Origin of the sequence: Enterococcus sp. AZ077, from assembly GCF_051714965.1 — a bacterium.
Classification (GTDB): domain Bacteria; phylum Bacillota; class Bacilli; order Lactobacillales; family Enterococcaceae; genus Enterococcus_B; species Enterococcus_B hirae.
Genome location: NZ_JBIOSX010000001.1, coordinates 350,001 through 407,671, shown reverse-complemented (window position 1 = coordinate 407,671; position 57,671 = coordinate 350,001). Strand labels below are relative to the sequence as shown.

49 protein-coding genes (1 of these 49 only partly in view) are annotated in these 57,671 nt (G+C 38.8%); 10 read left to right on the top strand and 39 right to left on the bottom strand.

Translation table 11 applies throughout. The features are described from left to right. The 4 genes from recD2 to IGL28_RS01815 form a co-directional block, all read right to left on the bottom strand. A protein-coding gene (recD2, locus tag IGL28_RS01830; protein ID WP_081127682.1) for an SF1B family DNA helicase RecD2 crosses the window boundary here: on the bottom strand, nucleotides 1–2,271 show its 5' portion. It extends 369 nt beyond the left edge of the window; the window shows 2,271 of its 2,640 coding nt (coding positions 1–2,271); it begins with the start codon at nucleotides 2,269–2,271; its stop codon lies off the left edge, out of view. A gap of 19 nt (nucleotides 2,272–2,290) precedes the next feature. Next, nucleotides 2,291–2,947 (bottom strand): histidine phosphatase family protein, encoded by a 657-nt coding sequence (locus IGL28_RS01825; RefSeq protein ID WP_034699484.1) that lies wholly within the window; start codon nucleotides 2,945–2,947, stop codon nucleotides 2,291–2,293. Between the two features lie 263 nt (nucleotides 2,948–3,210). After that, nucleotides 3,211–3,714: a tRNA (uridine(34)/cytosine(34)/5-carboxymethylaminomethyluridine(34)-2'-O)-methyltransferase TrmL gene (gene trmL / locus IGL28_RS01820; protein WP_081127680.1), complete on the bottom strand. Its 504-nt coding sequence runs from the start codon at nucleotides 3,712–3,714 to the stop codon at nucleotides 3,211–3,213. Nucleotides 3,715–3,935: 221 nt separating this feature from the next. Then, entirely contained in the window at nucleotides 3,936–4,793 is an 858-nt protein-coding gene (locus IGL28_RS01815) for a methyltransferase domain-containing protein (RefSeq protein WP_010720165.1), read from the bottom strand. A 140-nt stretch (nucleotides 4,794–4,933) separates the two neighbouring features. Here IGL28_RS01815 and IGL28_RS01810 point away from each other — a divergent pair, with 140 nt between their 5' ends. Then, complete coding sequence (locus IGL28_RS01810; RefSeq protein ID WP_010720166.1) at nucleotides 4,934–5,572, top strand: copper homeostasis protein CutC; 639 nt, start codon at nucleotides 4,934–4,936, stop codon at nucleotides 5,570–5,572. Between the two features lie 104 nt (nucleotides 5,573–5,676). On the opposite strand, the gene mgtE is transcribed toward IGL28_RS01810, so the two are convergent. Genes mgtE through IGL28_RS01790 form a run of 4 tightly spaced genes read right to left on the bottom strand, consistent with a single transcriptional unit; the run spans nucleotide 5,677 to nucleotide 9,433 of the window. Then, nucleotides 5,677–7,038: a magnesium transporter gene (gene mgtE, locus IGL28_RS01805; protein ID WP_010720167.1), complete on the bottom strand. Its 1,362-nt coding sequence runs from the start codon at nucleotides 7,036–7,038 to the stop codon at nucleotides 5,677–5,679. A gap of 17 nt (nucleotides 7,039–7,055) precedes the next feature. Then, a complete protein-coding gene (locus tag IGL28_RS01800) occupies nucleotides 7,056–7,955 on the bottom strand; it encodes an RluA family pseudouridine synthase (protein ID WP_010720168.1) in 900 nt (299 codons plus the stop codon). Nucleotide 7,956: 1 nt separating this feature from the next. Further along, entirely contained in the window at nucleotides 7,957–8,754 is a 798-nt protein-coding gene (locus tag IGL28_RS01795; RefSeq protein WP_010720169.1) for an NAD kinase, read from the bottom strand. Beyond that, entirely contained in the window at nucleotides 8,732–9,433 is a 702-nt protein-coding gene (locus IGL28_RS01790) for a GTP pyrophosphokinase (protein ID WP_081127679.1), read from the bottom strand. The genes IGL28_RS01795 and IGL28_RS01790 overlap by 23 nt, the downstream gene beginning before the upstream one ends. A 130-nt stretch (nucleotides 9,434–9,563) precedes the next feature. On the opposite strand from IGL28_RS01790, the gene IGL28_RS01785 reads away from it, so the two are divergent. Then, on the top strand, nucleotides 9,564–10,139 hold the full coding sequence (locus IGL28_RS01785) for a CYTH domain-containing protein (RefSeq protein ID WP_025480558.1): 576 nt from the start codon (nucleotides 9,564–9,566) through the stop codon (nucleotides 10,137–10,139). Between the two features lie 117 nt (nucleotides 10,140–10,256). After that, entirely contained in the window at nucleotides 10,257–10,928 is a 672-nt protein-coding gene (locus IGL28_RS01780) for a ClpXP adapter SpxH family protein (RefSeq protein ID WP_034699468.1), read from the top strand. 436 nt (nucleotides 10,929–11,364) lie between these two features. Here IGL28_RS01780 and IGL28_RS01775 read toward each other — a convergent pair whose 3' ends face one another. The 10 genes from IGL28_RS01775 to IGL28_RS01730 all read right to left on the bottom strand — a co-directional run bounded on the left by IGL28_RS01775 (nucleotide 11,365) and on the right by IGL28_RS01730 (nucleotide 21,157). Then, nucleotides 11,365–11,877 carry a type 1 glutamine amidotransferase domain-containing protein gene (locus tag IGL28_RS01775; RefSeq protein WP_010738518.1) on the bottom strand — a complete coding sequence of 171 codons (513 nt, stop codon included), beginning with the start codon at nucleotides 11,875–11,877 and terminating at the stop codon, nucleotides 11,365–11,367. A gap of 116 nt (nucleotides 11,878–11,993) precedes the next feature. Continuing rightward, entirely contained in the window at nucleotides 11,994–12,839 is an 846-nt protein-coding gene (pheA, locus tag IGL28_RS01770) for a prephenate dehydratase (protein ID WP_034699462.1), read from the bottom strand. Next, complete coding sequence (locus IGL28_RS01765) at nucleotides 12,811–13,341, bottom strand: shikimate kinase (protein ID WP_081127676.1); 531 nt, start codon at nucleotides 13,339–13,341, stop codon at nucleotides 12,811–12,813. Before IGL28_RS01765 ends, pheA begins: the two co-directional genes overlap by 29 nt. Then, complete coding sequence (aroA, locus tag IGL28_RS01760; RefSeq protein ID WP_081204173.1) at nucleotides 13,338–14,624, bottom strand: 3-phosphoshikimate 1-carboxyvinyltransferase; 1,287 nt, start codon at nucleotides 14,622–14,624, stop codon at nucleotides 13,338–13,340. Before aroA ends, IGL28_RS01765 begins: the two co-directional genes overlap by 4 nt. 4 nt (nucleotides 14,625–14,628) lie before the next feature. Continuing rightward, nucleotides 14,629–15,708, bottom strand: coding sequence for a prephenate dehydrogenase (locus IGL28_RS01755; RefSeq protein WP_081127673.1), 1,080 nt, complete (start codon nucleotides 15,706–15,708; stop codon nucleotides 14,629–14,631). A gap of 12 nt (nucleotides 15,709–15,720) precedes the next feature. Then, on the bottom strand, nucleotides 15,721–16,884 hold the full coding sequence (aroC, locus tag IGL28_RS01750) for a chorismate synthase (protein WP_010720178.1): 1,164 nt from the start codon (nucleotides 16,882–16,884) through the stop codon (nucleotides 15,721–15,723). Further along, a complete protein-coding gene (gene aroB / locus IGL28_RS01745; protein ID WP_081127671.1) occupies nucleotides 16,885–17,949 on the bottom strand; it encodes a 3-dehydroquinate synthase in 1,065 nt (354 codons plus the stop codon). Nucleotides 17,950–17,964: 15 nt separating this feature from the next. Next, nucleotides 17,965–18,984, bottom strand: coding sequence for a 3-deoxy-7-phosphoheptulonate synthase (gene aroF, locus IGL28_RS01740; RefSeq protein ID WP_010738525.1), 1,020 nt, complete (start codon nucleotides 18,982–18,984; stop codon nucleotides 17,965–17,967). 638 nt (nucleotides 18,985–19,622) lie between these two features. Further along, a complete protein-coding gene (locus tag IGL28_RS01735; protein WP_081127668.1) occupies nucleotides 19,623–20,927 on the bottom strand; it encodes a DUF438 domain-containing protein in 1,305 nt (434 codons plus the stop codon). Beyond that, the gene (locus tag IGL28_RS01730; RefSeq protein ID WP_034699449.1) at nucleotides 20,924–21,157 is read right to left on the bottom strand and encodes a DUF1858 domain-containing protein; all 234 of its coding nucleotides are present in this window, start codon (nucleotides 21,155–21,157) and stop codon (nucleotides 20,924–20,926) included. Before IGL28_RS01730 ends, IGL28_RS01735 begins: the two co-directional genes overlap by 4 nt. A 382-nt stretch (nucleotides 21,158–21,539) precedes the next feature. On the opposite strand from IGL28_RS01730, the gene IGL28_RS01725 reads away from it, so the two are divergent. The 3 genes from IGL28_RS01725 to IGL28_RS01715 are packed head-to-tail and all read left to right on the top strand — an operon-like array spanning nucleotide 21,540 to nucleotide 23,693. Further along, a complete protein-coding gene (locus IGL28_RS01725) occupies nucleotides 21,540–22,928 on the top strand; it encodes a Y-family DNA polymerase (protein ID WP_081127667.1) in 1,389 nt (462 codons plus the stop codon). Next, nucleotides 22,891–23,388, top strand: coding sequence for a hypothetical protein (locus IGL28_RS01720; RefSeq protein ID WP_053765838.1), 498 nt, complete (start codon nucleotides 22,891–22,893; stop codon nucleotides 23,386–23,388). The genes IGL28_RS01725 and IGL28_RS01720 overlap by 38 nt, the downstream gene beginning before the upstream one ends. Before the next feature lie 59 nt (nucleotides 23,389–23,447). Continuing rightward, nucleotides 23,448–23,693: a hypothetical protein gene (locus IGL28_RS01715; RefSeq protein ID WP_081127665.1), complete on the top strand. Its 246-nt coding sequence runs from the start codon at nucleotides 23,448–23,450 to the stop codon at nucleotides 23,691–23,693. A gap of 264 nt (nucleotides 23,694–23,957) precedes the next feature. Here the strand turns inward: IGL28_RS01715 and IGL28_RS01710 are convergent, their stop codons facing one another. The 5 genes from IGL28_RS01710 to IGL28_RS01690 form a co-directional block, all read right to left on the bottom strand. Then, nucleotides 23,958–25,538 carry an alpha-L-rhamnosidase-related protein gene (locus IGL28_RS01710; RefSeq protein WP_081127664.1) on the bottom strand — a complete coding sequence of 527 codons (1,581 nt, stop codon included), beginning with the start codon at nucleotides 25,536–25,538 and terminating at the stop codon, nucleotides 23,958–23,960. An 18-nt stretch (nucleotides 25,539–25,556) separates the two neighbouring features. Beyond that, a complete protein-coding gene (locus tag IGL28_RS01705) occupies nucleotides 25,557–26,888 on the bottom strand; it encodes an MFS transporter (RefSeq protein WP_053765841.1) in 1,332 nt (443 codons plus the stop codon). Between the two features lie 302 nt (nucleotides 26,889–27,190). Then, a complete protein-coding gene (locus IGL28_RS01700) occupies nucleotides 27,191–28,162 on the bottom strand; it encodes an AraC family transcriptional regulator (protein ID WP_010720188.1) in 972 nt (323 codons plus the stop codon). A gap of 111 nt (nucleotides 28,163–28,273) precedes the next feature. Then, the gene (locus IGL28_RS01695; protein ID WP_010720189.1) at nucleotides 28,274–29,614 is read right to left on the bottom strand and encodes an MFS transporter; all 1,341 of its coding nucleotides are present in this window, start codon (nucleotides 29,612–29,614) and stop codon (nucleotides 28,274–28,276) included. Between the two features lie 17 nt (nucleotides 29,615–29,631). Then, nucleotides 29,632–31,623, bottom strand: a complete 1,992-nt coding sequence (locus IGL28_RS01690) for an alpha-L-rhamnosidase-related protein (RefSeq protein WP_368014362.1) — start codon at nucleotides 31,621–31,623, stop codon at nucleotides 29,632–29,634. Nucleotides 31,624–32,085: 462 nt separating this feature from the next. Between IGL28_RS01690 and IGL28_RS01685 the strand changes: the two genes are divergently transcribed. Next, the gene (locus IGL28_RS01685; protein WP_081127653.1) at nucleotides 32,086–33,051 is read left to right on the top strand and encodes an AraC family transcriptional regulator; all 966 of its coding nucleotides are present in this window, start codon (nucleotides 32,086–32,088) and stop codon (nucleotides 33,049–33,051) included. A 180-nt stretch (nucleotides 33,052–33,231) separates the two neighbouring features. Here the strand turns inward: IGL28_RS01685 and IGL28_RS01680 are convergent, their stop codons facing one another. From IGL28_RS01680 to IGL28_RS01610, 15 genes are all read right to left on the bottom strand, one after another. Next, nucleotides 33,232–34,611 (bottom strand): FAD-dependent oxidoreductase, encoded by a 1,380-nt coding sequence (locus IGL28_RS01680; protein WP_010720192.1) that lies wholly within the window; start codon nucleotides 34,609–34,611, stop codon nucleotides 33,232–33,234. 221 nt (nucleotides 34,612–34,832) lie between these two features. Continuing rightward, nucleotides 34,833–35,999 carry a pyridoxal phosphate-dependent aminotransferase gene (locus tag IGL28_RS01675; RefSeq protein WP_081127651.1) on the bottom strand — a complete coding sequence of 389 codons (1,167 nt, stop codon included), beginning with the start codon at nucleotides 35,997–35,999 and terminating at the stop codon, nucleotides 34,833–34,835. A gap of 29 nt (nucleotides 36,000–36,028) precedes the next feature. Further along, entirely contained in the window at nucleotides 36,029–37,138 is a 1,110-nt protein-coding gene (locus tag IGL28_RS01670) for a M20 family metallopeptidase (RefSeq protein ID WP_164885415.1), read from the bottom strand. Then, on the bottom strand, nucleotides 37,098–38,447 hold the full coding sequence (locus IGL28_RS01665) for an aspartate kinase (protein ID WP_081127648.1): 1,350 nt from the start codon (nucleotides 38,445–38,447) through the stop codon (nucleotides 37,098–37,100). Before IGL28_RS01665 ends, IGL28_RS01670 begins: the two co-directional genes overlap by 41 nt. Further along, a complete protein-coding gene (locus IGL28_RS01660; protein ID WP_438843873.1) occupies nucleotides 38,444–39,445 on the bottom strand; it encodes an aspartate-semialdehyde dehydrogenase in 1,002 nt (333 codons plus the stop codon). The genes IGL28_RS01665 and IGL28_RS01660 overlap by 4 nt, the downstream gene beginning before the upstream one ends. Nucleotides 39,446–39,459: 14 nt before the next feature. After that, complete coding sequence (dapD, locus tag IGL28_RS01655; protein WP_034699414.1) at nucleotides 39,460–40,155, bottom strand: 2,3,4,5-tetrahydropyridine-2,6-dicarboxylate N-acetyltransferase; 696 nt, start codon at nucleotides 40,153–40,155, stop codon at nucleotides 39,460–39,462. Between the two features lie 14 nt (nucleotides 40,156–40,169). Further along, entirely contained in the window at nucleotides 40,170–40,877 is a 708-nt protein-coding gene (gene dapB, locus IGL28_RS01650; protein ID WP_081127645.1) for a 4-hydroxy-tetrahydrodipicolinate reductase, read from the bottom strand. Next, the gene (gene dapA / locus IGL28_RS01645) at nucleotides 40,874–41,755 is read right to left on the bottom strand and encodes a 4-hydroxy-tetrahydrodipicolinate synthase (RefSeq protein ID WP_053765850.1); all 882 of its coding nucleotides are present in this window, start codon (nucleotides 41,753–41,755) and stop codon (nucleotides 40,874–40,876) included. Before dapA ends, dapB begins: the two co-directional genes overlap by 4 nt. After that, on the bottom strand, nucleotides 41,748–42,554 hold the full coding sequence (gene dapF / locus IGL28_RS01640; RefSeq protein ID WP_053765851.1) for a diaminopimelate epimerase: 807 nt from the start codon (nucleotides 42,552–42,554) through the stop codon (nucleotides 41,748–41,750). Before dapF ends, dapA begins: the two co-directional genes overlap by 8 nt. After that, complete coding sequence (gene lysA, locus IGL28_RS01635; protein WP_081127643.1) at nucleotides 42,551–43,798, bottom strand: diaminopimelate decarboxylase; 1,248 nt, start codon at nucleotides 43,796–43,798, stop codon at nucleotides 42,551–42,553. The genes dapF and lysA overlap by 4 nt, the downstream gene beginning before the upstream one ends. A 374-nt stretch (nucleotides 43,799–44,172) precedes the next feature. Beyond that, nucleotides 44,173–44,820, bottom strand: a complete 648-nt coding sequence (trhA, locus tag IGL28_RS01630; protein WP_025480259.1) for a PAQR family membrane homeostasis protein TrhA — start codon at nucleotides 44,818–44,820, stop codon at nucleotides 44,173–44,175. A gap of 98 nt (nucleotides 44,821–44,918) precedes the next feature. Then, nucleotides 44,919–45,746, bottom strand: a complete 828-nt coding sequence (locus IGL28_RS01625) for a class C sortase (protein ID WP_081127642.1) — start codon at nucleotides 45,744–45,746, stop codon at nucleotides 44,919–44,921. A 33-nt stretch (nucleotides 45,747–45,779) separates the two neighbouring features. Further along, nucleotides 45,780–47,657, bottom strand: a complete 1,878-nt coding sequence (locus IGL28_RS01620) for a SpaH/EbpB family LPXTG-anchored major pilin (RefSeq protein ID WP_081127640.1) — start codon at nucleotides 47,655–47,657, stop codon at nucleotides 45,780–45,782. Continuing rightward, the gene (locus IGL28_RS01615; protein WP_081127639.1) at nucleotides 47,654–49,063 is read right to left on the bottom strand and encodes a SpaH/EbpB family LPXTG-anchored major pilin; all 1,410 of its coding nucleotides are present in this window, start codon (nucleotides 49,061–49,063) and stop codon (nucleotides 47,654–47,656) included. Before IGL28_RS01615 ends, IGL28_RS01620 begins: the two co-directional genes overlap by 4 nt. Beyond that, the gene (locus tag IGL28_RS01610; protein ID WP_081127637.1) at nucleotides 49,063–52,569 is read right to left on the bottom strand and encodes a vWA domain-containing protein; all 3,507 of its coding nucleotides are present in this window, start codon (nucleotides 52,567–52,569) and stop codon (nucleotides 49,063–49,065) included. The genes IGL28_RS01615 and IGL28_RS01610 overlap by 1 nt, the downstream gene beginning before the upstream one ends. A 354-nt stretch (nucleotides 52,570–52,923) precedes the next feature. Between IGL28_RS01610 and IGL28_RS01605 the strand changes: the two genes are divergently transcribed. Then, complete coding sequence (locus IGL28_RS01605) at nucleotides 52,924–54,414, top strand: helix-turn-helix domain-containing protein (protein WP_081123472.1); 1,491 nt, start codon at nucleotides 52,924–52,926, stop codon at nucleotides 54,412–54,414. 53 nt (nucleotides 54,415–54,467) lie between these two features. Here IGL28_RS01605 and efp read toward each other — a convergent pair whose 3' ends face one another. Beyond that, the gene (gene efp, locus IGL28_RS01600) at nucleotides 54,468–55,031 is read right to left on the bottom strand and encodes an elongation factor P (RefSeq protein WP_010720208.1); all 564 of its coding nucleotides are present in this window, start codon (nucleotides 55,029–55,031) and stop codon (nucleotides 54,468–54,470) included. 358 nt (nucleotides 55,032–55,389) lie between these two features. Between efp and IGL28_RS01595 the strand changes: the two genes are divergently transcribed. Both IGL28_RS01595 and IGL28_RS01590 read left to right on the top strand, forming a co-directional pair. Continuing rightward, nucleotides 55,390–56,307, top strand: a complete 918-nt coding sequence (locus IGL28_RS01595; RefSeq protein WP_081127636.1) for a PLP-dependent cysteine synthase family protein — start codon at nucleotides 55,390–55,392, stop codon at nucleotides 56,305–56,307. Nucleotides 56,308–56,363: 56 nt separating this feature from the next. Further along, nucleotides 56,364–57,512: a cystathionine gamma-synthase gene (locus IGL28_RS01590; RefSeq protein WP_081127634.1), complete on the top strand. Its 1,149-nt coding sequence runs from the start codon at nucleotides 56,364–56,366 to the stop codon at nucleotides 57,510–57,512. Nucleotides 57,513–57,671 lie beyond the last annotated feature (159 nt).

The window sequence follows — 57,671 nt, the reverse complement described above, 5'->3', positions numbered from 1 at the left end:
AAGTTTCGTTCGTGTAACAAGACTCATACTGTCATTTTCTTCGATCCGTTTCTTCAATGTCGTCATTCGACTAGCCGATTCATTCGCAACGCAAGTAACGTACGCTTGTTCTTCTCCAAGTAGAATCAATAGTTCTTTACTTCTTGTGACAGCCGTGTAGAGAAGATTTCGTTGCAACATCCGTTGGTACTGATGAACCATCGGCAAAATGACCATCTTAAATTCGCTTCCTTGAGATTTATGGATCGAGCAACAATAAGAAAGGGTGATTTTATTCCATTCATTGCGTTTGTAAGTCACTTCATTCGCATCAAATTGAATCACTAATTCATCCACTTTATCTTCTGAATCTTTCGCTAACACGATCCCCGTGATCTCACCCATATCACCATTAAACACATTGAGTTCAGGTGTGTTCACTAATTGTAATACTTTATCACCGATTCGATAAACAGTCTCATTCCAGTGGACTTCTTTCCGCCCTGCACCTCCAGGGTTAAAAATCGACTGCATCATTTTGTTTAACGCATCGATTCCAGCTGGTCCACGGTACATTGGCGCCAAGACTTGGATATCTTGTGCAGTGAAGCCTTTATTTTTGGCTTTTTCAACAATCTTTGCGATTAAAGGTTCGATACTATAGGCATCGCTTCGAAAGAAAGAACGATCTTTTTGATTTTGCAAAAAATCACTTGGTAAATGACCTTCTTTGATTTCATGAGCAAGGGGGATAATACTTGATCCGTCTCCCTGCCGATAAATTTGATTCAATTCCACTTTCGGGATTTGGTCAATTCCTAATAAATCATGCAAGACTTGTCCCGGTCCGACAGAAGGTAATTGATCTTTATCTCCTACTAAAATCACTTGCATGTTGGTAGGGATGGCTTTAAATAGCGTATTAGCTAGCCATGTATCGACCATCGACATTTCATCGATGATCAACAACCCACCTTCTAATTCTTTCGTACTTACTGAAGGAGATTTTTCTCGACCATTCAAACCTAGTAGTCGATGGATCGTGCTGGCAGGTAATCCTGTCGTCTCATTCATTCGTTTGGCTGCTCGACCAGTTGGTGCAGCCAGTAGAATCGGAAAAATTTCTTGGGTATATTTGTTTGGATCTAATTCTAAGCCATTTAATTCTGCAAACAAGTTGACGATCCCATTGATAACTGTTGTTTTTCCTGTGCCGGGACCCCCAGTTAAAATAAATAAAGGTGATCGGATTGCTTCCGAAATTGCTTTTTCTTGCGATTCTCCATATTGGATACCAAATATTTTTTCAATTCGCCGAATGTTTTTCTGCACTTCTTTTTCGTCATAGTTGATTTCTTTTTTCCGACTAAGTAACCGTTGAATCGAGTTACCGATCCCCCATTCTGAGAAATACAGACTATTTTCATAGAGATTGGTTTCTTCTTGTTGGATCTTACCTTCTTCCACAAGTTGAATAATGACCGTCGCCACTTGATCAGGTTGGATCTCAATTGGTCGACTGGTTTCCAGAATTTTGATTGTTTGATGAAGAAGCGTTTCAGCTGGTACATATGTATCGCCAGTTTGAACAGCATGTTGAAAAATCTGATGTAAAACTGCAGCTCGAATCCGTCTTGGTGAATCAGCCGCGATCCCTAATTGTTCTGCAAGATTATCTGCTCTTTTAAAGCCGATCCCTTCCACATCTTCGACTAACTGATAGGGATTTTCCTGGATGATATCTAAAGCTTCATTTTTATATGCTTGATAGATACTAAAAGCTAACTGACTACCAAAGCCATAACGATTCAAGCCCATGATTACTTGATCCATCCCATGGTTCAAACGAATCGTCTCAACGATCATATCTCTTTTGGCCTGATTCAAGCCTGCGATTTGTTCTAATACGGACGGCTCTTCGATGATTTTTTCAATCGCTTCTTCACCTAGTTGCTCCACGATCTTCTCAGCTGTTTTCTTGCCAATCCCAGGAAATTTTTCACTGGATAGATAACCCACGATCCCGTTGACTGTTGTTGGTTTCTCCTGCTCATAACGTTCAACCTTTAACTGTCGCCCATATTTAGGATGATCGACTAATTCGCCGTAAAAACGATAAAGCTCATTTTCTTGGATCTCACCAAAGCTTCCAGTGACCACAATTTCTTTTTCACGATAGTCAGCTGTTGTTTCAGTGAGCCGAACCAACAGTACTTTATAAAAATTACTTGGATTTTGAAAAAAGATTGCGGCAACTGTACCAACAAAATAAGGCATTTCTTCTGGCTGCATCTTGCCGCCTCCTTTCCAATTAGAGTAATGGTTCTGGTTTTGTCTCTTTTCCTAAAAAGTCAATTTCGTTCCAAACTTTTAGTTCATAAGGCAACAAATTGTTGGGTTCTCCTGTTTCTAAAATCGTCAAACTACTATTATATAAGCCACCCATTTCTCTTAGTTGACTCAGTTTTTTTCCTGTCAACCATTGGATCGCCGCAGTTAATGATGCCCCATGTCCAACAAACAAGATCGGTCCATCATGTAAAGCAACGGCATCAGCCACAGCTGTTTCAATACGAGTAATGGCACATTCGATCGCTTCTCCTTTAAAAGGTGTCGGATCATAACGATCTAAGTGGTTACGTAGATTGGGAAGGTTTTCCGGATATCGTTCGTACATTTCATCAATTGATTGACCTTCTAATTCTCCTAAACCCAATTCTCTTAATTTATCAGTATAAATAATTTCGACTGGATGCGCTAATTCTTGGTTGATCCCTTCGGCTGTGTCACGGGCACGCTTAGCGGTACTTGAATAGATTGCTTTAAATGGTACATACTTCACTTTTTTACCAAATGCTTTGATTTCCTCATAGCTTTCAGGTAAAAGTGGTGAGTCGCCTTGGCTTCCTTGAAAACGGCGTTCGAGATTCCATTGTGTTTTTCCATGTCGGGTAAAATATAATTCCATTTATATCGGACTCCTTATAGGCTCATTTAGACAAAGATGATGCTGCTATTTTATAAAATTTGTTCCTTAAAAACAAAGAACTCCTTCAATAAAAAGTCCTTGTGATTATTCGTATTGAATCAGAATACTTTGAAAATGACCTCTTGATAAACGGTATTTTCCAAGTTGATTCTGTGCATTAAGTCTAAACCAAGTAAAACATGAAAAGCTGTTTTTCTTTGTTTATCCTTAATGCTTAAATCAGAGCACTTGAAAGATGACCTCTAGTCTAGTTTATCATTTTCATAATGGTGCGTTAACTCTAAATTAGGAAATCCTTGTTGGCGCAATGCTTCATAGACGATCATTGCAGCCGTATTTGAGAGATTCAATGAACGGACATGTTCGTCATTCATTGGGATTCTTAAACATTTTTCTTCATTTTCACGCATAAATTCTTCAGGTAATCCTTTTGTTTCCTTGCCGAATAAAAAGAAATGGTCTTCTCCATCAGCGAAATTTTCGTCACTATATACTTTATGGGCAAACTTCGATACCAAATGAAGTTTACGTTCCCCTAAATAAGCCATAAAAGCATCTAAATTTTGATGATAGGTAATATTGACATCGTTCCAATAATCCAATCCTGCACGTTTTAGATGTTTATCATCTGTTGAAAATCCTAACGGTTCAATCAAGTGCAAGGGCGTATTGGTTGCTGCACAAGTTCGGGCAATGTTTCCAGTATTTGCTGGAATCAATGGTTCAAATAAAACGATATGGTTCATTAAGATCCATCCTCTCATCTATATGTTAACTAACTAGTAGTGATTTTGGCATAAAAAAAAACGTATCAACTCGGTGTCAGTCACTGCGAGTCGTTACGTTAGTGAAGCTCTTCTCACTAACTTTTATCAGAACAGGAACCTGATAAAAACCAATGAAAAAACAACTTGTCGTTACTATATCATCAACAAACTCTTTTTGCAACCTTTAGAAATGAATAATTTCATTGCAATCGTTTTCTCTTATTTCCTTTTAATAATTCTACGTCAATTGTAATCTTTTTCAAAGGATTCTGGTACACACGCTCTTTGACGTCTTGACTGACTTGCCATTCGAGCGGAGACATCGCTAACAAATCTTGCCGATTTTTTTCTGGGATATCAAATTCGTAGGTAACACGCCGACGTTCAGTCAATTCTAGGGACTCCGCAAACTTAGCCACCACTCGTTCATTTGAATACTGTTGTTTCTCAGGCTGGTCTGGATAAAACGCTTGGCGTAATTCTTTTAAATAATCTTGTTGCGGAACGATTTTCAAGACTTCCCCATCATCGGTTAGCACACGTTGAAATTCTTTATAGTGAGAAGGCGAAAAAATATTTAGAATTGTAGTAAATGTTTGGTCTTCAAAAGGAAGATTGGTTAAATCTGCTACACACCAAAACGCCTCGACCGGCTGAGCAGTAGCCGCATAAACACCTTCTTTAGAAAGATCAAAACCTACGGCCTTTTTCAATGGTTGCAGTCGTGCTAATTCATTTAAAAAGCTTCCTTCGCCACAGCCAACATCTAAGACCTCTGATCCCTGCGATACTTGTTGTGCTAACAAGTCGATCACAGGCTGATACATACCTGCTTGGATCATTCTACGTCTGGGATCAAACATACTCTGATCATATTCCGTTTTTACCCCATGAGATAAAAAGTAAAGCGTGCCTTTTTTGGATAAGTCGAAGCGATGGTTCTGATGACAAACCAAACCGTTCTCAGTGACTGCTACTCCAGCATGGCAAAGTGGGCATCGGAACAGCTGTTGATTTCCCTTTAAAAATTGGCGACCTTGATCAATTTTTTTTAACATATTTTTTGCTCATTTCTTGTTTTAATCGTTGAATATTGCTTTATTCCCTTTTCATCTTACCGTTAGAAGAAAACTTTAGCAACTACAAAAAATATGGTACAATTTTAGAAGAAGAAGGCGAATGATAAAGGAGCAGGCAAATGATCAAAGAATTTTGTGCAGAAAATTATACTTCCATTCCTCTAGCAATTGCTAAGGGAGCGAACCGGATCGAATTATGCGATAACTTAGCTGCTGGCGGAACCACACCTAGCACCGGAGTGATCGAAGAAGTTTTAAGCTATGCCAATGAAAAAGAAGTACCTGTAATGACAATTATCCGACCACGAGGTGGCGATTTTGTCTATAATGATATTGAATTAAAGATCATGCATACTGATTTAATCGAAGCGAAGAAATTAGGTACAGATGGCGTAGTTATAGGCTGTTTGACTCCTTCAAATTGGATCGATGAAGAGGCAATGGAATTATTGATCGAAACCTCAGAAGGTCTACAAATCACGTTCCACATGGCTTTTGATTGTATCCCGCAAGAACGGCAATTTGAAGCAATTGATTGGCTGGTTGAACACGGTGTAGACCGTATTTTAACTCATGGTGGAGATGCGAACGCACCAATTGAAGCCAATTTTGACCATTTAAAAAAATTGATTGCTTATGCTGACGGACGTCTGATCATCTTACCTGGTGGCAAGATCGATTACAAAAATGCAGAACATGTTGCCAAAGAACTAGGCGTGAATGAAGTTCATGGAACAAAAATCGTTTCATTCGACTAAATTTTTTCTAGTAATAATAAAAACGTAAGAAGCAAGTTGATTACTTTGCTCCTTACGTTTTTTATTTTTATCACAGACTTGTTGCACCATCTCAAAAGGAATGGCTACATAAAATACCCCATAAACAATGAAGCGATGTTGAAATAGATCAAGACACTAGTCAAATCACTCAAGGTGGTAATAAAAGGACCACTAGCCACGGCAGGATCAAACCCTAAGCGATCCATCAACATCGGAATCAAGCTTCCTGCCAAGTTGGCTACAGTAATCGCAAATAACATGGCAATCCCAATCACAAAGCCTAAAATAAAGTTATGCTTCCAAATTCCTACAATCAAAAAGATCGTCAAGCCAGTGATTGCCCCTGTCACAAGTCCTGTGAGTACTTCAGCTAGAATCAAACGGACAAAACCAGCATCTTTGTCGTCAGAAACAGCCAAACGGCGAACTGCAACCGCCAATGATTGGGTGCCAGCATTCCCCGCAGTTCCGGTGATCAACGAAATGAAGACGGCTAAAATACTTGCTTCACTCACCAGTTCTTCGTAATGGCTGATCAACGAAGCCGTAGACATCCCTAAAAATAATAAGGTGATCAACCAAGGAAGACGTCTAGCAGCTGACTTCACGGGATTTTCATTGATTTCCTCAACATTGACCCCTGCCAAACCAGAGTAATCACTTGCAGCCTCATCATCAATAACATCAATAATATCATCAACTGTTACGATCCCCAGTAGATGGTCATCGTAATCTGTTACGGGTAATGCTAGAAAGTCATAATCACGAAAGGTTTGCGCGACATCTTCTTGGTCATCCCCCACATGGACGGATAACACACGTTCGCTCATCAAGTCAGAGATCATTGCATCATCATCATTAACGATCAAATCCCGCAATGAAATAACTCCAACCAATTGTTCTTCTTGATTGACGACATAGATATAGTAAATGGTTTCAGCTACATCTGCTTCGTTTTTTAAGACATACATCGCAGAACGAACCGTTTGATTCGCCACGATCGAAACAAATTCGGTCGTCATGATCGCGCCAGCTGTTTCATCTTCATAGTGTAATAACTCTTTGATTTCACTAGCATCGTCAGTAGTCATTAAACTTAAATATTTAGCGACTTGTTTTTTATCTAAGGTATTTAGCAAATCTACTGCATTATCGGTATACATTTCTGAAAGCATTTCTGCAGCATAACTCGGACGCATTTCAGCTAAATACTCTTTCATATATTCATTGTCTTCTTCAATCACATCAAACATATCTGCCAATTCTTTAGGAGATAAGTAGGAATAGATCAGTTGACGATCCTCTTCGTTCAGAGATTGATAGAATTGCCCCTGCTCATAAATATGCATTTCCAGGAAACTATTTCTAAATTCCTGTAGGTTATTTTCTCTTAAATCCTGGAGTAACTGGGCAAATCGTTCCTCTAGTTCTTGATTTTCATCCAACTTTATCTCACCTCACCCTAACTTTCAAAATGCTGGAGAACAGTCGCCATATCTTTAGCCAAAGGCTGTTTAAATTCCAATCGTTCCTGTGTAAAAGGATGATCAAAACGCAGGTCGTAACAATGTAAAGCTTGTCTTGCTATTCCAAGATCCATACGCCCACCATACATTTCATCTCCTAATAGCGCACAGCCAATTTCTGAAAAATGAACTCTGATTTGATGGGTTCTCCCCGTATGCAGTTGGATATCTACCAAAGCAACCTCTGCGGTGTTTTTCGTTAACCAATATTCGGTTTGTGCGCTTCGCCCAGCTGTCGAAACCATCCGTTTCAGTAAAGAAGATTGGTCTCTCGCAATTGGAAGGTCAATCCAGCCGTGAGGTGCTAATTTAGTTATTTCGCCACTCACAAGTGCTTGGTATTTCTTCACAAATCGTTTTTCTCGAAGCTGTACATCTAACTTTGCATGAGCAAAGCCATGTTTGGCAAACAACATCAACCCAGAAGTATCCCGATCTAGTCTTGTCACCACATGAATGACTTGATTTTCGTAACCTTGTCGTTTGTAATAAGCTTTTACTCGATTAGCCATCGTATAGTTTGGATGATATTGTGCTGGAATCGAAGAGACGCCAGCTGGTTTATTCACAACTAAAAGATGTTCATCTTCGTAAACGATCTCGATCGGTGTTTCATCTAAAAGTACCGTTTCGTGTTCGCCTTCTGCTGGAATGACAATCGTTACCTTATCATTGTACGATAGAGAAAACAAGACATTTTCAGTTTGACCATTTACTTTGATCTCGCCACCTTGAAATTTGATTTTCGCTAACAACCCTTTAGAAATTCCTTTTTCTTTTAAAAAATATTTTATCTGCTGCGGATGATTTTTTTCATACGTCCACACAAATTCCATGTTATCCCTCACCAATAAAGGAATCTTTTACACGATGCCAAAAATGCATATGGCGATAAGAAGCAAAATGAATTCGCTCTTTTGCAATGCGATAATAGATGGAACGAATATTCGATTCCTTAATATCCAATTGGTCGACTGTAACAAGATAATCCTCTGTATTTTCTAATTTGATTTCCAGCCATTCGTCTTGTGCGATGACCATAGGCGAACCGAGTGTACGAAAGACTCGATTATTTAATGAAGCAATTTCAGTTAACTGAAAGGCATTGATACTCGGATGAATAACTGCCCCGCCGATACTTTTATTATAAGCGGTTGAACCTGTTGGCGTAGACACAGCCAATCCGTCCCCTCTGAAACTTTCAAACAATTCATTTTTGATATATACATCGGCAACCATCGTCCGATTTGATCGTTTAATCGTGGATTCATTCAAAGCCAAGAAATGTTTTGCCGGCTTATCATCTAAATAACTGATCTTTATATCGAGCAAAGGATAACTTACACTTTGTTCTTGATTGGTCTGTAAGCTATTGACTAATTCTTCCAATTCATAGTCACGCCAATCCGTATAAAAACCTAAGTGCCCTGTATGGACCCCTAAAAAACGAACTTCATTTAATAGATGGCTATACTTGTGAAAAGCGGACAATAACGTCCCATCACCACCTACAGAAATCACTAAATCGGGGCGTTGTCCGTCGATTTGAATAGCCGATTGTGTCAAAAGAGCTTTCAATCGTTCGGTAACTTCAATTGTTTTCGCTTCTTGGTTATGAACGATCGCTACTTTCATCCGTGACCTCCTCATTTTTCTCTCGATTTAATACGGTACGATAGTAAACGTCATCTCGTTTTCCTCTTCCATGGGAAAATAGACGTTGAGCTTCTTGGATTTCTTCCCGAATATTGGACATTTCTTCGTCCAATTGATAAGCCGCTTCTGCCGCACGTTGGAGTCTTTCACTCATTTCTTCAGGAAACACGCCTTGATATTTATAGTTCAATGAGTGTTCGATTGTCGCCCAAAAGTTCATAGCTAACGTCCGGATTTGAATTTCAGCTAAAATTTTCTTTTCGCCACTGATCAACTGAACAGGATACTCAATCACTAAATGATACGAACGATACCCACTGGCTTTTTTATTTGTAATATAATCTCTTTCTTGAATCACTTTCATATCTTTTCTTTTACGAATGATATCTACTACTTGGTGGATATCTTCTACAAACTGACACATGATTCGTAATCCAGCAATATCAGACATTTCTTCTTCTAAACGGCTCATCGGAATATGACGCAGCTGTGATTTTGTCACAATGCTATCGACTGGTTTGACTCGTCCAGTAACAAACTCAATCGGAACATGTCGGTTTTGTTCTCTGAATTGCTTACGGATCCCGCGTAACTTTACTTTTAATTCTGATACTGTTTGTTCATACGGTGCTAAAAACTCTTCCCAATCTCGTTCCATCGCTGATCCCTCTACTTCGTTAACATTCTTTTCTATTTTAACATATAAATGAAGTTTTTTTGTACCTCTCGGCTTTTTGTATTGACCAAAAAGGAAAAATTAGGCAGAATGAATGAAAGGGGCGATCATTATGTCTGAAATGTTAGAAATTGAATACAAGTCCATGCTGACGCAACAAGAATATAGTCAATTGATCCAGTATTATCAACTAAAACCAGAAGATTTTACGGTTCAAACGAATATCTATTTTGATACACCAGATGGACAATTAGCACAAAAAAATTGTGGATTACGCATCCGATTACTTGAAGATCGGGCAGAATATACACTAAAAACACCTGCAAAAGAAGGAAAACTTGAAACCACTGATACTTTAAGCAAAGAGGAAGCACTCTCTTTCATTGAGCAACGTCAATTGCCACGTCAGGGTGCTGTTTTTCAAAAATTGTTAGAATTGGCTGTTCCTTCGGATGAATTGGGCAAAATTGGAGACATTACTACCAAACGTGCGGAATTTCACATTGAGGAAGGTCTTTTAGCGATTGATGAAAGTTTTGGAGAACAATTACATGATTTTGAACTGGAGTTAGAAGTATCTGATGCTACTCTTGGTAAATCTGCCTTTTTAGCGTTTTTGGAAAGACATTCTTTCCCTTATCGACCAGCTAAAAATAAAATTCAACGGATGCTAGCAGCGAAAAATTAAAGTTCTATCATTTTCACAAGGCACTTGAGTTCATTTTTTATCATTTTTCTGTTAAGTTATACGTTGTGAATAAAAGAATTCACGAGTTGTATAGAATCTATTTTGGGGGAGATTCATATGATCGAAATTTATTTATTTGTTAATCCTTTGGGGAAACATTGTTTTACACTAGAACAACAGTTATTACAATTTATTGAAGAAGAGTACGGAAAAACATCCAAAGAAAAGATGCAATTTCGTTTTCTGCCTTTAGTTAATTTGCAGACAATTGGGGATGTCATGCAACGTAACGGAATTTCTCAAAACGACCTCGTTACGCGTAACCACTTATTTTCAACTACCTATTCTGCTGCGTTAGACTGTAAAGCGGCACAGTTTCAAGGTAAGAAAAAAGGACGTCAATTTTTGATCAAAATGCAAGAAGCTGTAGGTTGTAATAAAGTACCGTATTCTCCAGAACTTGCTGAATCACTTTTTGCAGAAGTCGGCGGCGATATCGAGATGTTCAAAGAAGATCGTCAATCCGAGTTTGTTAAAGAAGTTTTTTTCTCTGATCAAAAAATTGCTCGAGAAATGGGCATCACCAAACATCCTTCTGCTGTAGTGTATAACTACTCCTGTGAACAAGACTTCGGTGTCTTAATTGAAGGCACAAATACAGTCCGAAAAATAAAAGAACTTTGTAAGACTAAAAATGATTCTTATCAAATTTTTGATGGTGAACATTTACATACAAATGATTCTCGCTTACAACCAGGAAGTAGCCATTTATATTTACTCTCTAACTAATCATGTCAAGAACCATTCGTTTCACTAACTAACCGTTTTTCAAGTACTTAGATCGCTAAGTATTCGAAAAACGGTTATTTGGTGCTTGTAGAAAAATATGGGAATCTTTACCAACATGGACTAATAGCATCGTCTGAGGTTGAGTTAAAAGTGTGTAGCATCAAGAAATAAGAAAGTGTTTTTCGAAAAACGAAAAAAAGCAATCGCATCCTTCAGAAAATAGCTGATGCCATTTTCGACCGATACGACTGCTTTTTTTAATGAGACTGGGACAAAAGCAGCATCTTCGGAAAATTTGCCGAAATTTACCAAAAATTTGAGAAGCACCAAGTAGGTAACAATCAACATCAAAAACTAGTTTTTGTGTTTCTTGTCAATTTCGGAAATTCCTTCTTATTTCTTGATGCTACACACTATTCTCTCAACCTCTTTCAGATTAGTTTGCTAGTGCTTCAACGATTGCTTCGTTAAATGCTGGAATATCATCAGGATTTCGGCTAGTAATCAAGCCTCGATCAATTACCACTGGCTCATCCTTCACGACGGCACCGGCATATTCGATATCTGGACGTACCGTATCATAAGCTGTCATTGTCCGTCCTTCAGTTAAACCTGTTTGAATAAATAATTGTGGACCGTGACAAATTGCAAATAACGGTTGATCATTTTTTAAAAAGTAAGAAACAAAATCAACGAATCGTTGATCTGCTCGTAATTGATCCGGTGAAAATCCCCCTGGTATCAATAGCGCATCGAAGTCTTCAGGAGAAACATCTGCAATACTTTGTTCGACTGTGAATTCTGCGCCTTTTTTTCCTTTGATTGTTTGATTTCCTTCAAACCCAATCAAAGTCACTGTATGTCCAGCTTTTTCTAGTGCTTCTTTCGGTGACGTTAGTTCCACATCTTCAACTAAATCTGTAACGATTGCTGCAACTTTTTTTGCCATTTGTTCTCTTCCTTTCTTATCGCTTAATTCAAGCCTAAAGGAATTTATTCAAGTGTGCAAATCATCTGTTTGGACTAAAGATCGGTTTTTGTCTCCGTCCATCTTGTTTCTTTTAGTCATTCATCGATGTGATAAACCGGATAACAACCAACCAAATGCGTAGGATAGCCTTGCTCTTTTAGCACTTCAATCAGCTCATTCACCTTGTCGATCTTGTCATCGATAGCAACATCGATAACAAAAAAGTATTCGCCTAACCGCGTTTTTTGTGGGCGTGATTCGATTTTTGTTAAATTCACTTGATTATTAGCAAAGACCGAAAGAACTTGATAAAGCGCCCCAGGTTTATTTTCTGGCAAATCCACAAAGAATGTCGCTTTATGACTGTTTTTTTGTAATTTTGCATCAACAGGCGCGGCACTTAGAACCCAAAAACGGGTCTCATTAGTTGCAATGGACTGGATATCTGATTGCACGATGGTCAACCCAAATTCGTTTGCAGCTTCTTTGGAGCCGATCGCACCTAGACATTCTTCTGGATGGGTTGCTACTTGCTGGGCTCCTTGGGCAGTGGAACCTACTTGTTCAATCTCGACCTTTGGAAAATTTGCCCGTAGAAAAAGTTGTGATTGGGCTAATGCTTGCGGATGACTACAGATCTTTGTGATATTTCGCCAGTTGGCTTGTTGGGTCGGATGGACCATCAATTGTTGTCGGATCGGCAGAACGATTTCTCCTTGAATAGAAGGTAATGTCTCATACACATGATCAAGTGTTGGCAAAACAGAACCTTCAATCGTATTTTCGATCGGCACCATTGCATAAGTAATCTCTTTTTCTAATTGTGCATCGATCAAATCAATCAAGGAATCATAAGAAAGAAAAGTACCTTGTTTGAAATAACGTGTGGCTGCACTATAAGTAAAGGAACCTTTAGGACCTAGATACCCAATTTTCATCATTATTTTCTACCCACTTTATGATTTCTGTGATAATTTCGTCTGGCGATTTCTTAGACGTATCTATCGTGATTTTTGCTAAACTTTTGTATATTTTTTCCCGTTCCCACATGATCTCACGTAGTTTTGTGTCACTATTCTTTAACGCTAACGGTCGAATATTTGTTTGATCTTGTCGTATCCGTTCGATCAAGATATCGGCTTCTCCTTTTAAATAAATGACTTGTTGCTGTTTTAATAGTTCCTGATTTTCTTTCTGTAAGACAACCCCGCCACCAGTAGCGATCACTGCCTTTTTTTGTAAAATTGTTTTTAAAAGAGCGGTTTCGTGGTCGCGAAACGCGGCTTCTCCGAAGATAGCAAAGTATTGCTCAATGGAACAGCCTAATTGTTGAACTAAATAGTCATCCATATCAATGACTGGTTGATCCAATCGAGCCGCTAGTTTCTTACTGATCGTCGTCTTACCAGCGCCCATAAAACCGATCAATACAAGTGACGTCATGATGGGTCCTCCTGAACCAATTTGGCTAGATCCGTAAAAAATTCAGGATATGAAATATTGACTGCTTCAGGATTGAGTAATTCGACAGGTTCTGCGGTTAGTAAAGCGGCGATTTGTAACATCATCCCAATTCGATGGTCCCCATGGCTATCCACTGTCGCTCCATGTAAAGGTGTTGGTCCGTGAATAATCAAACCATCTTCTGTCGGTTCAATGTTCGCACCCATTTTCGTTAATTCTTCCGCAGTTGCATCAATCCGATTCGTTTCTTTGACTTTTAATTCCTGAGCATCACGAATGATGGTTGTGCCTGTTGCTTGAGTAGCAGCTAATGCAATGATCGGTAACTCATCAATCAAGCGTGGGATGATTTCTCCTTGGATCTCACAAGCATGGAGTTGCGCAGAACGGACAATCAAATCTGCTGCTTGATTTTGCTCATCCAGCTGTCTTTCTTCAATATTAGCACCCATTTGCATCAACACATCGAGAATCCCTGTCCGTGTCGGATTGATTCCTACTTGTTTTAAGAGGACTTCACTGTTTGCTAAAATACTTGCTGCGACGAGATAAAACGAAGCCGAAGAAATATCCCCTGGGACAGTGACTTCTTGTCCGATCAACTGTTGTGGTCCAGCAACTAGAATTTCTTTTCCTTCTACTTGGATCTTCCCACCGAATTGTTTGATCATCTCTTCGGTATGGTTCCTTGACTGTTCTTTCTCGATGATTTTAGTGGTCCCTTCGGCTTGTAAAGCTGCAAAAAGGATAGCAGACTTCACTTGCGCACTAGCAATGGGCATGTGATACTCGATCCCGTGCAATGTATTTCCAGTTACTTTTAGTGGAGGAAATTCAGCTTCGACCGTTCCTTGTAAATCAGCACCCATCTCACGCAATGGCTTCATCACACGTTCCATCGGACGGCGATTCAAAGAAGCATCCCCTGCAATCTCAGAAGTAAATGGACAGCCTGCTAAAATTCCTAATACTAAGCGCATCGTTGTGCCAGAATTTCCTGCATCTAGCCTAGAAGATGGTGCTGTTAATCCTTCAAATCCTTTTCCTTCAATCATGATTTGTTCATTTTTTTCGGTAATACGTACCCCTAATTGCTTAAAAACTGCAATCGTACTTAAACAATCTTCAGCTTTTAAAAAATTGTTGACGATCGTAGTTCCTTTGCTGATCGCACCAAACATGATGCTGCGATGGGAAATCGATTTATCAGCAGGAATCACTAATTCTCCATTGATCCCATTTTTAGCTGTCAATAGTTTCATGACTTCAACTCCTTATCCAACAATGAAATTTTTCGGCTTCGATCAGCTTCTGTCCTTTAAGTAAATCCGCTTGATTTTTAAAAGACAACTCTAACACACCAAAAATATCTTCTCTTGTTTCTTGGATGCTCAAATTAATAATGGAAAGATTTGCCTGACTTAGTACGTTAGTAACTTTTGCGACAGCACCAGCGATATCGGGAATATCGACATATAAATCATAAAAAGCTGGAATCGCTCCTTGTTTTTTCCGGGGCAACTGATCCCGTGTTTGTTTTGCCTGCACAAAGAACTCTTGAATTGCCGATTGGTTTTGATCAATCAGTTCCTGTTTTAACGTTTCCATTGCGTCTTGCCAGTCTTCCATCAACTGAATCATCATTTCTTGGTTCGTCATTAAAATATCCGTCCACATTTGGGGATCTGATGAAGCAATCCGTGTAATATCCCGGAATCCGCCAGCGGCTAATTGTGAGGCACGTGGATATTTTTGATTCAGCTGCTCACTGATTTGTACTAATCCTGAAGCGACAATATGTGGCAAATGACTTAGCACCCCAACGATCTCATCGTGATCTTTGGCAGTTAAGCGAACAAACTTTGCTCGAGTAGGACGTAGTAAAGCGATCAGTTCTTCTGTACGTTCACTTTGACAGTCATCCGTTACGATATAATACGCTTCTTCAAATAAATACGGATTGCCTGCTTTTACTCCTGATTTATGTGAACCAGCCATCGGATGCCCACCAATAAAATCAAATGGGAGTTGCTTCGCTAGCGCCATTATCGTCGCTTTCGTACTTCCGGTATCACTTACTAATACTGTTTCTTTCAAGGGAAGTGTCGCCAAACAGTTGAGATACTCCAAGCTAACTTGAACTGGAACGGCAAGGATAATCACATCCATTTGACTAGCTGCCTCGATCCCTATGACAACCTGATCGACTAACTGTGTTTTTTCCGCTATTTCTCTTGTTTCTTCTGAATGATCCCAGCCATAAAGGGTAATTGCTGACCCTTTGATCGCTCGGCATAAGGAAGCGCCAATCAGACCCAATCCTATGACAAACACCTTTTTTTTCATCGCTACCTCCGATTAGAATTCTTTGGTCATTTGGCGGTGATTTGCAACGGCTTTTTTTAATTCTTGCATATTATCTGCTGGAAAATGCTCAAGTATCTCGCGAACAAGAGTGGTCGCAATCACATGCTCTGCGACGACTGAAGCTGCTGGAACTGCCGTACTATCGGAACGTTCCACACTAGCTTTATAAGGTTCTTTAGTATCGATGTTCACGCTCATGAGAGGTTTATATAAAGTAGGAATTGGTTTCATCACGCCCCGAACAATAATCTGTTCTCCGTTGGTCATTCCACCTTCAAAGCCACCTAAATGATTACTTGCTCGGTGATAGCCGCTTTCGTCCCAAGTGATTTCATCCATCACCTGTGATCCTGGTAACGAAGCAGCTTCAAACCCAATTCCAAATTCGACTCCCTTAAAAGCATTGATGCTTAACATCGCTTGAGCTAACTTACCGTCTAATTTTTTATCCCACTGTACATAGCTCCCTAACCCTGCTGGTACATTTTCGACCCGAACTTCCACTACACCTCCCAAAGTGTCTCCTGCTTTTTTAGTAGCATCGATCAAGGCTTTTACTTCCTCTTCAATCATTAGATCTACCATGTTCACTTCGGAAATAGTCGTCTTTTCTTTGATTTCTGTCACGGTCAAATTCTCTGGCACATTCGCTTTGATTCCTCCAAGGATCGCTACATGACTAGCAATCTCTATATCTAAAGCAGCTAAAATCTGTTTTGCTAGTGCCCCGATTGCTACTCGCATCGTCGTTTCTCTTGCGGAAGAACGCTCTAATACATTTCTAAGATCATGGTGTTGATACTTCATACCACCAACTAAATCGGCATGACCTGGTCTTGGTTTAGCCACTCGTCGTAGATTTTCTTCTTTTTCAGAAACTGGAGTAACTGACATCACCGTTTGCCAGTTCTTCCAATCTTTGTTCGTGACAGTCATTGTGATCGGTGAGCCTAATGTTTTGCCGTGACGAATACCCGATGTGATTGTCACTTGATCTTTTTCAATCTTCATGCGCCCACCTCGACCATAACCACCTTGTCGTCTAGCTAATTCTTGATTGATTGCCTCAATCGATAAGGTTAAGCCTGCTGGAACTCCTTCAATAATCGCTGTCAAATTAGGCCCATGTGATTCTCCTGCTGTTAAGTAACGCATTTACTCACCTTCTTCTAAATAATTTTTGATTGCTTCGATTGGGATCGATTGGATTTTTGCCTGACCGATTTTTTCTAATAAAATAATTTTCAACTGTTTTCCCCGGGCTTTTTTATCATGAGTGATCGCCTGGAACAACGCCTGTTCATCCCATGGTTCGTAAGAAATGGGCAACTGATACTTTTGGATCATCTTGATAAGTTGTTGCGTCGTTCCTTCAGGTGTTTCTTTCCTTTTTTCAGCATTCCGACTGATTTGTACCATGCCGATTGCCACTGCTTCTCCATGACTAATCTGTCCATATCCCGCTGTTTGCTCGATAGCGTGTCCGATCGTGTGACCAAAGTTGAGGAACAAACGACTGCCTTGATCAAATTGATCTTCTTCTACTACTTCTTTTTTTACACGTAAAGCTTTTTCGATCACTAGCTCGCTATGTGCTACTAAATCAGCTACATCAATAAAACGAGCTAACTCTCTCCAAAGACTTTCATCCTTGATCGCACCACACTTGATGATTTCTGCAATTCCTTCTTGGATCCTTTTTACTGGTAATGTCATCAGCGTTTCTGGATCAATCAACACACCGTCTGGCTGTGCAAATGTGCCAATCATATTTTTGGCGTTTGGTGCATTGACTGCTGTTTTGCCACCTATGCTTGAGTCTACTTGTGCCAATAAGGAGGTAGGAATCTGTACAAAAGAAATTCCTCTCATGTAAGTTGATGCCACAAAACCAGCTAAATCGCCTACAACACCGCCACCTAGAGCAATAATGCCATCACTTCTCGTCAATTGTTCAGTGGCTAGAAAATCATATAATTTAGCAGCCATCGACAGTGATTTACTTTCTTCGCCAGCCGGAATAACATAATTCACAACCTCATACCGATCGGCTAATTGTTGTTGTATCTTTTGACCATAAAGCGGAAAGACATTTTCATCACTAATGATCGCAATTTTCTTTTCTTGCCATAAACCGGAAAGCCAATCTGCGACTTGATCTAGTGCGTTTCGCTGGATGATGATCTCATAGCTTTTTTCGGGTAAGACAACTTCTAACATCCGTGTTTCTCCTCTCTATAAAGCGTTGATTTTCTTCATCGCTTCTACTAAGATGTCCACTTCATTCATCATTTTCAGGTAGTTTTTCTCATTCAATGACTGCTGTCCATCAGACCAAGCATGAATCGGATCAGGATGGATCTCTACAATCATTCCATCTGCCCCACTAGCAACACCTGCTCGTGCCATTGGTGTCACTAAGTCCCAGACACCCGTTCCATGACTTGGGTCAACGATGATCGGGAAATGACTTAATTTTTTGATCAGTGGTACGGCACTTAGATCGAATGTATTTCTAGTAGCTGTTTCGTAAGTGCGGATCCCGCGTTCAATGAAGATGATGTTTGAATTGTTTTGAACTGCAATGTATTCAGCAGCATTTAACCACTCTTCGATCGTACCTGAGATGCCACGTTTTAAGCCAATTGGTTTTCCTGTTCGTCCTACAGCTTCTAATAAACGGAAATTTTGCATATTTCGTGCGCCGATTTGAATGATATCTGCGTATTCACTGACCACATCGATATGCGCTTCATCCATCACTTCGGTAATCACTTTCAAGTCATAATGATCCGCAGCTTTACGCATCATTTTCAACCCTTCTTCACCTAATCCTTGGAAAGCGTATGGTGACGTTCTTGGTTTGTAGGCACCACCACGTAAGATTTTAGCACCACCAGCCTTAGCCATTCGTGCTGTCTCCATGATTTGCTCCTCCCCTTCGACAGAACAAGGACCAGCCATTGTCACAAAGCTCCCATCACCGATTTTCACTCCAGCTACATCAACGATCGTATCTTGAGGATGAAATTCTCGTGACGTCAATTTATACGTATTGGTAATCGGTACGGCACGTTCTACGATATCGTAGCGTTCAAATGGAACATCCCGAATTACCTTTGGATCTCCTAAAAGCCCTAAGACAAAACGATCTTTACCATGGTTGATCTGTACATCTAGCCCTTCTTCTTTAATACGTTCAATTACTTGTGTTAACTCACTTTCTTGGATACCTGGTTTAATGATTAGAATCATACAATAACTCCCTTTGTTTTTTATTTTGTGTTTCGCTTCATCGATTTCCTCGCTGTTTGATTGGATTACATAAATTCTTGCAAATCAATCGTTACTTTGCTTATACCTTGTTTGAATGCGTTTAGTTCCCCCTTTATGTAACAAAAAAAGCCCACCGTAGAAAATCCATCTACAGTGAGCCCCTGAATCAATCAAATAAAAAAGCCACTATAGATTTTTCATCTATGCGGCGAGCAAGTCATCTCAAACATCCTTAGCCATCATAGATACAAACAAACGCTGATGTTTGCACCCATAATCGTATGAATACAAACTTATCTAAAATAGCTAAAGTAATAATTATTCAGTTGTGAACTATGTGTGATTTTCATAATAATCGCTCCAAACTGATATAAGATTGAGTTTAAGTATAGAGATGTTTTTGAAAGAAGTCAAACAATTTCTTGAATAAAATGATCAAAGGGTATGAAAAAAGGGCTTTTACCTGATAAAAACTCCAATTTACCCACTAAATAGTCGCAGGAGAATGCTGAAAATACCATAGAAAAGTATCAACAGCATGTCCGGCTTCTACTTCTATAATCAAACGAGCCCAAAAGTGAGCTGAAATTGTTCTTTATTTTGAAATTTGCCCGCTCTTACAATCGTTTTTGTCCGTCTAACTTTTGGATCTCAGTAATATCTTGCGTGACTTCTAAGCACCCAAGATAATCACCTGTCTCATTTTTTAAAGCAAAGTAGCGAATATAAATTTTTCTTCCTCTCATATCAATCCAAAATTCTGCTGAATCCCTTGTTCCTGTACGGAAATCGTCAAGTATTTGTTGGACAAGATGCATGCTTTTTGGTGGATGACAGTTGACGACTTCACGACCAATGACAGAAGTAGTTCTTGGAAAGACCCGTTTCTTTCCTTCTGAGAAGAAACGAACCCGATCCTCATGATCAACAAATGTCAAATCCACAGGCAACACTTGAAACAAGGCAACTAATTGCTCCAACTGTAACGCTCCTGTCGGAAATTGCACAACTAAATCAGTCATAGGTGCTGTTTCGTCTTGAACTGCCTCTGACGTAAACTCTTCGATCCCAAGACCAGCAGCAATACCATCGGTCGTTTCTTTAGCTTTTTTAATGGCTAATTGACGAGCTGGTTCCCGTTCACTTTCGTTTTCGAGTGATTCTTGGCTTGGCTTCCATGGAAGTGGTTCAGGGATAAACGCAAAACCGATATCAAAGCTGTCATGAGCGATTTGTTCCCAATCTTTAAGGCTAAACACATCTAAGGTCATGGGTACCATGATCTCCTCTTCCTTAAAAATCATCTCTTCAATTTCTGTTTTTACTGCTTCCCATTTTTCGGATAGCGGATTATAAGCCGCTTTGTCTGTAGCTAAATAAGCATTCAGCGCTTTGATCATTTCACGGATATCATCATCTACACCCCACATCACTTTAGGTGGGGCTGAGATTCCGTATTTTTCCATATAAGAAAAGATCAACGTTTCTTTTCGTGCATAATGCTTGTCGATCTGCAATAAATCAGTCAAAGCGTGTTGCAATCGTTCCTTTTGTGACCAATCTCCTTTAGCCATTTTTGCCAATAACCCGTCAATTTCATCCGTCAGTAACGACTGCAACACTTGGTTTTCTAACTTTAAGGTATGGATCGGGTGTCCTGGTTGTGCGTGTTCATAATTGGAATGATGGATCTCATTGATCGCTCCTTTAAAAACAGCTGCATGGATATTACATAACTTTTGGATTTCTGACGGATCAAGACCGCTTTGAATCAATGCTTTTTCCGCAGCAGTGATTTCTGTAACATCGACTCCCTCAAATTCTTCATTGAACAATCGTTTTGCTTCTTCAAAAGAACCACCTTTATGTAAAAGTGACAGGATTTCAACAATCCGTTCTTGTCGTTGATTCGTGGGTTTCATTTTACCAATCCTTTCACAATAAATCCTGATGTTTCAAAGGCCGTAACAATTTGTTCTAAAGGAATTTTTTTCATTTGAGCCCCTTTAGGAATCGTCATATAGCGACCAGCAGTTTGCAACATCCCAGGTTGGTTGATGGCATTAAATCCTAGCTCTGCCATGATTTGTTTGACTTCTGGATATTCAGTAACTAATTCAAATAATGTTTTGGAAAAATCGATTTCTCTCATTTTACTTCCTCCTTCATTGAGAATCGTTCTCATTCGATCGGATTCATTATAAACGATTTTGTGCACTTTTACACGATAATTTCAAAGCAAATCTTTTTTTACCATTCTAATGATGAGTATATCTAGGCTCATTCTTTTTTCAGTGTAAAACTTCCTAATGACTTTCTGATCAGCAAAAAATAAAATAACTTTTTTTATTAACTAATGAGGTCATCCAGCTGTTTTTTCTTTCAATTAATTTTGCTTCAGATACTACCCATTTCTCTAAACGATAAAAAGACAACAATCTTCTTCTCCACTGTTTTTTACCCATTCCATCACGTTTTTTTCGTTGACACAAAACACGAACATGTGTTCTAATCAATAAGAAGAGGTGACGAATATGATTCGAAATCAAAATCCAGTCTTTGATTACACAAAAGAACCTTCGAGAGATATTCTTTGCATCGATTGTAAGTCGTTTTATGCTTCTGTTGAGTGTGCCGAACGTCATTTAGATCCTCTAACAACCAAACTCGTCGTCATGTCCTATCCGTCAGGGAAAACCGATGAACGTGGGAGTGGCTTGATCTTAGCTGCTAGTCCAGCCGCAAAAAAAGCCTATCATATTACAAATATCAGTCGAGCAAGAGATTTACCCTTTCCCTATCCCGACGATCTTTATATGGTCCCTCCACGAATGGCTTACTACATGAAAAAAAATACCGAGATCAATGCTATTTATAAAAAGTACGTGGATGAAGAGAATCACCATGTCTATTCTGTCGATGAAAGCTTTCTTGATGTCACCAACAGTTTGAAACTTTTTAAAGTCAAAAGTGCTTGGGATCTAGCTGAAATCATCTATCAGGATGTCTACCAACAAACAGGAATCCATACAACTATTGGGATTGGTGATAATCCACTACTAGCTAAGTTAGCGTTGGATAACGGTTCTAAAGGAAAAGAGCGAAAGGCCGAATGGCGCTATGCAGATGTGGCAGACAATGTTTGGCGTATTCCTTCTCTCACCGATTTTTGGGGAATTGGTCATCGGACAGCCAAACGACTCAAACGACTGGGGATTCATTCTGTTCATGATTTAGCTCATGCGGATTATTACCAACTAAAAGAAAAATTTGGAGTGATTGGCACCCAGCTTTTTGCCCATGCTTGGGGAATTGATCGAAGCTTTTTGGGAGAAGACTATACCCCCAAATCAAAAAGTATTGGGAATAGTCAAATTTTGAATCGTGATTATACAAGGCGTGAAGAACTTGAAATCGTTCTTAAAGAAATGGCTGATCAAGTCGGAACTCGTCTGCGGCGTGAACATGCGAAAGCGCAAGTTGTTAGCTTGTGGATGGGCTACTCTTTAGGTTATCGAGATCGTCTAGGGAAAACTGGATTTCATCAACAACTAAAAGTTGAGCCGACAAATTCTAGTCATGAACTCAGTCTCATTTTATTGAATCTTTTTCGTAAACATTACCAGCATCAAGACATTCGCAGTGTCGGTGTCAACTGCTCTAAACTAATTTACACAGACAGTCTGCAATTGAATCTATTTGCAGATCCCGATGAACAAGTCAACGATGCCAAAATCGATTTTGTCGTTGATCGTATTCGCCAAAAATATGGGTTCAGTGCAATTGTCCATGCCCATAGCTTATTAGAAGGTGGCCGTGCGATCGCAAGGAGTTCACTCGTTGGCGGACACGCTGGTGGTCATGCCGGTATTGAAGGTGAGGGCTATGCGTCGAACAAAAAAAGAATTTCTCGACTACAATGAATACCGAGATCGCCCATTCGGATTAAAATGGGGCACCGCATTCGCCATGGAAGAGCTAGTCACTGGAATCAAAAAAAATGAAGCATGGGCAGTGAAAGAGATTCGTCCGTTGGAACAAATGTCTCGAGAAGAAATGGATAGTGTTTTATTAGAGGCTTTTCTTTACCATAAAAAAGTAAGTCTGCAATTAAATACCAAGGATGAATTTGGCCGCTACTTAGAAAGCATCGAGGGTTTCTTTACTGGTGAAGCTTATCACGACTATTTTATCCTTGAAGAACAGACCGTTCACTGGTGTGACGTCCGACATGTTCAAATAAAACAGGAAGATAAGTGGTTTGATGTTTCCTATTTTCCCCAGTCAGTCACACAACATGAAACGTTAAGTAACCGAAGTCTTAACGAAGAGATCGTTCCGATCAAAGATGAATTTTACCAAAGTTTTCCTGAAGAAGAGTAGCGTTTTGCCATTGATCAGCATAAAATGCCTATTTCATTAAACTAGAAAGAAGTGATTTTTTGAAAACAGTCCATCAACATTTTGAAACGATCGCTATCACTGCGTTTATTGCCAAACAAGAAATCATTGTCCGCTGTAAGGATAACAACTCTTATCGAGGATTTGTCCAACGACACATGACAGAAAAAGGATTTTCCTTAGATGAGCAATTGATTCATTGGGTAGACATCGTTGAAATCCAATTGACCGATCAATACTTTCACTTTTGGGAAGATATTTTACATCTAAAGGAACCGACATCCTAACAAAGCCATATAATTGGAACACCTAATCCTATTATATGGGACGCATGGACTCCCCCAAAAAAACGTACAAGTCTTCTCGTAAGCGATAAACCTTTGATTATACGGATAAACTGCTCGTCCGTTTCATACTACAGCAAAAAATCTCAAAACCGCAAAAATGGTTTTGAGATTTTTTGCTTATGTCTAGGATGAATCAGTGAATCATTACTTAACGATCCAACTGTCTTTTTTTCAGTTGACAATGTAAAGTAACTGACTGCTTTTTCAATTTAGATATTTTTCGATCAAGTACGCTGGCGTACAGCTCCACGCATGGCAATAACTACTGATGATCGGGCTGCCATAAGGAGAAAAATCTGGTTCTTCTGGTTTAAAAGCTTCCCAAAAAGTGTCTGCTCCCAGCTGAATCATTTTGCCCCAATAGTTTTTCATTAACTGGATAGCTTCTTCTTGAAGTCCAGCTACAAATAACGCTTCGACTACATGATGATACATATAAGGTGTAGCAATCCCTGTGATCGGAAAATGATGCGCAATCATCGTCTCCAAAATTTCTCGATTCATTGGTTGATCAAAGACCTCTGCTAAAACCATCCAAACTTGACTCGCCACATTGATTTCTCCGGTTGTTTCAATAATAAACTGCTTTTGTTCTTCATCAAATAATTGTTGCTTCGCAAACGCAATCAGTTTCTCTGTTGTTTCTTGGTAATGACTCAGTTGTGGATCTTTCACTTGTTCTGCCAACTGGTTGAATCGTTTCATCGCATAGATCAACACTGCTTGCCCTGCTGTACTCTTTTCAAACTCATTCGACCAGTCGATAAATACTGGCCACTCTTCTAACAAATTCAGGCGTCCCTCTTCATCGACACATGTCAGTGCTAGTTCCATCTGCTTTTTCGCTACTGGATATAAATCCTGCAAGACAACTGAATCTTTCGTCTGATGGTAAAAATCAGCTAAGATCACTGCAAAAAACAAACTATAGTCGAATAAAAACGTATCATCTGGTGTCAATTGCGGGGCTGTGAAAACATTGGCTGGAATCTTCCCTTCACTGGTCGTCATCCCACCAAATAAATAAAGACAACGTTTCGTTAAAGCTAAATCACCGAAAGTCGCATAATTCGCCAACGCTTGTAAACGTAAATCACCAATCCATAATCGGCGATCTCGTTTGGGCCCATCTTCAAAGACTTCTTGCATGCAATCAAATAATGTTTTAACAGAAACTTGGTAGATGGAAGCAAGTTCTTCATCAGCAATCACAGGCTTTGGTAATTGGTCGAGTGACACACAACTTTCTGCGATAAAAAGCGGATCAGAAAAACTAGCTTGCCACTTGGGTGAAGTATCTAACACCTTTAGCTCAATATAACGACAGCTATATCTTCTTGGTAATTCTAAACGTGCCGGCAAAACATCAAGATGAATAAATTCTTCTTGGATCCAAGACCTTGACAACCAACCATCATACGCACTAGAATCGGTCGCAAGTTCAGCGGGTACTTCCGCAAATTTCAGTTGTAAATATAAAGGGGCATCCATTGGCGAACCAACCGAGTCAATGGACAGACTAAAATGCCCAACATAATGATCCCCTAAATCTAAGATAATCGCTTCATCTCTTTTTAAGGTATAATCAGCTAGTTGTTTGATTTCTTTGTCACTGTTAATTGCTGAATACCCATTCAAACCATGTGGGTCTTCAACGACTTCAGTGATTGCTACTGGTTCGATCTTCGTTTTCAGAAGATTTGGTACATGTTGTTGTGCTTTGGTTAGCAGTGCCTCGTCTTTCTTCCAACGCACATCTTGATTGATTTGAAAAGTAAATGCCATCTTGCTTTCTCCTCTTCTTTACTTGGTGAACGATGCAGTCATTTCTCCTTCAGTCAGCTCTTTATCCACGGGATCAATCACTGGGTATTTTTTCTGTAGACGCATCATGATCACTCCAGCAATTGTCGCTACCAAAACGATTCCCGCAAAGCCAAACATAGACGTCTGGATACGATCAGGAGCAACTAAGTAAGGGGTAACAAAAGCAAATAATCCACAACACATTCTTGAAAAACCATTGATGAACCCTTGAAGTGAAGCTCGTGTTTCTGCTGGGAAAGATTCTTGTGTCCACACTTTGTAGATTGCTTCTCCGGCTAGTGGATTCCCAAAATTATAAAAAGCAATTGTGATCGCTAATGCAATAAATCCTGCACCACCACCGATCAATGCCATACCTAACATTGCGCCAAATTGAACGACTGCCCCAATAAAGAAAGCTTTGTTTCTAAATTTACCACCTGCAACAGAGGCAAATGCAATCGTTGTTGCTAAAGAAATCACATTCAACCCGATCCCTAATCCTGTAGCTTGTGCTTGACTAGCTCCGGCATTTGTCAAAGCATAGGTTTGAAATTGTCCCCAAGTATTCGCTAAGAGGTTCCAACACACATAAAAAATCAAGATAGCGGCGAAAAAGCCAAGGTATTTTTGTTTGTTTTCCCCAAATAGTACTGTCTTGAAAGAAACTTCTTTCGAGTCGCTTGTCACTTTGGTCATTGCTTGTCGAGCAGCTCCGGCTTCATGAAATTGTCTAAACTTAGGTGAAAGTGTCCGCCATAACCAAGTGATCACTGCAAACGTAAATAAGATGGCAAAAACAATTCTTGCTCCTAACACACCTTCGATTCCCGATAAAAGAAATGAACAGATGTAAGAAATGAATATCCCCACTTGCCAAAAAATCTGTGTGGAAGAAATCAAACGAGCAGAAGTATGCTCATCAGGTGCATCATGAGAAACAACGGTCAAACTTAATGGTAAGTCTGCTCCAGATGCTACGCCCATGATAATCACGCCTAATAAGAGCATTGGGAAACTTGTGGCTAGAATACAGACCGCAGCTCCGATCGCGTAAAACAAATTGATCCAGTTAAATGAACGGATCAAGCCAAATGCTTTTGATATCTGTCCAGTAAACAGCGATCCGAAAGCGATTGCAAAAGTTAGCCCGCCAGAAACGATCCCGACTTGTCCAGTTGTCAGCTCTAGTCCCTTTTGCCAAACGGGAATCGTCGCTGAGAGTCCAACAATACAGCCAGATCCAAGCATGGAGCCAATTCCAGCAGCGACAGCTAGAGGCGAATACTCTTTGACTGTGGTAGTAGTTGATGCCTGTTGTTTCTTCATAAAAAACACTCCTTAAAATAAGTTTTATAAGTTCGAACAGTTAGAATTGTAAACGTATGAATTACTCAGGACTATAGCAAAAAAAGTGTTCTTTTTATCCAAATCACATTCGTATGCTTCAACGAATCCAACAAGCGATTCTTTTTCGAACATTCAGGAAACGAAAAGAAGGTTCACACTTATCCAATACATTTGGAATACGCTTTCGTTAATCTTCGCTTTTCATTGCCAGTTCATGATTGGTCAAATCTTTTTTACAGATCACCTGAGAAAAAGGTCTCGTTGTATCACAACTGCCTATTCTATTTTTTTAACAGACTATCTTTGAGTTCTTTAGGTGTCAGTTCTGTGTATTTTCCGACTAATTTATACAAAGAAGCAAGAGTTTCAAAACCAAGTTCATACGAAATTTCTTCAAAAGTTTTATTCGTTTCTCTCATCAACTCGATCATCGTTTTATACCGCAAAGAATTAATCAATTCTTGGAAAGAACTCCCTGTTTCTTTTTTCAATTTATTACTTAAATAATTTGCATTATAACCAAAATGTTTCGCTAGATTTTTCAGTGTCAGTTTTCGAAAATGAAGATCGATATATCGTAAGATCTCTAATAATTCCTGATTCTCACGTTGCGTAACATATTCTTCTAAATCACGGGTAAGTTCGATCAATAGTAAAGACAATCTCAGATTCAGCGCCCGCATATAATAGTCTTGTTTGTTGTAATATTCCAAAATCATTTTGTGCAATAACCCTTGCACTTCTAAGTTATCACCACAATGAAAATGGATAAATTCATCATGTTTTCCTTTTTCCTGCGAAGCATTTAATAGAAATTCATTGACCAATCCACGTGACTTCACCATATTGATCACGATGTCAGTCGTAATCGATTCCCCTTTCAATAAAATATTGATCAAAAGGTCTTCCTCTTCTAAAGGATCGATACGCTGAACGATTTCTTTGTCTAATAATAGCAATTCACCTTCTTTCAAGTGAATTTTCTTATCGTTGACATATTGGACACATGAACCAGACAACATATAGTTAAATTCAACAAATTCATGCGTATGTGCAGGCATTTCAGCGTAACGATGATGTTTATTGATAAAGATATTACCCTCTTTGAAAAATTGGTTTTTGGGCATTTTAGGTACTGCGACTGTCTCATAGGGCAACTGTTGGTCATTGATATTTTGACCATCAATTTGTTGTCGACATTCAATTTCGTTATTTTCCATCAAAAATGTTTTTAGTTGCTCAAAGGTAAACACTGGCATCCTCCCCTTTTTCTTCATTTTCAGTTAGCTTTTCGTCAATAGCAACCGGATCTTTTAGGTAATTAGGTAACTATCTTTCAGTCTAACGAACGAAAAAGCAGCAAATCAACCAATGGAAGGTTTTTCCTTAGTCGTAACAAATAAATAATTCGCTGGATAACCGATTTGGAAAACACCGAGCGTGATTAGGTAAAAAACAAGTGGTACTACAAAAGTAGAGAAAATAATGCCAAATGATGCGCTAGATAATTGCGCCTGATTCGCTACATAGCCTGTATAGCTCAAAACAAATCCTGGGATCGCTCCACCAATCGCCATCGCAAATTTCATGATAAAAGAATTCAATGAAGCGATCAGCGCTGCTGTTTCAATTCCCAACTCGTGTTTTATTTGATCCACATTATCAGCAGATAAACTATACTGCAAAGTATTGGTCAGCCCTAAGCCAACTTGGACAGCAAGATAAGCCCCTAAGAAAATCATTTTCGATTGATGCACGCCGATCATCACGATCATCGCTAAACAGAGTAAAGATAATGCGCCAACATATACTTTTTTCTTCCCCCATCGCTTAGATAAACTAGGGACCAACACACCTGCTCCTAAAGCACCAAACAGTCCTAAAAAACTAGCGAAACTTAGCAATTTTGTGTCATTCAAAATATAGTTCAAATAATACAAAAGCGATCCACTAAAGATATTGCTTGCGGCGGTAATAAAAAGCATACTGATAAATAGGGTCATCACTGGACGAATTTTTAAGATAGCAAGCGCTTCTTTATAAGAATAGCCGCGCTCTTGCGATAATTCAGCGGGCTCTTCATTCCCTCTTTCTTTCAGTGCTAATGTACCAAAAATCGTGAAGAACAAGACGACTAGTACCGTTCCGACAATCAACAAGGTATACCCAGAAAGCCCATTATTGTAAGCGGAAAGGATCAACGGTGCCAAAATATTCAAACAAGTAGGTCCTACTGTATACGACACACCTTTTATGGACGACAAGATGTTTCGATCGGCTTCTTGATCGGTTAATACGGGGATCAAACTATTTAATGGGATATCCATTAAATCAAAAGTGATACCTAACAAAATATAAGAAATATAGATAACGACGATTTTTTGACTAGTAAAAAGTAACGGCGCAAACCAAACAAGTAAATAGTTGATACAACAAATCACTGTTCCTAGCACCAAAATCGGGCGATATTTGCCAAAGCGCGTCACTGGGAAACGATCGATCAAAAAACCTAATAAAGGATCACTGAAACCATCAAGTAGTCTGGAGACCAGAAAAAGCGTACTAACTACAGCAGGATTAATGCCAATTACGTCGGTATAAAAAATCAAAAGGTACGTATTCAACAACGTCATCACTGGAATATTTCCGAGATTTGTTAAAGCAAAACCAATTTTTTCCTTTACACTGATTCGTGTTTGTTGCATTCCAATCCTCTCCTTTTTCAAATCAGTTGTTTGCTCTTAGTTGTTTCAAGGGAGATATCATAATTTTTTCCTGGCTCTAAATGAACCTCTTGTTGGTTGATACGGAGAATCCCTCCTTCTCGTGTCGTTGAAATGTGTAGCTGTTCTTGTTCTTTATTGATTGTGACAAGTCCATTTTTGATTGGTATTTGCATGTTTAGACTTTCAAAGGCAGCTAGATTAGGTTCAACGACGAAAGTTTGATATCCTGGTGAAAGTGGTCGGACACCTGCGAAATATCTGCCTAATAGATAGATTGGGCTTGCTCCCCAAGCATGGCATAAGCTTTTGCCAAAAGGATCCCCATACATTTCATACACTTGTTCGCCCGTTTCCTCAGGGATATATTCTTCCCAGAATGTCACTGCCCCTCTTTCAACCATTCCGCCCCAGTAATCACAGATGATTTGATACACTTGGTCTGTTTGACCCATTTTACATAGAGCATCTTGCTCGAAAAATTTGAAATAAGGTGTCGTGATCTGGGTAATTTCAGGGTTTAACAATACATGGGTTAAAATCTGTTCTTTCTTTTCTTGTTCCACTAAATCGAATAAAATGGCAAAAATATTGGCATGACGAGTTACGTGGCGCTTTTTCGATTCATAGGAATCAATAAATGCCTGCTTTTCTTCGTCCCAGAAATAGCTCATGACGTTTTCTTTTAGTTGTTGATACTTCTGTTCATAGTCATCTACTTCACCCAAAACAGCTCCACAAGTCATCATCGTTTGGTAAGCTTTAAGCAATAGAATTTGTTCTGCTGCCAAGGTTCCTTCTCGATCCATCTCCGTCCAATCAATAAACAACCAATCTTTTTCTCGCCCATAAATAAAGCCAAGTTCATTCGTTTGTGCTTGGAGATAGTCCATCATCGTCTTCATCTTAGGATAGATTTGTTTCAAGAAAACCGTGTCGCCCGTCATTAAATAGTGATTCTCAACAGCGATGATCCATAAAATCGAGTAGTCAACGATCGTATTCATATGTTGCTTGATCTCATTTTGCCCACGAAGCGCTAACATCGTTCGAGTATTGATTTCTTCATCGAAAAAGAGGTATTGATTGATAAAATAGCTTTGGTAAGCATCGCCTGACCAGATCCACCGATCTCGCTTGATCCCATCGATAAAGAACAATCCGCTACATAGGGTAAATGTTTCCACAGAAACTTCCCAAATCTTGTTTAAAAGGACATTGTCTGAAGAAAAAGCAGCATGATTGGTTAAAGGAAGGGATTCATGGATCGCCTCGATCTCAATTTCTTCCTTCGCAACATCTGGAACAAACAAATACCGAAAAGCACGCTTTCTTGGGATTGTTTCAACAGTAGCTGCTTTTTCCTTGTAATAGCACATCTCCACATCCAATGCTTCTGATGCAGATTCACCATAGCAAATCATGATCGGTTGTCCATGTGTCATTTTTTTGATTGCCAGTGTTCCGTAAACCGCACGACCATAATCGATCAATACCCCATCATTCTGTTCGTTGATTGAAACAGGTGTAACCACTTTTTTTTCAAAATAGACATGATTTGGATCGTTTTCTTTATCTAAATAAAGGGAGCTCCAACCAGCTGGTAGTTCTTCAATAAAGTTACTTGCTCGCCAACCTAAATCACTCTTGATAACCTCTCCTTCGACAAAGACAGCGGGTAATCCAGTTGCGTTGCCTACAAAAATCCTGATTTTATTCTTTCCAGGCTGACAATTGATTGTTTCTTTAAGTGGATACTTTTTCCCATTCACTTCCACATAGCCAATCCCTGTTGCATAAACAATAAAAGAAGTTGGTTCTGTCAGTTCGTAGTAACGTTTGAATTTCACATTTTTATGACAATCATCAACGTTCCAATAAGCAGGCCAGTCATAACCTCTTTCTTCTCTTGAAAAATTTTGTAATAATCCTTGTCTGATTTCAAAATCTCCTGGGTACCATAACCATCTTGTTTGTTTTTCACTATTCATCTTCCACACTCCTTGGTTTTGGATCGTAGCAATGGTAATCATGCACGATTCTTTTTTCTCATTATCAATAACTGATAGTCTAAGCCTTTTAAACATATTGATTAATAACAAATGAAACAGCCCCGTACGTCTCACCCAAACTAGCGAAAGTTAAGCCAAATGAACACATTTGTTTAGTCATTTTGATAGCTCACTCTTCCTCAAAAATAGGTTAAAATTTTCCATTTTGCGCTTTGTATCACTTAAAAAAAACAGGAACAGTCGTTATCAATCAACAGCTAAAAGATTTAAGTTCTCCTTCCTAAACACTTATGCTTTTTCTCCCTCTACATATTAACCGCTTTCATATTCAAGGAACAATTTCCAAAATCCAGAATGTTTATATCAAATCTACAGGTTTTTTGGTTAAGAAGTTGTGTTACATTAATAGCAAGGTAAGATGATCATTAAGAGGTGAAGTTCATGGAGAAATGGATCGCAGAGTTATTCAAAGAAACGGAAATCGAAAAATTGCAAAAAAAATCAGGTAAAAATATTAATACAATGAACCTCAACTATCATCGTTCGATCGTTCCAGAAATTCCTAAAAGTAAGTTCTTTGAGTTTGGATCAATCGCAATTAACAAACATCCAAGATTTTCTTACACACCCGCGCATACCCATCATTTTATTGAGTTGAATTTTTTATTCAATGGGCAGTGCACCCAGCGTTTGAACGGTGACGTTTTTCATTTAGAAAAAGGACAGTTACTTCTGTTAGATAGTAAGGTTATCCAACAAATCGATTATGTAGGAGCAGAGGATATCTTGATCAATTTCCTCCTTGATATTCCAGCTATTCAAAATATTCTATTGCCTAATCTACCAAAATCCAATAATCTAATCACAGATTTTTTCTTTCAAGCAACCCGTTCGCCTACTGAACATACTAGTTATATCCTACTAGACTTATCAATGAGTCCCTTAGCGTATCAGCTAATTAAAAGTCTGATGATGACCACTTATCAAAAAGAGTCTGTGCATAAGCAACTTTTGCTGAATTTATTATTTTCTTCACTGATGGTAGAAAGCGCCCAAGCACCAGTGATTATCACGAATAAAAAAACGATTCGTAATGAGCCGCTGATTCAAATCTTAGATTATATCAATGATCACTATGCAGAAATCACCTTACAGCAATTAGGAGAAACTTTTGGCTATAACAAAAACTATTTAAGCAACTTGTTAAAAAATAAAACCGGTAGTAGTTTCCAAGAGTTGATCGATCAAAAACGCTTATCTGAAGCAAAGCGACTCATGCTAGAAACAAACGATAGTTTAAGTACGATTGCCTTAAAAATCGGCTATAAAAGTGTCCCTTCGATTTTCAAACTTTTCCAAAAAGAAACCGGAAAAACACCTGATTATTTCCGAAAAAAACGGATGTAAAAAGAGTAGTTTAAACATGAATGGTGCATCTTACTAATTCCAGCTGTAAAATAGTAACTAAAAGTTATTAACAAAAAAAAATAACAAAAACCGCCTGAAACAATTGATATGTTTCAGGCGGTCCATTTATATTTTACGTAAAATACCACGTTTCTAACGAATATCTCTAATTGTTTGATTTTATTCTACAAATGGTTCTTCTCCCAATGCTTGTTGTGCGGCTAGATTGATCATATTCCATTGGCGATCAAAACCTGGTTGGAAGAAAAAGTCAGCTTCTGCTAAATCTTCGATCGTCAGTTTTTGTTGGATCGCTAGCGCTAGTACGTTGCCTTGAGCAGTCACATCATAAGTAGATAAAACAGCTCCGCCAAGGACTTGATGTGTCATTGGGTCAAAGAATAATTGGATTGAAACTTTCGTGTTCCCATATTCCTCAGGTACATATTTAGGACGAATAGTATCTTCATAATAAGCTGTGCGAATGGCTACGCCTGCTTTTCCTGCTGTAAAGCTATTCAAACCACTAGCTGCAAAGTGATAATCAAAAACACTTAATGCCGAAGAACCTACAACGCCTCCAAATGGTTGGCTTGGTGTATCCTCAAATAGATGTTTGACTACATATCGTGCTTCTCTTCTTGCCACTGTTGCTAGTGCAATCGGCATTTTTGAGCGGGCAGGTATCGAATAAGCAAGGGTTGCATCCCCTACTGCATACACATCAGGTAAATTGGTTTGCAAATATTCATCGGTAACGATCCAACCACGATCATCTAAATCTACGACTCCTTTTAGCCATTCCGTATTCGCTTTGACTCCAGCTGCTTGAATCACAAGATCTGTCGCGATTTCTTCATCTGCTGTTTGAATCGCAGCGACTTGTTGTTCACCAGTGAAAGCAGTGATTTTCGCACCCGTCACGACTTTGATACCCTTTTCTTTTAAATGTTCGGTTAAAATATCCGTCATTTCCGGATCTAAATAAGTGCCTAATGGTCGATCAATCACGTCTAATAACGTCACTTCTTTCCCTGCTTTTTGAAAAGCTTCAGCGGCTTCGATCCCGATATAGCCTGCACCGATAACAGCTACATTTTTGATTGCTGGATCAGTTAATTTATCTTTGATTCTAGTAGCCCAATCGTACCCACGCATCAAATAAACGTTCTCTAAATCTGTTCCTGGTACTGGCAATGAATTTGGTTTTACTCCTGAGCTTAAGATCAATTTATCATATTCATACTCTTTGGTACTCTTATCTAAGATACTAGTCACCGTTACTGTCTTTTGGTCTGCATGAATCGCTTTTACTTCATGATTGTTTAAAATGTGAACATTGGGTTGTGGAAAGTTTTCTGGTCTGAAATTTCGTACATCATTAACATCTGTCACTTGGTCCTCTAAATATAATTCCATGCCACATGACATGAACGAAACATAATCCCCTGCTTCAAATAAGGTGATATCGACATTTTCACCATATCTAGATAGCAATTCTAAAATCGATTGATGTCCGCCATGAGATGCGCCGACAATAATAACCTTTGTTTTCTCCATTGATGAAACCTCCTTGTTCAATTATTTAGAATAACTCTAAACAATTCAAACATAACACTCGATTTTTTATAAATCAAAAGAAATGCCCAAATATTGGACAGAAAAAATAAGACTTTCTCTATTAAGTTTTTGACTTAACTGATCCTCCTTCAATCAACAAAGCAAACAAAAAATGAAAAACTTCGTTCAATAAAATGAACGTAGCTTTTCATTTTTTTTGATTACATATCAGCTAAAAAAAGGCGAATCCGTTGGCAAGCTTCCGTAAGTTCTGCCAAACTACTTGCATAAGAAATCCGAATATAGCCTTCACCCTCTGGTCCAAAAGCTGAACCAGGGATACAGGCGACTCTGCCTTGTTCTGCTAACTGTAAGCAAAACTCCCAAGAATTCAAGGTAACTTCTTTTGGCAGTTTACAAAACAGGTAAAAGGCGCCATCAGGTGGTATGACTTCAAACCCTGACTCACTTAATTGACCTAAAAGATAATCTCTTCTCTTCGCATACTGTTCTTTCATTTTTTCCCCATCATACATTCCGGTAGTAAGTGCCTCAACCGCAGCTTTTTGAGCCATTGTGGTGGCTGAAGTGACTAAATATTGATGGACTTTGATGATTTCATCAATCACATATTTTTGAGCAAAAATAAAGCCGATCCGCCAGCCGGTCATCGCATGAGATTTGGATAAACCGCTAATCACAATTGTTTGCTCCGGAAGATAAGACGCTGGCGAGACATGGTCTCCGACATAATTCAACTCTGCATAGACTTCATCACTGATCACGAAGACCGATCGTTGTTTGATGACTTCAGCTAATTTTGCCATTTGTTCTGAAGTTAACAGTGTTCCTGTTGGATTGCTTGGATAGTTCAAGATAATTGCTTTGATCGAGTCGCCATAAGTAGCAAAGGCTGCTTCTAACTGTTCTGGTTGGCAAATAAAGCCTGTTTCTGACGTATCGATCGTGATCAATTCCGCTCCAGCAAGATCCACTATCGGCTGATAGCCAGGATAAGCAGGCGCAGGAATCAATACTTTGTCGCCTTCTTCTAAAATCGCTAGTAAAGAAGCAGCGATTGCTTCTGTGGCACCAACTGTCGTTAGTACTTCAGTTTGAGGATCGTATACCAACCCATAACGTTCTTTTTGAAATAAACAAGCAGCTTCACAAAGTTCGGGTAGTCCCCTCATCCCCGTATAATGGGAATAATTTTCTTCAATAGCAGTGATCCCCGCCTGTTTGACATGTTCGGGTGTTGGAAAATCAGGCTCTCCTAAGGTTAACTTGATGACATCGGGGATAGCAGAAATTTGTTGGTCAAAACTTCTGATTTGTGACACTGCTATTTTTGCAAGCCTGTGATTAAAACGATTGGTTAAATTCATGTGGTTTTCTCCTTTTTATCACTTCTTTGTCACTGATCCTTTTTTAGCAAAAGTCCTTTTGTATGAAGGATCGTTTGATACCAAGCGACACCCTTTTCTAACACAGCCATATCAAAATCAAATCGTGCATCATGAAGTGCTGGTGTATCACCGACACCGAGAAAGAAAAAAACACATGGATACTTCTGGGTATAAACACCGAAATCCTCTGCTTGCAAGACCGGTTGTTCAAGCTCATGTAATTTTTCTGATTGCTTCAAGGCTGTATATAAGTGAGGATCATTGATGACCGCTGGATATCCATCATTATAACGGAATTGGATCGATACCTGCGAATTTTTTTGAAATTTCTCTGCTAAATCAGCCAGTTGTACTTTGATCGAATCTTGGATTTGCTGATCATAAGAACGGATGCTGCCTGAAATAGTTACTTCATTTGCTAAAACATTTCGAATCGTACCACCAGTGATCTGTCCAAACTTTATTAAACGTCGCCATTCTTTAGGTAAAGATTGTTCCAACTCGTATACTTCATCCATAAAACCAATGGCTCCTCGGATACTGTCGATCCCTTGTTCACTAGAGGCAATATGGGCAGATCTCCCTTTGACAATGATATCTGTCTCACTACTTTGTGCCATAAAGGCGCCCGATCGTGAATAGATCTCGCCTTTGGGAAGACCTGGCCATAAATGAAACCCGAAAATCGCTTGGACTTGATAGTCCTCTAACAAACCTGTTTGAATAACACTTTCCGCTCCGCCAGATATTTCTTCCGAAGGTTGAAAAATCAGAACAACGTTGTACATTAACTGTTCTTTATGATCTGCGATATATTCCGTTAACCCTAATAACATTGCCATATGTCCATCGTGACCACACGCATGCATCATCCCTTCATGAGTAGAAGCAAAGGGAAGATTTGTTTCTTCTTGGATCGGTAAGGCGTCAATATCTGTCCGAAAAGCAATCGTTTCGTTTTGTTGATGATCAAAATAAAGCAATAAACCAGTCTCGCCGATTTCATGCAGGACTCCCCCAAGATCCTTGATTTGTTCATGCAAATACGCTTTGGTTTTAAATTCATGAAAGCCGATTTCAGGAATTTGATGTAACGCCATGCGATGTTTTGCTAACATCGACATTCACCATCCCTTCATAGAGCCCTTTAACGACTATTTCATATTCTTCATTTTTTACCCCAATGATCAAGTTTAATTCTTGTGCCCCTTGGGATAAGATCGATGTCCGAATCTCTAGTTGATTTAAAATGGATAAGACTTTGCCAGAAAGTCCAATCAGTTCTTTATGTGGTCCGCCAACAACTGAGATCAATGCCAGATTCTCGATAATTTCGACTTCTTCGACACCCAAATTTTCTTTTAACTCTTTGGTAATCAAAAATAATTGATCTGCAATGGCTTCTGCTGAAACGACTACTCCAATATTGTCGATCCCCGAAGGAATGTGTTCGATCGAGATACCATGATTCGCAAAGACACTCATTGCTTTCCAAATAAACCCGATTTCATCAGACATATGTCGTTTAAATAGTGTTAGCGAAAGAAAATCTTTTTTTCCAGCAATCCCTGTTAAGCCATTTTCTTTTTCGACTTCTTTGCTGGAAATTCTAGTGCCTTGCGCCTCTGGATCGTTCGTATTTTTTATTTGAATCGGGATACCTGCTTCTTGTACTGGGAAAATAGCTGATTCATGGAGAACATTTGCCCCCATATACGCCATCTCTCGTAATTCTCTAAATGAAATTTCTTTGATGATTTTTGGCGTGTCAATGATTCGTGGATCAGCCATCATAATCCCGGAAACATCCGTCCAATTCTCATAACAGTCGGCATTCAATAGTTTGGCTAAGATTGCGCCAGTGATGTCGCTCCCACCTCGCCCCATCAATTTTTCTTTTCCAACTGGATTAGCACCATAGAATCCTGGGACTACTAGTGGGCCTTTTTCTTGATAAATAGTTATTATTGCTTGTTTCGTCCGTTCTTCATCGATCTCACCCGTATAATCAAAGAAAATCAGTTCTTTCGCATCTATAAACGTATAACCAACATATTCAGCTAATAACTTCGCAGTGAGATATTCTCCCCGACTGACCAAAAAATCTTGTGAGACTTTTTCTCGCTGTAATTTTTTTTGGATCTCTAACAATTCATCTTCAATCGGAAAAGTCAACGACAAGACATCTCTCACTTGAATGAATCGTTCACAGATCCTTTCCCACAAAGGTGTCCAGTCGACTCCATGATGAAGATAGGCATGGATCAAATACAAGAGATCCGTGACTTTGTCATCTTCTTTTGTTCGTTTTCCTAAAGCGGAAACAACGATCACACTTCGTTCAGGAGCAGCTAAAATAATAGATTTTACCTTTTTGAATTGTTCTTCATGAGCCATCGATGAGCCACCAAATTTTGCGACTTTCATTGGATCCCCTCCCTGATTGTTGATAACAAGGCAGAGGCGATTTGTACAGCATTCGCAGCTGCGCCTTTACGGATATTATCCGCTACGGTATACAGTAACAGCCCATTTTCCAATGTAGGATCATGCCGGAGTCTGCCGACGTATACCTCATCTGTTCCTTTAGCAAGGATACTGGTCGGGTAACTATGGTTGGGCAAATCATCCACGACTGTTATTCCCGGAAAATGTTGCAAACATTGACGGACTGCTGCAAGTGAAAATGGCTGCGCCAACTGGACTGCGATTAAAACACCATGACCAACTTCGATGGGGACACGTATACAAGTAGCCGAGACAGGTAAGTTAGGCAAATGTAGGATCTTCCTTGTTTCAGCCATCATTTTGTGTTCTTCTTTCGTATACCCATCGACCAACGGTGCATCAATTTCGGGGATGACTGTTTGACTGATATCATGCGGATAAAGCGAAGGTTCCTGCCCTTTTTGAGTGGCGTGAAGATCAGTTAGCCCTTGTTGTCCCGAACCAGAGACCGCTTGATAGGTGGAATAGTTCACGCGGTTGACACCAAATGTCTGTTGCAATGCCTTTAACGGTAAAACGGCTTGGATCGTGGAACAGTTTGGATTGGCAATCAATCGGTTCATTTCATGATCTGCTAGATTGACTTCTGGAACGATCAATGGAATCGTCGGATCTTCTCGCCAAGCAGAAGAATTATCAATGACGACCAACCCATGTTCTCTAGCAAGTGGCGCAAATTCAAGTGAAATTTCTGCTCCGGCTGAAAAAAGCGCTAAATCATACCCGTCAAATGATGTCTTTGTTAATTCTTCTACTGTGTATTCTTTTCCCTTAAACACACAGACTTTTCCAGCTGAACGCTTGGATGCTAATAATTTCAAACGACCTACTGGAAAATCATATTCTGCTAACACGTTCAACATCGTTTGACCAACTAAACCAGTTGCTCCAACGATACAGGTATCTATTTTGCGCATCTTTTTCATCCTCTCTATAATTCCCGTAATGCAGCGATCAATGCGGTGTTTTCCCTCGTTTGTTCGTCTTTGATCTTTAATACTCGGGCAGGCGTTCCACCTACTACGGTATCAGCGGCTACATCTTCTAAAACAACTGCTCCAGCCGCCACGACTGCATTTTTGCCAATACGGACACCTTCAACAATGACAGCATTCGCACCAACCAAGACACCGTCTTCAACCACCACTGGTTGAGCGGAAGCCGGTTCGATCACACCCGCCAACACTGCACCCGCACCAATGTGACAATTTTTGCCGACAATCGCTCTTCCGCCTAAGATTGCCCCCATGTCGATCATCGAGTTTTCCCCAATCTCCGCACCAATATTGATGATCGCTCCCATCATGATGACCGCATGATCACCGATCGTTACTTGATCCCGAATAATTGCTCCTGGCTCGATCCGAGCATTGATTTCTTTTAAATCAAGCAGAGGTATGGCACTATTTCTAGCTGTTTCTTCTATTTCGATCTCAATGATTTTAGCGGATTCTTTTGCGAGGATTGGTGCGATTTCTTGGTAATCACCGAAAATAATTTGACTATTACCCTGACCAAATACTTTACACTTTTCAAATTTAATTGGTTCAGTGACATTTAAATACACTTTAACCGGTGTTTTTTTATCAGCTGTTTGAATCAAACGTATAATTGCTTGTGCGTCCATTTGCTTTCTCTCCTTTATCCATCTAAAGTATCTGCTAATTGATAGTATCCAGCTGGTTGATTGCTTAACCAAAAAGCTGCACTTACTGCTCCTTCTGCAAAAATCTGATTGGAAAACGACTCATGTTTGATTGATAATACTTCATCCGTAGATGCAAATAAAACTTCGTGCTCTCCAGGTACAGAACCAATACGTAAACTGTGTACTCCGATTTCATCGGTTTTTCTAGGTTGATCTTTCCATTGGAAAACAGGAGATAGTTTGCGGACTTCTTGCATACTAGCGAGTAGTGATTGAGCCGTTCCAGAAGGCGCATCTTTTTTTTGGTCATGATGTTTTTCAATCAATTCGATTTGCCATGTTTTCAATAATTCAGCAGCCTGCTTCACTAATTGATTCATGACAAAAATCCCTAAAGAAAAGTTCGCACTGTATAAAATGGGTAAACGTTGCCCAAACGCTTCGATTGCCTGGAATTGTTCCTCACTATAGCCAGTCGTTCCGATCACGACTGGAAGTTGGTGTGCTGCTCCATAATCTAGCACTTTTTCCAAATTATCTGCGTGAGAAAAATCAATAAGGAGTGAGATATTACTCGGAAAAGATAAAGTAGTCGCTTCTTTAAGGGAGACCTTTGGAAAAACGACCTCATGTTCATAAGATTCAATGACTTCTTGGATTTTTTTGCCCATTCGTCCATGTCCGACTACACCAATTTTCATACCTGTTCTCGTCCTTTCATAGGTAATAATTCCTGTAATACTCCTCGCTTGTCCTCAGACAGAGGAACAAGTGGTAGCCGTAACACACCTGAAGGAAGAGCCATCATCTCCATTGCGGCTTTTATTGGGATCGGATTTGTTTCACTAAACAAGGCATGGATCAATGGTAAGGCAGTTAATTGGATTTGTTGCGCTCGTCGAAGATTCCCTTGCTCAAACGTTGCGACTAATTCATGGACTAATCTAGGCTGGATATTGGCCCACACACTGATAACCCCACTTCCACCCACACTTAATATCGGCAAAATAGCATCATCGTTGCCACTATAAAGGACAAACGAGTCTGTCAAAAGACGACCAACTGCCATCACATAAGCAAGATCACCTGATGCTTCTTTGATCCCGCTGATTTGTGGATGTGTCGCTAATTTTTCCAGGACTGGGATTGGGATCGTCATTCCAGTTCTAGATGGTACATTGTATAAAATGATCGGTCGTGGTGATTGGTCAGCAATTGCAGTAAAATGCGCCAACAAACCTGCATCACTTGTCTTATTATAATAAGGCGTGATCACTAACAATTGATCTGCCCCAATCGCTGCCAAACGTTGGACTCTTTCAATTGTTTTTTTCGTATCGTTTGTTCCTGCGCCTGCGATGACTGGGATTCTTTTATTTACTTTTGCTACTGTAAAACGTAGAATCTCCTCTTCTTCTTCTGGCGTTAACGTCGAAGATTCCCCAGTTGTTCCTAACACTAACAGGCCATCTGTACCTTCTGAAAGATGAAACTCAATTAGTTTCTCTAATCCTTGATAGTCAATTTCGCCAAGCGCATCCATCGGTGTAATCAATGCAACGATCGAACCTTTAATCATACGACATCTCCTTTTGTGACCATTCATGAACAGCTGGTCCCGTCATTTGTATTTGTGTCTCTCCAGTAATCATTAACTCTCCTTGCTCTAAGTGAATCATGGCCTTAGCACTTGCTAAGTATCCATGATCTCTAGCTACGACATAAGCCGCACAACAGCCAGTACCACAAGCCAATGTCCAACCAACGCCACGTTCATACGTGCGTACGATCAGTTCCTGTTCATTGACTCGTTGGACAAAATTGACATTGGTTTTTTCTGAGAATAATGGATGGTGACAAATCTGTTCCCCTAACGCTTTCATTTGTTGCGCTTTTGCATCCTCTACAAAAACAACGGTATGGATCGTGCCCATAAACAAACTAGTTAGCTGGACATCCACTTGTCCAATACGTACTATTTGATCCACGATGGGTTCTGTTTGATTGACCGCTAACTTTTCTGTCGAATAATCGGGTTGTCCCATCTGAGCGGTACAATAAAAAGGTTCTTCTGTCAAAATTTCAATGGAAATCACGCCCGCTAATGTGTGTACGTCGAAAGGTGAAGTTTCTACCATAGCTTTATCCCATACATGCCGAGCAAAACAACGAATCCCATTCCCACACATCGGCGCCTGACTGCCATCTTTATTGAAATAAAGCATCGTTAAAGGTTGCTCTCGAACGACAATCAACCCATCTGTATCAAATCGATCCTGTCCACACCACTTGCTGGCTAATTGGTGATAATCGATTCCTTCTTCATAGTCCATTAAGATAAAATCATTGCCGCAACCATTATATTTATGCAGGATCATTGTACTTCACCTCGCAATAAATCCTCATATTCTTGCCTACGTACCACTAATCGAGCAGTTTCACCGTTGACGAATACCACAGCAGGCGTCAAGGCTCGGTTATAGTTGCTACTCATTGAATAACCATAAGCGCCTGTGGCATATACCGCTAAAATATCTCCGGGTTCAGCGATAGGCAAAAGAGCTTCTTGAATAACCACATCACCTGACTCACACATTTTCCCAGCGATCGTGACTTTTTCGGTTTTCTTTTCCCTTAATTTGGTTGCCAGATCACATTGATAGCTCGCTTGATAGAGTGCTGGACGGATATTATCGGTCATTCCCCCATCGACAAAATAATATTTTTTATTTGGCGTTTGCTTAATAAATCCTACCGTATAAAGCGTCGTTCCTGCTTCCCCAACGATACTTCTTCCGGGTTCGATCAACAATTCATTGATTACTAATCCTTGTTTTTTTAAAGCTTCCTCCGTAAAACGTACTAATTCTCGAACAGATTCTTCAATGGGCAATGGCTGATCACTTTCGGTATAACGAATACCGAATCCTCCCCCAAGATTTAGCGAAAGTACTTCATCAAAATCTTTAAGATAACCAATCAGTTTATGGATCTCTGCTATCCAGGCCGATAATTCAAAAATCTGCGAACCAATATGGGCATGAAAGCCTTCTAATTGTAAAAATTCACTATCCTGAATAAATTGGATCGCTTTTTGACACTCTTCGCTTTCATAGAGTAGACCAAATTTTGAATCAATATGAGCAGTAACGATATATTCATGCGTATGTGCTTCGATCCCTACATTCAACCGGATCATCACCTGAAGTTCTTTTTGATATTCTTGGCTAAGTGCGACTAACAATTCAACTTCCATGAGATTATCCGCTACAAAATGAACAAGTCCATTTTCGATAGCATAACGGATTTCCGCAGGTGTTTTATTGTTTCCATGAAAATAGACCTCTTCCATTGGAAAGTCAGCACACACAGCTGTATAAATCTCGCCGCCACTAACTACATCTAAACCTAATCCTTGTGATTGAATCAGTTTTAACATGGCAACGGCCTGAAATGCTTTTGATGCATATAAAATCTTTGTCTTAAAATGATCTGATTGAAATCCTTGTTTAAATGCCTTGATGTTCTCCACCATTTGCTTCTCATCGTAAACATAAAGGGGTGTTTGATATTGTTTTACTAATTGACTAACAGGAATTTCACCGATCATTAATTCTGACATTCGAGACTACCTCTTTTCCGCAATGTTTTTTAAAATTTCTCTCATTAAGATTTGAATTTTATTTGAATAATATTAAACAAATTCTCAGTGATTGTCTACTATATTCATAAATTTAATAAAAAAAAGTGCATTCATACATTTTTTTGTATAAATACAAAACTAGCGAATAAAAGATTAAAAAACAATGGATATGCTCATAAATCTCACTATTTCAATCATACAATCTAGTGAAAGCAACTGCTCCATCAAATAAAAATACGTTTGGTTGCGATCATTCCATCGAAACCAAACGTATTTTTTAATTTAATCCTTCGTTGTAAAAAGGAGAGCTATTCCTTTGTTCATCAGAAAATTCATGCTTAAATTGATTTTATTTAAACCACATACCCAAAGTAAACGGCTAAAAACATCAATGATGCACCTAACATCACAAATAAGTGCCAAATAACATGTGTGAATCTCTTACTTTTCATGCTATAAAAAATTGAGCCGATCGAGTAAGCTAACCCACCAGCGACCAATAAAAGTAAACCGGTCAAATTGATGTTTTGATAAAGTTTTGGTAAAACAATCACGATTCCCCAGCCCATCACATTATAAATAATCGTTGATACTTTAGAAACCTGACTGGCTTTCGCTAAAGTCAAACACTTGTAAATGATCCCGATAACTGCTGTTGCCCAGATTACACTAAGTAATAGTACACCAGAAAGTCCCTGAACGATTAACAGGCAAAAAGGCGTATAGGTCCCGGCAATCAGTAAATAGATCGAACAATGATCGAATATTTGAAACACTTTTTTTGCTTTTGTAAAAATCAAGCTATGGAACAACGTAGAACTGAAAAAAAGCAAAAACAGCGAACTGCCATAAATGATAAACGCAACATAATCGAGGGTTGAATGAGCTTGTTCCATCAGCAAGTCAAAACAAATGAGACTTAAAAACGCTGCAATCCCATGGGTGACGGCATTCAACACTTCATTCACTATTTGATACTTCCGACTAAATTCTACTTCCATTTTTGTATTTCCTCCAATCATTGATGCCTTCTTCTTATAAACCTATTATATACTGTTTGTAAGACTTTTACATCTAGTTTTCAAAACTATATTAAAACTTAATGTTTAAAATAGCAAATGAAACACACTATCCCGACCACTAGCAATCCAATCAATACGAATCCAAGAATCAAAAGAGATCGTTTTTTTTGGCTATCGATTTTCTTGACTTCTTTTTCAATGTCTTGATCTTCATAGGGAATACGGTGTCCTCGTACCAGCAACCGGTGACTATTGACCATATAAGGGGTACACGTTAATAATGTAACTAAATCCTGCCCTTTTTCAATCATCAGATCATCAAGATCTGTAGGCTCAATAATTTTGATTTGATCCACTTGATACGCTAATTTACCATTCTGACTTTCGATAAAAAACAAATCGTTTTTCTCTAGTTGATCTAAATCCGTAAATAGTTTGCCTTTGGGTAATCCACGATGACTAGAAAGAACGGCATGAGTACTTTCACCCCCAACTGGATAAGAGGTTCCTGCCAATAAAGAGGCACCTTTTTCCAGAAAAAAAGAAGTCGTTTGGTCAAAAATCGGTAGTCGCACATTGATTTTCGGGATTGATAACACACCAATGGTATGTTTTTGGAACGTTGATTGTGTTACCTTCTCCGGTTCTTCTTCGGCGAATGGGTCAGAGCCTGGGGAAGAATTACTTTTTGCAAGTTCTCGATTTTTTTCTAGATATTCTTGTTGGATTTTCTCTAACTCTTCTGTCTTTTGTTGTTGTGCTTGTTGTTGGTATTTTCTAATGATTTGCTGATCCAGGTAATCATTGATACGATCACTAACAAAAGGATACATAAAAATTACGATTCCTGTGATGAATAACAAGGTCATGAAACTATCCAAATATCGCCGCTTTTTGTTACTCATTGATCGTCATCCTTTTTTGACTAGTTTTTCCTTTTATTGATGGGATTTTTTTACTTTTACAAAATAACCAATTCCCATGATTAATAAGACTGTACCAATTGTTAGGTAAAGGTAAATCCCTTTGCCGCCTGTAGAAGGTAATGTTCCTTTATGCTTGTTTGGTACCTTTTCTGGTGAAATGACTTGTCCAGACAAATGATAAGATTGTTCATCGACTACAAATGAAAGGCGGTTAGTCAACTGTACATAATTTTCTGGTGCCTTGATTTCTTCTAAATAGTAGGTTCCATAAGCTAATCCAATGATGGTAATCAACCCATCTTTTTCAGTAGTAAAAACAGTCGCTTTTCCTTGCTCTTTCGTCCAATTAACGGCTTTCGTTTGAGGATCAATCAACAAATAGTTCGCCTCACTTGAATCTTGGTCTCGAACGACAAAGCTAGCACCTGCTAACGGTTGGTTTGTTGAAACCGCTCCATCAACTTTGATAAACTGCTTACCACCTGTAACTACTTCAACAGTTGGTGGTGTTTGGTCTTTCGTATAGTCGTTTTCTACATTTGCTTCATTTTGGTATCCTGTAGTTGGATTTGCTTGGTCATTCAAATACATATAATAAATAAATTTCAATGTTCCTCCAGGCGTCAAAGAAGGAATGTACGCTGGATCAACTGCCACCGTAAAGCCATTTTCTTGCTCAATCACTGTATAATGACTTGGATCGATTGTTGTTTCTCCATCGTAAAGTGCATAGCCATTGGCGCCATTGACTGCATGATGAAAAGTCAATGCTGCATCGTGTTGATCGATTAAATTGAATTTCGTGTATTTGTTCATTGAACCTTCTTTATCAGCAATTCCTTCGGGAAGATTGACCTTGATTTCATACTGGATCATTTCGCCAATTGCTACATCTTTGCCATTTAATTTTGGCGTACTTTTTTCAACTTTTGATGTATCATTTTTAATCGTTTTTTCGACAGGCGTTTGATTATTTTCGGTAATTTCAAATGCTGTTTTCGTTTGACTCTCAATCAATGCGGCGTTATCTGGTGCCTTCACTTCTTCCAAAAGGTAGTGGCCAACTTCTAACCCGTAAATTTCCATCTGACCTTTTTCACTGTTTTCTTCAATGAAGTCAGCTGTCCCGATATGATACGTTTTCCCAGTCAAAAAAGATTTAGCAGCGGTTTGATCAGTTGTCCAAGTATAAAGCCCGTCTTTCACACTATGAAGGTATTTTTTTACTGCTCCTTCGGTTTTTGAAATGTTAAAGACTGCGCCATTCAATGGTTCATTTTCGGCTGTCCCCACTTTTTTGACTTGCAATACCCCATTATTAGAAACAAGATTTTTAGGATATAAATGAATCGTGTCTAATTCTTCTGTACCATACTGATAAGAGCCGTCTGGTTGTTTGATCATTTCATAAACAGGAAAAGACAATACCATATTGCCAGCTGAGACTACCCCTGCTTTCGGTTCTTCTTTGATGACATAAACCGCATCTTTTCCATTTTGAGATTTTGGCAATTCCAGTGTTACGCTTCCTTGTGCATCTGTCGTTCCCGACGTGATTGGTTCTCCAGGAGTCAGCTCTTGAACTGCTTGTTGTGCTTCTTCGACTGATTTACCATTATTTCGTTGTTCATAAAATTGATTCGTTACATTATAAACAGTAAATGATACATCTCCTAGACCTTGATATTGGTCAAACTCTGTCATCTCTTTCCCACTGTTTTGAATAACATTGGGGAAAGAAAGTGCTTTTTTCTTATGCAAGATCACTTGTGCAACTTCTTGATCGGTAGCTGCAAAGACAGGCGATTGCCCTACCCAGCTACCTAAAACAGCTGATAACACGAATAATATTCCCCAACAAATGTCGATTGCTTTCCACTCTTTTTTCATTTATTTTCACCTTTCTTTCTCCATTTCCACAGACTGATACTAACTAGTATTAGCCCAACGATGACATAAAACTGGCTATTTTTTTCATTTGTTTTAGGCAGCAAACCGAAATCTGCTTTACGATTCTTTACCTTCAAAGGATCCGCCTGTTGTCCGTTTTGCTGAAACGAATTTTTTTCAACTACAAAAGGAATTAGCTCTTCACTTTTGATATAACCTTTCGGTGACTGGACCTCTTCAAGGTAATAATTCCCGTAGGTCAACCCTCGAACTGAAAAATTCCCTGATTGGTCGGAAGTTAGTCGATACGCTCCTTCACTACTCATTCGCCAAGTAACGCCTTCCTTCGTTTGATGAAGGTATTTACCTCTTTGATTTCTTACTAGAAATACAGCGCCTTGTAGAGGACTTTGATTTCGACTATCAATTTTCAAAAAATGCTTTCCTCCCGTACGGATCGCAGTTGATCGTTGGAGGTACTCACGTTCTGTAGTGACCGTGACGTTATTCTTCAATTCCTCGTCTGGAATTGCTGTCGCTGATACTTGCATCTGATAGGTAATCGAAAGTGGTTGTCCAACCATTTTTTGGAGTGTCTCTTTAGCCAATGTCAATTCAAAGCCATTTTGATGAGAAACCATCTTATACCCGGAATGTATTTCTTGTCCGCCAATTTTGAGTTTCCATGTATCAGGTAAGAAGAGCAAATGATCATCAGCTTCATCAATGAGTTGATAGCTTTGACAGTCAGAAACAATGGTATCTACTGTATAAGTGACGATTTCACCAAACGAAACACTGGAATCTCCTTGGATCTTTTTTTCCAAAAAAGAAAGTGGAGTCGTTTCTTCGTTCTTAGGATATAAATGAATCGTCTTCAATTCTTGACCTTGCTCATTATTAATTGGGAGTACCACAACTAAATTGGCTGATTTTTCTTTGACGTTTACTGGCGTCTTCGTTTCTTGAAAAAGATACACTTGATCTCTTCCTTGTGCATCTTGCTTTGGTAATTGAAATTGAGCGATACCAGCTTCGTTACCAACGGTTTTGGTGATTTGTTCTGTTACAAACGTTCCGATCTCTTGTCCCTTTTTTGCTAATTGTTGTTGCGCTGTTGTGCCATCGATCCCTTGTTCTCTCAATTGATAGAAAGAAGCTGTGACATCATAAACCGAAAAACTCACCTCATTTAGCCCCTGAGCTTCTTGGAAGAATACTTGCTCTTCACCCGTATTTTTTTGTGGATCAGGTAAATTCCCTTCCGTAAACAGAAGTTTATGCAAGATAATCTGTACCTGCTCATTCGAAGATTGGTTCGGGATATTTTGAGCCGCACTTCTTTGCGATCCAATCGTCAACAACAGCGGAATGAGGAACAAGATATACCAGATTCTTTTTTTCATTACGCCACGCCCTTTCTTTGTTTTTTGAAAAAGGCAACGAAACATGTGCTGCTTATCGCAAGGAAACCAGCTAAATAGAACCAGATACGACCCATTCCGCCAGTCTCAGGTAAAGGAACTTTGACTTGATTGGTAATCGTTAACGTAATTTGATTATTTTCGTCTCCAGCTACTAATCCACTTTCTTGTTTGGACCCATCCACGGTCACTGTTCCATCTTCCTTCACCACGATCAAGACTGGCTTTTTCAATCCTTGATACCCATCTGGTGTTTTGGTTTCCGTTAACGTGTAAGAACCAGGTTGAAGGTTTTCAAATGTAAATGTATCCGTTGATTCACCTGCTTGAGGTAGTTCGACACTTGACCCTTCTCCCTCTAGTTTAAAGCTAGCCCCTTTTAATGATTGCCCGTTATCTTGTTTTTTATAGACCGTAAGATTAAAAGGTTTGAGATGGTTTTGATGCTGTAATGTCCACTGCGGATCTACCTCAACATTTTCATGTTCATAGTGGATCGTGCCATATTGATCAATCGTCCATTCATAATTCCCAGCAATCGTATCATAGCCAACGGGTCCTTTCGTCTCTACCATTCGATATTCTCCTGGTTCCTCTACTGTAAATTGAGCCAGTCCCGTTAGTTCCGATACTTTTGTCGCTACTGTTCGATAACTATCAGCAGCATCTTTTTTCTGTAATTCAAAAGTAGCACCTGCTAAGTGGACTTTTTCTGACCCATGAAGCGTATATTTGTGAATCGCCAAAGGAATTTTTTTGAAAGGATTTTCGATCGTTAGAAGAATCGCCTGTTCCTCGATTTTTGCGGATTGTCCGTCGATCGTTACCTTTCCTTCGGCTGATACCGCAATCTTCCAGGTGTTTTTTTGAGCAAGTTCATGTCCGTCTGGTGCCTGTACCTCTGTAAGCGTATAGGTTTCCCCTTTCATTAATCGAACATCAGCAGGCAAGTGATAACTGCCATCTTTGTTATCGATCAAGCGGATCGTTTTAGATTGACCAGTTAATTCGAAAACTGCTCCTACAAGGTTTTTTGCTCCAGATGAAGAATGTTTGGTGATGTTCAAATCAAATGGTGTAAACTTTTTAGTATTTTTCCAAGTCGTATCGTTGACTTTAGCAGCCTCATAACCTTCAACGGTCATTTCGTTACTTGCTTGATAGTTAAACGCTTGTCCTTGGTTATTAAATTTTGGCAACATCATGTTTTCATGATAGTCAGCGCCATTACTTGCTGAGAGTAACTTGATGTCTTCACGTCTCCAAGTTCCCTCGGTATCATTAGTTGGTTTATTTAACTGGATAAATCCAGTTTTCCAACTATTTTTATCTGTTGTTGGCGTTCGTTTTATTTCATAAGTGATTTGATCTGGTCGTAGGCTAGTATCATGATCATATTCTTCCCATTCTTTTGCGAAAGACAATGTTACGCCTGGTGCTTTTGCGGAAGGAACGCCAAATTCAACAATTGTTGAAGCATCCGCCGTCGGTTGCAAGGTTGTTTTTTCATTCATTTGGTACCATACATCGGGTTTAAACGTTTTACTTTCAGTTTGGATTCGTACCTGATAATGGATTTGGATTTCCTGATCTTTCCCTAAATATAGTTGATTGCTTTGGATCGTTGAACCAGAAATACCAATCGTAGGCATTACTGCGACAGCATTTTTCCCTACATCTTTGATCGTGAGGGTATTTTCTTCGTAAACAAAGGGTTGAGCAATCGGATCAATCACTTTTCCATTACTGATGGTTCCAGCAATATGGACCGCTTTTTTCGCTAAATAATCAGAAATATCTGTGGCACGATCAGCCGATTCGTAATAGAATTGACCAGATTCATCCGTTGATACCATTTTCTTCATATTTGTTTCCACATCAGCTTTTGATAAGCCCGCTGGAATATCTGATTGCAATTGGATTCCTAAGCCATGGATCTTGATTCCTCGTTCTTTCAATGCTAATGCTTCGCCAATCGTCGCTATAAACGTACTCCGAATTTGCTTCTCTCGATTGTTTTGATCTGGAACATCGTAATATCTACTTAAAAGAGAAGTATTTCCGGCTCCTTCTCGTACATCGCTAAATTCAGTTCCATAATAACTACCATCTTGTTCTGTAAACACTTTGTTCACATGATAGGAGTAGGTTGGCACACCATCCGTTAATAACACAATCACTTTTTCATGATTATTTTGTTCAGCCAACATCTCACCAGCTTCTCTCAACGCTTTTTGAGTAAAGGTTCCCCCTTGTGTCGTTGAAGGAGTGATCGCTTTAATCTGATTTTTTACAGAATTGAATGAACTTAGTGGGATTGAACCGTTGTTATAACCCACACTAGAATACCCAATATAGCCAAGATTGATTTTTTCAGCTATACCACTATGGTCAAGGGTATCTACAAAACTATTGACCCCTCGTTTCACTTCTGCCAAACGATTGTCTTCATTCATACTGCCTGACCAATCAACTACTAATACAACGTCTACAGGTGAAAACTCTTTTTGAACGTTCCCACGTACATTTAAAAAAACATCGTATAATCCTGGTGTAGCCGTTTCTCGTGCATATTTACGAATAGCATAAGAGGATTCTTCTCCTGTTCCCCCGTATTCAATATAAGAATTTGACCGATTAGATGGGTCGCCATTCCATGACGTCACACCATCCCACTGACCATTTTGATTTCCTTGATGATTGAGAACCGTTTCGTTTCCTGTCGGCTGCCACGCTGCTTGTGGGTAGACGCCAGTAGAATCGTTGGTATAATTTGGTACGATAGGTGTGACAATTTGTTTATTATTTCCAGCAGAAAAGAGAGCGGGAAACTCAAACGGACGTACAACCTCTTCTTTTGTCTCTTCTTCAAGATCTTGTTCCTTTTCTTGCTGTTCTTCATTTCCTCTTTCTGTTGATCCCTTTGTGTCTGCTTCGTTAGATTTAGTCGATTGCTCCGTTGTTTCCAGCGAAGTTTCCTTATTACTTTGTTGCTCTAATGTATTATTTTCCAGAAACTTAAATGATTCCTTCACAATCGGCGTGAGTGCTTTTCCTTGCTCATTTTCTGCCGTTTGTTGTTCCACTAAAACTTCTACGTCAACTGACTGATTCTGCTTGATGCCTGCAAAAATCCACTTCTCGTGATACTCTTGCTTGAAAAATTGGCTAGTTGTGAGCCATTTTCCACTAGTTTCATTAAGGTATTCCGTATATTCAGTTGTTGGAATTGGTAGAAGCATTTCTTTTGTTTCTGAATCAATAACCCGTACCAAGTATCTATGTCCTTGGTCATTCTCAGAAAGCCCTAATTCGATGGTCAATTGTTCCGCAGATTGATGAGCTTGGACTTGGCCATATTCATTAGCCATTATTTCCATAGTAGCCTCATTACTTGCTTCGACAAGTTTCCTATTCTGAAAGAAAAAATTGAGTACAACAATGATTCCTAAAGACCCTAACAAAAAGAATAATTGTTTCTTTCTCATAGATATCCTCCTTAAAAATTATTTAAAATTCAGTTAGATAATATAAAAAAAGAGAAAAAACCTCTATTTTTTCTCTTTTTATTCTCATTCAATTTTTAAGTGGATTTTTTAGTTATATTAAATCTATAGAAGATATGTAAATAAGAAATATATCTATAAATGTTCTGTTATTTTTATATAATGATGTAGTTTATATTTTCAAAATAACCGATCGAATAGACTTGGATTTGAAATACTGACTTTATTTTCATTTCTACAATTATTGAAAAAATATAAAAATCTGAGATACATATTTACAAGATGATAAAGATGAGTTAATAATAATAATACTAAATTAGAAAAGATGGTGATTTATTGATCGAGCAATTATTGTTAGATGATCATTCGCGAGGAAAATTAGCTGTTTATGGTCAACTATTGACGTTATCTCCAGGAGAGCACTTGATCGATAACCTAAGAGAAAACTTAGAAACAACAATCAGTATGGTTAAACTAAAAAAAATCCTTGTTTCTATTCAAGAAGACTTGGAAAAGATAAGTAATAAACAATTATTAACGGCTAAAAATAAGTTGATCATTCGTGAAAGAATGATCCATTACAATCAATATCAAAATTTTTTAACCACACAAAGTATCCCTTATCAGTTATTGCTTAGTATCATCAAGAAGCAAGATGAAGATCTTGCTTCTTTTTGTCAACGCAACTATATTAGCCGTTCCACTTGTTTTCGCCAAACCAAAAAATTAGCGCAGTATTTTAAAGACTATCATATCACTTTGAACTTAACGAACTTAACACTAACAGGTTCGGAAATGCTGATCCGGATTATGTTTTTTAACTTTTTTTGGTTTGTTTCATTAGGTGAAAGTCTAGATGATCTCTATTTTAGCGATGATTTAAAAGCACTATTTGAGTTATACGAAGCGGAACACCTGAAAGATAAATATGCAATCGGCAAGAAGCAAGCTATGCTCCATTGTAAAATCAATCTTTTACGAATTAAAGAGGGTCATTTCACTGATATTTATGAATTAACTCCCACTTCTTTTATCCCTAGTGGAACAGATCTTGAATTTTTTTATGATTTCTTTCAACTTGCTAATTTGAAGCTCGATATTTTAGAAATCAATTCCCTTTTTTATTTGTTCTATTATTGGCCTTTTCTAAATTCCAAATCAGATGTCCAATTACCAATCGTTGAACATTCTTATCTGCAGGCGAACAACCATTTAAAAAAAGTCTTGGAAGAGTTTGAAACGCATTGTCAAAAATATATTAGTAATTTCAACTTTCATGAAGAGCCTTCCCTTCATGCGAATATCTACCTTTCATTGTTGAATTTTACTGTATTCAAACAAAAAATCCCTTTAACAACCTTTTTTATTTCTACGTATATCCAAAAGAAATATCCTATGATCCAAATTTTAGCTACTAAAATCGAAAGTTATTGGAAAAAAATTGCGAATCGTAAAAACTTCCTTTGGTTAAAAAATTGTAGTAGTGAATTAGCTTTCATCCAAGCTTGTTTACTTTATCCGTATTATACCAAGCTGGAAGAAGACTATAAATTGAAAGTTGGCTTTATCAACGTTTCAGAATACTTAATCACTTATGAGATATTTAATCTAGGTGAAAAGATTCCTTTTATCGAGATTGAAAAAGCCCATCTGCCACTCACGAAACAGTATGATTTTTATATTATTGGTTCACCCTTGCTTATTCCTCCAGAGCTAGACCCAGCAAAATATGCGGTCATTGATTTTTGTCGTTACAATGATTTTGAAACGGCATTGTATCAACGACTTTCACATGCCCACCATGAAAAATTAAAAAAACAGCTATAAATAAAGGCTTTTGCTCAAGTATCCTACTGGATCTTGAACAAAAGCCTTTATTGTTATTTTGATGCACGTTTTACGTATGTGCCTTCTGTTGTATTGATTTCAAGTAGTTCATCTGTTTCGATGAAGTCTGGAACGTTAACGACTAAACCTGTTTCCATTGTAGCTGGTTTACCAGAACCTGTCACGGTTGCTCCTTTAATTGAAGGTTGTGTTTCAACAACACGCAAAACAACCGTTGTTGGAAGTTGAACACCAATCACTTCGCTGCCGAAGAATTGAATTTTTACTTCCATATTTTCTAAAATATATTTCATTTCTTCTTCTACAGTCTCTACTGGAATTTCATATTGTTCATATGTTTCAAGATCCATAAAGAATGCTGTGTCGTCCATTGTATATAAATATTGTACTGGTTTCGTATCAATATGTGCTTTTTCAAACTTTTCTTCTGGTCGGAAAGTTGTGTCATATGTTGCTCCTGAACGAACATCTTTTAGTTTCATACGCATCACAGTGTTTCCTTTACCAGGTTTGTGGTGGCTTGCGTCTAAAACTTTAATTAATTTACCGTCTTGAACAAATGTCATACCGGCTCTTAAATCACTTGCTGAGATCATTATCTTTGCTCCTTCTTAACTTAATCATAATCAACTTTATTGTATCAGACAACCGCTTAGAAAACTAGGGAATTATCTATTTTTAAGTTTTACTCTTTGACTTTCTCGTTTAATCATGCTATTTTTAATGAAATTCATTTTTTGGAGGGACTTCACATGACAAACAGCAAATCAAAACAAATGAATATTTGTTGTTGTATGGTGCATAAAAGCAGCATACGATTTGTCATGTCTATTAATAGCCCTTCATAAATTGGTATTGCCTTCTTCCGTTTTCCAATACTTATTTCATGATTTTTTCAAGGAGCTGATTTAATAGTCAGCTCCTTTTTATATTCTATTTTTTTAGGAGGGAATTATGATCATTACAACAATCACCGAAGCAATTGGATCCACCCCGTTTTTTAAATTTACTGCTAAAGATTATCCTATGCCCCAACATTCAGCTATTTATGCGAAATTAGAGTATTTGAACCCCGGCGGAAGTATCAAAGATCGACTCGGTCATTATCTGATCCAACAAGGGATTCAAACCGGACAGATCACAAAAGAGACAACAATTATTGAACCTACTGCTGGTAATACTGGAATTGGTTTAGCATTAACTGCTTTAAGTTATTCTATCAAAACAATTTTTGTCGTTCCTGAAAAATTCAGTATGGAAAAACAACAAGTGATGAAAGCATTAGGCGCAACAATCATCCATACACCAAGTGAACTGGGCATCGTTGGTGCGATTGAAAAAAGTAAAGAATTAGCAAAAACTATTCCTCACAGCTTTCTACCAATGCAATTTGAGAATTGGGCAAATCCCATGGCCTATTATCAGACGATTGGTCCAGAAATCAGTCAAGAACTTACAGAACCAATCACTAGCTTTGTAGCGGGGATTGGTAGTGGCGGTACGTTTGCGGGCACCGCTAAATATTTAAAGGAACAAAATGCAGACATTCGTTTAATTGGTGTCGAACCAGAAGGCTCAATTTTGAATGGTGGTACTGCTCATAGTCACAAGATCGAGGGAATTGGCGTTGAATTTACCCCACCATTTCTTTCTGGAATCACCATAGATGGTTTTGAAACGATTTCTGATCAAGAAGGCTTTGCTTACACGAAGCAACTAGCCAAGCAACAAGGAATACTAGTTGGCAGTTCTAGCGGCGCTGCTTTTGCGGCAGCCTTACATGAAGTCCAACGATTACCTTTAGGAAGTTCAGTGGTAACTATTTTCCCAGATGGAGCAGACCGTTATTTGTCAAAAGGAATCTATTCATAAAAACAAATAGTCGTTTTGTCCGAAATCCAGATATAAAAAATTAGGAGGAACAAATAATGCATATTCAAACAAAACTAATACACGGCGGAATCAGTGAAGACCCTACTACTGGAGCAGTTAGTGTTCCGATCTATCAAACATCCACTTATCGACAAAATAGCGTGGGAAATCCCAAGCAATATGAATATTCTCGTTCTGGGAATCCCACACGTTTTGCCCTTGAAGAATTGATTGCTGAGTTGGAAGGTGGAATCAAAGGATTTGCTTTTGCCTCTGGTTTAGCCGGTATTCATGCAGTCTTCTCTCTTTTTCAATCAGGAGACCACATTTTATTAGGCGATGATGTTTATGGTGGTACTTTTCGACTCTTTGATCAAGTCCTAACCAAAAGTGGTCTGGAATATACAATTGTCGATACGAGTGATTTGGCACAAGTAGAGCAAGCCATTCAACCCAATACAAAAGCACTTTATTTAGAAACACCAAGTAACCCGTTATTAAAAATCACTGATCTCCAAAAAAATAGTCAACTAGCAAAAAAACACCAACTGATAACAATCGTTGATAATACTTTTGCCACTCCTTATTTCCAGAGACCACTTGACTTAGGGGCAGATATCGTCTTACACAGCGGGACAAAATATCTCGGAGGACACAGTGATCTCGTTGCAGGTTTGGTTACTACAAATAATGAAACCTTAGCGGATGCTATCGGCTATTATCAAAATGCCATTGGCGGTGTATTAGGGCCACAAGACAGCTGGCTACTTCAAAGAGGAATCAAAACATTAAGTGTACGAATGGCAGAACATCAAAAAAATGCTTTTGCGGTCGCACACTTCTTAAAAGAACGCCCTGAAGTTGAACAAGTCTTTTATCCTGGTTTGGTCACTCATAAAAATCATGAAATTGCGCAAGCACAAATGAGTGGTTATAGTGGCATGGTTTCTTTTACACTAAAAAATGAACAGGCTGCGATTCCTTTCGTTGAATCTCTCCGATTGTTTATTTTGGCAGAAAGCTTAGGTGGTGTGGAAAGTTTAGTCGAACTTCCCGCAGTGATGACTCATGCTTCCGTTCCTAAAGAAAAAAGGGAAAAAGCAGGTATCAAAGATGGATTGATCCGCTTATCCGTGGGAATTGAGTATGAGGATGATCTTATTGAAGATTTAACTCAAGCATTTCAGCAATTAAAAGAAAATTAGCGAATGAAAGAAAAGATAAATTTCATTTCAGATTGCTACACCTACAAAGCAATAAGTGTTAGAATCTAATTGGAAGCACTGTGTTTATCGAAGTTTCTTCTAGTAGATGTGTACTTGATTCCGATAAACAAAAATGATTACCAATAGTTAGGAGCCTTA

Excerpts from the sequence above, each read along its gene's own strand:
- IGL28_RS01825 (WP_034699484.1), bottom strand. The coding sequence starts at position 2,947 with ATGGAATTATATTTTACCCGACATGGAAAAACACAATGGAATCTCGAA.
- trmL (WP_081127680.1), bottom strand. The coding sequence starts at position 3,714 with ATGAACCATATCGTTTTATTTGAACCATTGATTCCAGCAAATACTGGA.
- IGL28_RS01815 (WP_010720165.1), bottom strand. The coding sequence starts at position 4,793 with ATGTTAAAAAAAATTGATCAAGGTCGCCAATTTTTAAAGGGAAATCAA.
- IGL28_RS01810 (WP_010720166.1), top strand. The coding sequence starts at position 4,934 with ATGATCAAAGAATTTTGTGCAGAAAATTATACTTCCATTCCTCTAGCA.
- IGL28_RS01800 (WP_010720168.1), bottom strand. The coding sequence starts at position 7,955 with ATGGAATTTGTGTGGACGTATGAAAAAAATCATCCGCAGCAGATAAAA.
- IGL28_RS01795 (WP_010720169.1), bottom strand. The coding sequence starts at position 8,754 with ATGAAAGTAGCGATCGTTCATAACCAAGAAGCGAAAACAATTGAAGTT.
- IGL28_RS01790 (WP_081127679.1), bottom strand. The coding sequence starts at position 9,433 with ATGGAACGAGATTGGGAAGAGTTTTTAGCACCGTATGAACAAACAGTA.
- IGL28_RS01785 (WP_025480558.1), top strand. The coding sequence starts at position 9,564 with ATGTCTGAAATGTTAGAAATTGAATACAAGTCCATGCTGACGCAACAA.
- IGL28_RS01780 (WP_034699468.1), top strand. The coding sequence starts at position 10,257 with ATGATCGAAATTTATTTATTTGTTAATCCTTTGGGGAAACATTGTTTT.
- IGL28_RS01775 (WP_010738518.1), bottom strand. The coding sequence starts at position 11,877 with ATGGCAAAAAAAGTTGCAGCAATCGTTACAGATTTAGTTGAAGATGTG.
- pheA (WP_034699462.1), bottom strand. The coding sequence starts at position 12,839 with ATGATGAAAATTGGGTATCTAGGTCCTAAAGGTTCCTTTACTTATAGT.
- IGL28_RS01765 (WP_081127676.1), bottom strand. The coding sequence starts at position 13,341 with ATGACGTCACTTGTATTGATCGGTTTTATGGGCGCTGGTAAGACGACG.
- aroA (WP_081204173.1), bottom strand. The coding sequence starts at position 14,624 with ATGAAACTATTGACAGCTAAAAATGGGATCAATGGAGAATTAGTGATT.
- IGL28_RS01755 (WP_081127673.1), bottom strand. The coding sequence starts at position 15,708 with ATGAAAAAAAAGGTGTTTGTCATAGGATTGGGTCTGATTGGCGCTTCC.
- aroC (WP_010720178.1), bottom strand. The coding sequence starts at position 16,884 with ATGCGTTACTTAACAGCAGGAGAATCACATGGGCCTAATTTGACAGCG.
- aroB (WP_081127671.1), bottom strand. The coding sequence starts at position 17,949 with ATGTTAGAAGTTGTCTTACCCGAAAAAAGCTATGAGATCATCATCCAG.
- aroF (WP_010738525.1), bottom strand. The coding sequence starts at position 18,984 with ATGATTCTAATCATTAAACCAGGTATCCAAGAAAGTGAGTTAACACAA.
- IGL28_RS01735 (WP_081127668.1), bottom strand. The coding sequence starts at position 20,927 with ATGAAACCCACGAATCAACGACAAGAACGGATTGTTGAAATCCTGTCA.
- IGL28_RS01730 (WP_034699449.1), bottom strand. The coding sequence starts at position 21,157 with ATGAGAGAAATCGATTTTTCCAAAACATTATTTGAATTAGTTACTGAA.
- IGL28_RS01725 (WP_081127667.1), top strand. The coding sequence starts at position 21,540 with ATGATTCGAAATCAAAATCCAGTCTTTGATTACACAAAAGAACCTTCG.
- IGL28_RS01720 (WP_053765838.1), top strand. The coding sequence starts at position 22,891 with ATGCGTCGAACAAAAAAAGAATTTCTCGACTACAATGAATACCGAGAT.
- IGL28_RS01710 (WP_081127664.1), bottom strand. The coding sequence starts at position 25,538 with ATGGCATTTACTTTTCAAATCAATCAAGATGTGCGTTGGAAGAAAGAC.
- IGL28_RS01705 (WP_053765841.1), bottom strand. The coding sequence starts at position 26,888 with ATGAAGAAACAACAGGCATCAACTACTACCACAGTCAAAGAGTATTCG.
- IGL28_RS01695 (WP_010720189.1), bottom strand. The coding sequence starts at position 29,614 with ATGCAACAAACACGAATCAGTGTAAAGGAAAAAATTGGTTTTGCTTTA.
- IGL28_RS01690 (WP_368014362.1), bottom strand. The coding sequence starts at position 31,623 with ATGAATAGTGAAAAACAAACAAGATGGTTATGGTACCCAGGAGATTTT.
- IGL28_RS01685 (WP_081127653.1), top strand. The coding sequence starts at position 32,086 with ATGGAGAAATGGATCGCAGAGTTATTCAAAGAAACGGAAATCGAAAAA.
- IGL28_RS01680 (WP_010720192.1), bottom strand. The coding sequence starts at position 34,611 with ATGGAGAAAACAAAGGTTATTATTGTCGGCGCATCTCATGGCGGACAT.
- IGL28_RS01675 (WP_081127651.1), bottom strand. The coding sequence starts at position 35,999 with ATGAATTTAACCAATCGTTTTAATCACAGGCTTGCAAAAATAGCAGTG.
- IGL28_RS01670 (WP_164885415.1), bottom strand. The coding sequence starts at position 37,138 with ATGTTAGCAAAACATCGCATGGCGTTACATCAAATTCCTGAAATCGGC.
- IGL28_RS01665 (WP_081127648.1), bottom strand. The coding sequence starts at position 38,447 with ATGAAAGTCGCAAAATTTGGTGGCTCATCGATGGCTCATGAAGAACAA.
- IGL28_RS01660 (WP_438843873.1), bottom strand. The coding sequence starts at position 39,445 with ATGCGCAAAATAGATACCTGTATCGTTGGAGCAACTGGTTTAGTTGGT.
- dapD (WP_034699414.1), bottom strand. The coding sequence starts at position 40,155 with ATGGACGCACAAGCAATTATACGTTTGATTCAAACAGCTGATAAAAAA.
- dapB (WP_081127645.1), bottom strand. The coding sequence starts at position 40,877 with ATGAAAATTGGTGTAGTCGGACATGGACGAATGGGCAAAAAAATCCAA.
- dapA (WP_053765850.1), bottom strand. The coding sequence starts at position 41,755 with ATGATTAAAGGTTCGATCGTTGCATTGATTACACCGATGGATGCGCTT.
- dapF (WP_053765851.1), bottom strand. The coding sequence starts at position 42,554 with ATGATCCTGCATAAATATAATGGTTGCGGCAATGATTTTATCTTAATG.
- lysA (WP_081127643.1), bottom strand. The coding sequence starts at position 43,798 with ATGTCAGAATTAATGATCGGTGAAATTCCTGTTAGTCAATTAGTAAAA.
- trhA (WP_025480259.1), bottom strand. The coding sequence starts at position 44,820 with ATGGAAGTAGAATTTAGTCGGAAGTATCAAATAGTGAATGAAGTGTTG.
- IGL28_RS01625 (WP_081127642.1), bottom strand. The coding sequence starts at position 45,746 with ATGAGTAACAAAAAGCGGCGATATTTGGATAGTTTCATGACCTTGTTA.
- IGL28_RS01620 (WP_081127640.1), bottom strand. The coding sequence starts at position 47,657 with ATGAAAAAAGAGTGGAAAGCAATCGACATTTGTTGGGGAATATTATTC.
- IGL28_RS01615 (WP_081127639.1), bottom strand. The coding sequence starts at position 49,063 with ATGAAAAAAAGAATCTGGTATATCTTGTTCCTCATTCCGCTGTTGTTG.
- IGL28_RS01610 (WP_081127637.1), bottom strand. The coding sequence starts at position 52,569 with ATGAGAAAGAAACAATTATTCTTTTTGTTAGGGTCTTTAGGAATCATT.
- efp (WP_010720208.1), bottom strand. The coding sequence starts at position 55,031 with ATGATCTCAGCAAGTGATTTAAGAGCCGGTATGACATTTGTTCAAGAC.
- IGL28_RS01595 (WP_081127636.1), top strand. The coding sequence starts at position 55,390 with ATGATCATTACAACAATCACCGAAGCAATTGGATCCACCCCGTTTTTT.
- IGL28_RS01590 (WP_081127634.1), top strand. The coding sequence starts at position 56,364 with ATGCATATTCAAACAAAACTAATACACGGCGGAATCAGTGAAGACCCT.